Genomic DNA, 54,002 nt, shown 5'->3' on the forward strand with positions numbered 1-54,002 from the left:
ACGACGCCCCGTCGTTGACGAGCACCCCGCCGCCGCCGAGCGCACTGGCGTGCTGCGCGACCAGCGTACCGGCAGCGATCGTGGTGCCACCGCCAAAGCCGGCGCTGTCGCGAAGGCCCAGCGTGCCGAGGCCCTGCTTGACCACGCTCATCGCCACCCCGCCGGAAAGCGGTCCACCGAGCGTCAGGTAGCCACCGTCCGCCACCCCCAGGACAACCGGCCCCGGATCGTTGAGGGAGACCGTGCCGTCGTAGCGCGCGGCGCCCGCCCCCGTGAGCGCACCGCTGCCACCCACCCCGCTCCCCGTCAGCTGAAGGGACGTGACGCCGAGGTTCACGGCGTCGATGTCGAGCGTAGCGCCGTCCGACACCTCCACCCCGCCACTGCCCAGTACATTGCCGCTGCCGCTCACCGAAAGGGTGCCGGCCTGGACCCGGGTCACGCCGAAATAATCCGGGCTGGCGCCGGACAGGTGCAGCGTTGCGTTGCCGGCCTTGGCGAACACGCTCGCGGCGCCGCCGCTGATGGAGCCGGCATAGGCGTTCTCGAGACCCTGATTCACCGTCAGTTGGCCCGAGGCGCCCAGGAGCACCCGCGACGCCGCATCGCCCCCGCTCAGGTGTGCGATGCTCTGGGTGGTGTTGGCGATATCCAGGGTCGCGCCGGGCCCCACCAGGGTCTCGGTGTTAGGCAACACGCCATCGCTCGTGGCCCTGAGCGTACCCGCCAGGATCTGGGGGTAGAACAGGCTGCCGGTTCCATCGAGGACCAGGACGCCGCCGCCGACCTTCTGCAGGATCGGTGCGGCGCTCGTCGGGACGTCCGTACGGCCGTCGATCTGGCCGCCGAGCGTGAGCGTGTCCGACGCCCCGGCCGTCTCCATCCTGGCGTGGCCGACCATCGTGACCGTGCCGCCGTAGGACGCCGTGCCGCGGCCCGCGAGGGTCTCGAGGCCCGCGAGGCCGCCGGTGAGGGTAAGTGAGGCAAGCGAATTAAGGGCCACCCCGTCGATCTCGAAGGTGCCTGTGCCGGTGACCTCCAGGCTCGATGCGGCGGCAAGGGCGTTCGAGGCGGTCACCCTCAGCGCGCCTTCAGAGACCTGGGTGAGGCCCGTGAAGCTGTTCGCCCCGGAGAGCGTCAACACGCCCGCCCCGGTCTTGCTCAGCGCAGCCGTACCCGAGGCGGGGCCGCTGCCGGTGATCTGGCCGGCAAAGGTGTCGTCACTGGTCTGGTTCACCGCCAGCCCGCCGGTGCCGGCGGCGCCCAGCGCGATGCGCGTCCCGCTCGCCCCCGACAGATTGCCGATGCCCTGGGTCTTGTCATCGAGATTCAGCACCGCCGAGCCCTCGAGACTCACCGCCCCGCCCTCTGGTAGGGCGGATGCCGCCGCTGTCCTGAGCGTGCCGACGCGGATGATCGTCCCGCCCGAGTAGGTGTTGCTGCCGGACAGGGACAGCTCGCCCGCCCCCTGCTTGACCAACGAGGAGCCGACGCCGGTGACGCCCCCGGAGAGAGCCGCTGCGCCCGCGCTGTTAATGGTCAGCACACCGCCATTCGTGTTGATGGCAGCGCCGATGTCGATGGTGGTGCCGGCGTTGAGGCTCAAGGCCCCGCCGGCGGTGGAGATGGAGGTGACGCCAGGCTCCGATCTGATCGCCTCGCCGGCCTCGACCGACACAAACTTCGCCGCATCACCGCCCGTCGTGCCGAAGGCGACATCGGCGTTGAAGATCACGTTGTCCTGAGCTCTCAGGACGTACTTCGAGTCCGACGACAGACTGCTGGCAAGAACGTAAAAATCACGACGGAGCAGCGGCCCGCCGTTCGCCTCGAACAAGAAACCCGCCGTGCCGTCAGTATCTATCGCAGGCTGAATGCCCCCGCCCGGATTGGCGCCGACATACAGATCACCCGGGTCCAGCAGCAGCGTCCCCGTCCGCCCCCGCGGCGCGCTGGTCACCACGCTGCCGGCAAAGGCCAGGTTCTGCTTGCCCGACACCTCGACGAAGCCGCCGTCGCCGCCGACCGCACCGCCGCGAGCGCTGATCGTGCCGTAGAAGCGCGTCCAGTCGTCGGCCCAGGTGATCACCCGGCCACCGTCGCCGCGGCTGAGCGCGTCGGCGTTGATCGTCACGCCGCTGCCCACGAAGGCCCGCGTCGCGTTGTGCTCGGGGCCGCTGCCCTGGTAGTTGCCGCCCACCAGCACGCTGCCGCCGCCGGCATCGCCCGAGGCGTCGAGGCGGGCGCCGCCGATCAGCCCGACGTTCTCGCCCAGCACCCGCAGCTGGCCGCCCGCCGTGCCCGGCGCGGTGCCGGACGCATCCAGCATGCCACTCACCATCACGCTGCCGTGGGCGCCGCCATCCAGGTAGATCTCGCCGCCACGCTGGCTGATGCCGCGCGCCCGCACCACGCCATCCACGTTGAGCACGGTATCCACCAGCGCATCCCGTGCGCCGGCCTGGAGCGCCACCCGCCCGCCATCGGCGCTGATCTGCCCGCTCTGTTCGACCAGCGCCCGGGCCGCGCCGACATCAACCTGGTAGCGCACCAGCCCGTCGCCCTCGAAATCCACGCTGACCCGCTCACCGGCGATCAGCCCGGTGGTGCCGCCCGGGGTAGCGATGCTGCCCGAGTTGCTCACCTGGGTGCCGATCAGCGACACGCTGCCGCCCGGCGCAGAGATGATCGAGCCCGCGTTGCGCACCGCCCCCGAGCCGCCCGGCGCGGCGTTGAACACCGCGCGCCCCGAGAGCAGGTCGGCCGTGCTGGCGCTGAGGGTGCTGGCCACCAGGCTGCCCACGTCCACCACCGCCGTGCGGCCGAAGATGATGCCCGTGGGGTTGATCAGGAACACCGTGCCCGGCGCGCTGATGAGGCCGAGGATCTCGGACGGGTTGTTGGACGTCACCCGGTTGACCGTCATCGCCGCTGCCGAGGGCTGGTTGAAGCGCACCGCCTCGCCGGCCCCGATGTTGAAGCTGCGCCAGTCGATCGCCGCCTTGCCGCTGGCCTGGTCGATCACCAGGCTGTTGCCGCCGGCGCCGCGAACCACCGCCTGCCCCGCAACGACCGTCGGGTCGGTGGGCAGGGCGAAGGCCCGCGGGCCCAGGGCCAGCAGGAGCGCCGCCACGAGGGGGCGCAGGCCGGTTCGGAAACAGGCCCGGGTGGATGCCGACAGCGGAGCGTGGCGCAGCGGGGTGACCATGACGTTTCCTTTCATCTGGCCGGATGCAGGCAGGGCGGCCGCAGCCGCGCGGAAATCAGAAGTAATGCGTGATCTGGGCGTAGGCCCGTGGGCGCTGGTCCAGCTTGTCATTGACCAGGTCACCCTGGACCCGCCAGGCCAGGCTGGCCTGGGCCGACCAGGACGCGGCGGTGGCCCAGTTGAGCCCCACCCCCACCCCAGACAGGATGCGGTTGTTCTTGTCGAACACCCCGTTGCCCGCCGACGGGTCGCGGTCGAGGCGGGCGTGCCCCCAATCCATGAACAGTGTCCCCACCAGCGCCCCGGGCAGCCCGCCCTCGCGGCTGGGGAAGGCATAGCGCAGCTCGGCGCTCACAAGGTGGGCCCGGTCGGCCGGCGCCTCGCCCACCGGGAAGGCCCGCACGCCGGTCGGCCCGCCCAGGCTGAACTTCTCGCTGCTGTCGAGGCGATCGACGGTGAACTGCCCGGCATAGCGCAGGAAGACCAGCCAGCCGGTCTGGCCGATGGTCTGCAGCCGGGCGTAGAAGGGGTTGATCCGCCGGAACAGGCCCTGGGGCGTCCCTTGCACCGCCGTCGGGTTGTCGACGGAACCGTGGGTGTAGGCCAGCGAGAAGCTGTTGATGCCGCCCCCCAGAAAGCGGTCGCGGAGGTCGCCGGAGAGGGTGACCAGCGCCGAATCGGAGCGGCGATGCACCTCGGCCCCCGCCGCCGGCGTATCGACGAAGGTCTTGTGGTCGTAGCCCGCCTGCACGAAGACATTGAAGTTGCGCGAGCGCACCAGCGGGTAGAGCGCAAACAGCAGCGCATCGGAGGCCTCGCCGGTGTGCGGCGGCACGCCGGTGCGGGTGAGCAGCTTGTAGTTGAGGTTGGAGAACGACGCCCCCACCCGCCAGCCGTCCGATCCCACCGGCAGCACATAGCTCACAGAGCCGAAGTTGATCCCGCTGTCCTGGCTGAAGATCCCCCGCAGGGAGAGGGAATCCCCCTGCCCGAGGGGCGAGCCGACCACCACGCCGCCCTGCGCCCGCTGCACGCCGGTGTAGCGGGAGCCCATGTTGTCGAGCTGGACGTTGCCGCTCAGGGTTTTGTCCGGCTTCACCTCGACCAGCAGGTCGGCGGTGCCCGGGCTGCTGCCGGGCCGGATGGTGGACACGGCACGCACCCCGTGCATGTCGTTGAGGAGGAACAGCACCCGCTCCAGGTCGCCGGTGTGCAGCACGGCCCCCGGCTGCAGGCGCGCCAGGTAGGCCTCGACCCGGCTGCGATCGACCGGCGTGGCGGGGTCGAAGTTGAGCTCGACCCTGCCGAGCTCACCCATCAGCACCGCGATCTCGACCACCCCGCCCTGGAGGCGCTGCTCTGGCACATAGGCCTGGGCCAGCAGGTAACCCCGGCCGTTGAGGTGGGCCCGCACCAACCCGGCCGCATCGAGGATGTCCTGGAAGGTCTTGCCGGCGCCCCTGCGCTCGACGAGCTTGTCGAGGATGGCGGGCTGCTCGGCCTCCGGCACCCCGACGAGCCTGAAGGCGGTGATGTCGACCACCAAGTCGGGCACGTCGGAGATCTCCCGGCGGAGCGCCGGCCGCTGGTCGATGACGGGCGCGTCCTGCAGTTTGGGCGGCGCGGGAGTACCCTCGATCTGGCGCAGGATCTGGCCGGCATCCTGCTGCGCGAACGCCCCGCCGGGCAGCGCTGCGCAACAAAGCAGCACAAAGGGCCATGAAGCCTGTCGCCGACCAAACGGGAAACGAGCGCTCATCCTGTCACCTTCGAGGGTATGGGAACCTGTCCTGTGCAAGACTAGGGATAAAACGCCGCCATTGCAAATTGAATCTCGAAGCCTGGCCGCAAATGCAGTATAAGTACGGCTGATGCTCCGCCCAGCCCCTTCGCTCGGTCACCGCCAATGCCTGCATCCCCCACCCCACGCCGCCCTCGCCCCACCTCCCGGTCACGCCGGCAGTTCCTGCTGCAGGGCGGCCTGCTGATCGGCGCAGCCGCCCTGCCCGCCCCCTTCGCCACCGCCGCAGCCGACGGCCGGCGCCTCGCGCTGCTGATCTGCTGCGGCAGCTACCCGGACGGCAAGAACATCCAGCCGGCGCGCAAGAACGGCCGCGACCTCGAAGCGGCGCTGCGCCGCCAGGGCTTCGAGGTCAGCGTCGAGAACGACCTCGAGCTGCCCCGCTTCAGGGACGCCATCGCCCACTTCGGCCAGCGCCTGGCTGCCCTGCCGAACGACGGCCAGACCATCGGCCTGATCTACTTCTGCGGCCACGGCATGCAGGTCGAGGGGCGCAACTACCTGCTGCCCTCGGGCATCGCCATCGACGACCCGAAGGCCCGGGAGCGGTCGATCAACCTCCAGGAGGAAGTGCTGAAGGCCTTTCCGCAGCGCTACCCGGGGCTCGGGGTGGCGGTGATCGACGCCTGCCGTGACAGCGCCGAGCCGATCGACAAAACCGGCTCCTTCAACTATTCCAGCGCGCCGCAAGGCTGCATCGTGGCCTTCTCGGCGAGCGCCGGGCAGGTCTCGCTGTCGCCCAGCGACCCCGCCCAGAACAGCTTCTACACCGGCGAGCTGGTGCGCGTGCTCAACGGCATCGACGACGCCACGCCGATCACCGACATCTTCGAGCTCACCCGCCTGCGGGTCGAGAAGACGATGAGCACCCACCCGGTCGCCATCGTGCGCAAGCTCGCCCAGCGCCCCCACATGACCGCCGGCCAGACCGGCGTCTTCCGCCTGGGCAGCGAGCGGGTGCCGGACGGGGCGCCTTCCCTCGAGGATGCCGCCTACGCCCGCCTGGCCGACGCCCTGGCCCCGGCCGAGGTAAGCAAGGCGGCCACGGCCTTCCTCGAAGCCTACCCCCGGAGCCGCTACGACACCCAGGTGCGGGTGGCCCTGGCCGGCGCCGAGGATGCCCTCAAGGCACTCTCCAGCCGCTTCGTGCGGCTCTCTGCCAGCGCCTTCCGCAGCACCGGCGACCCGCGCTACCTGGAGGACATCCGCAAGGCCGTGCGGGGCGACAAGGACGCCGCCAGCCGGGTCTCCGACATGTACGCCCAGGGCAGCAACGGCGTGGCCGTCAACCCCCAGCGCGCCGAGCAATGGCTGCGCTACTCGGCCCTGCTGGGCAACGCCATCGCCTGCTACACCCTGTACCGCAATCTGGCCGAAAAGGGCGACCCGGACGCCGAGTTCTTCGGCCCCGAGGCGATCCGGCTGGGCTACGTGCCGCCCAAGGGCCTGTGCGGTTCGCGCAAATGGGAAAACTGCTGAGCCCGCGCAGCCCCGCCGGGTCGCCAAACCCAAGTCGGCGTGTATATACTGGAATCGAGGGCGTAGGGCGGGTGATCATGCCTGGCGCGTTTCGACATCGAACAGTCTCAGAGGCCTATCATGACGATCAAATCCCTAGTGCTGGCATCCGCCTGTCTGCTTTTCGGGACGGCGTTTGCCGCCGACAACCGCAGCGAGGTCATCGAGATCAACGACAGCCTCGCGCCCGAGGCCATCGAGAGCGGCCTCTTCCCCAAATCACCGACGGCCGCCGACTGCGCCGAGGCTGCCAAGGCCGGCTTCACCTGCGGCCAGATCGTGCCGCGCAAGGTCTTCTCGCTGCCCGCCAGCATCTCCTTCGGCACCAACTCGTCCGAGCTCAGCGCCGCCGCACGCAGCATGCTGGCCGGCTTCGGCCCGGTGCTCAAGCGCAACGAGGCCTCCGGCAACAAGGTGGTGTTCGTGGGGCACACCGACATCACCGGGTCGCGGGCGCTCAACATGCGCCTCTCCCAGCGGCGGGCCGAATCGGTGCGGCAGTATTTCATCCGTGAGTTCGGCATCTCGCCGTCCTTCGTCGGCGCCATCGGCGTCGGCCCGCAGCAGCTCAAGGACAAGCAGAACCCGGCCAGCGCCGCCAACCGGCGGGTCGAGATCACCACCAAGCCGTCCAACTGAGCCCAGGCCGCCCGCGCGGCGGCCCCCCCGCCCAGCCCCGGCGCAGCCCTGTGGCCCAGCCGAGGTTTTTGTTTCCGGCGGCCGCAAGCCGCCAGAAATTCGCAGCGCATTCACGAACAGGAAACATTCCTGCCATTTAATGGTGTCGCCCCCTCAGCTGCCCGCGCACTGAGAAACCGGAGATCCCCCGACTCCCCCGCGACCCTTCATCTGGATGCCGTGACATGCCAATTCGCCCCCTCGCCGCCGCCCTCGCAATCCTGCTCTCCGGCGCCGCCCAAGCCGCCCCCTCCTTCGTCAATGGCCTCGCCCTCGACGGCGCGATGCTCGACCTCTCCGGCGGCAGCGACGCCAACAACGGCCGGGTCGGCTTCTTCTCCGACATCTACTACGACAGCCAGCGCAACGAGTGGTGGGGCCTGTCCGACCGCGGCCCCGGCGGCGGCACCCTCGACTACGCCACCCGGGTGCAGCGCTTCACCCTCGACATCGACGCAGCCACCGGCGCCATCGGCAACTTCCAGATCGCCGAGACGGTGATCTTCAAGAGCGCCGAGACGGTGATCTTCAAGAGCGCCGGCGCGCCCCTCAACGGCATCGCCCCCAGCCCGGCCAGCAACATCGGCCTCGCCTTCGACCCGGAAGGCCTGGTGATCAACCCGAAGACCGGCACCTTCCTGGTGTCCGACGAATACGGCCCGTCGGTGCGCGAGTTCAGCCGCAGCGGCGAGCTCCTGCGCACCTACACCACCCCCGACAATCTCGTCCCGCGCGACGCGGCGGGCACCCCCAACTTCGCCAGCGACGCCGGCAACAGCGCCGGCAAGCGCACCAACCGCGGCTTCGAGGGCCTGGCCATCAGCCCGGACGGCAAGTACGCCTTTGCGATGCTGCAGAGCGCGATGCTCGACGAGGGCGGCGGCAACGGCTCGATCAACCGCATCGTCAAGTTCGACACCGCCACCGGCCAGGCCGTCGGCCAGTACGCCTATTCGATGAAGCGCAGCGGCCAGGGCCAGGGCATCTCGGCGCTGGTGGCGATCAACGACCACGAGTTCTACGTGCTCGAACGCAACAACCGCGGCGTCGGCGTCGGCGCCACCCTGGCCACCGCCGACAAGGAGGTCTACCGCATCGACCTCAGCGGCGCCACCGACGTGAGCGCCATCGACCTCGACGCCCCCGGCGCCGCCTACACGCCGGTGAGCAAGTCGGCCCGGGTGCTCGACCTCGACGCCAACACCCTCGCCTCGCTGGGCAACAAGTCGCCCGAGAAGTGGGAAGGCCTCGCCATCGGCCCGCACCTCGCCAACGGCGACTACCTGCTGCTGGCCGGCACCGACAACGACTACAGCGTGACGCAGAACGGCACCGGCGAGCAGTTCGACGTGTACTTCCGCTTCACCGACGCCGACCCCTACCTCAGCGCCATCCAGTGCCCGCTGGGCCAGACCACCGGCTGCACCGGCGCCGACACCACGGTGCCCGGCGACGGCAGCTACCGCCTGCTGCCCGGCGTACTGCACGCCTACACCCTCAGCGCGGCCGAACTGGGCGACTACGTCGCGCCGATCCCCGAGCCCGGCAGCTTCGCGCTGATCGGCCTGGGCCTGGCCGGCCTGGCGGGCCTGCGCCGACGCCGGCAGTAAGCGGTAACACCTGGCGACGGCCCCTCCCTGCGAGGGGCCTTTTCGTTTCAGGGCGTCGTATCCGGGCCCGCGCCCCGCGCTGCACCGGCACCCTTGCCAAGCCGCACGAATCTCCGAATACTCCCCCGGAATGCAGCGCCCGCCGCCTATAAAAATGCCGAGGAGACCCGCCATGCCCCAGTCCCGTCACCCGATCGCCGAATCACTGCTGGCTTCCGATACCGGCAAGATCGTCTCCGCCCGCGAAGCCGTGCGCCTGATCAAGGACGGCGACACCGTCGCCACCGGCGGCTTCGTCGGGATCGGCTTCCCCGAGAACATCGCGATCGCCCTCGAGAACCGCTTCGTCGAGGGCGAACAGGCCGACCAGCAGGGCCTCGGCAGCCCGCGCAACCTGACCCTCGTCTACGCCGCCGGCCAGGGCGACGGCAAGGAGCGCGGGCTCAACCACCTGGGCCACGACGGGCTGGTCGGCCGGGTGATCGGCGGGCACTGGGGCCTGGTGCCCAAACTGCAGCAGCTGGCGGTGAGCAACCGCATCGAGGCCTACAACCTGCCCCAGGGCGTCATCACCCACCTGTTCCGCGACATCGCCGCCGGCAAGCCCGGCACCATCACCCGGGTCGGCCTGGGCACCTACGTCGACCCGCGCTTCGGCGGCGGCAAGCTCAACGAGATGACCACCCGCGAGCTGGTCCGCCTGATGGAGATCGACGGCGAGGAGTACCTGTTCTACAAGGCCTTCCCGATCAACGTGGGCATCATCCGCGGCACCACCGCCGACCCGGACGGCAACATCACGATGGAGAAGGAGGCCCTGACGCTGGAGGCCCAGGCCATCGCCATGGCGGCCCGCAACTCGGGGGGCCTCGTCATCGTGCAGGTGGAGCGCGTCGCCGAGCGCGGCACCCTCAACCCGCGCCAGGTGAAGATCCCCGGCGTGCTGGTTGATTGCGTGGTGGTCGCCGAGAAGCCCGAGTACCACATGCAGACCTTCGTCGAGCAGTACAGCCCGGCCTACGCCGGCGAGATCAAGGTGCCCATGTCGGCGATCGCCCCGATGCCGATGAGTGAGCGCAAGATCATCGCCCGCCGCGCCGCGCTGGAGCTCACCGCCAACGTGGTGGTGAACCTCGGCATCGGCATGCCCGAGGGCGTCGGCAACGTGGCCGCCGAGGAGCAGATCATCGACCTCATGACCCTCACCGCCGAGCCTGGCGTGATCGGCGGCGTGCCGGCCGGTGGCCTCAGCTTCGGCGCAGCCACCAACGCCCAGGCCATCATCGACCAGCCCAGCCAGTTCGACTTCTACGACGGTGGCGGGCTGGATCTCGCCATCCTCGGCCTGGCCCAGGCCGACCGCCTGGGCAACCTCAACGTCTCCAGGTTCGGCCCGCGGCTGGCCGGCGCCGGCGGCTTCATCAACATCTCCCAGAACGCCAAGAAGGTCGTCTTTGTGGGCACCTTCACGGCGGGCAACCTGGAGGTGGCGGTACGCGAAGGCCAGCTGGCCATCCTCCAGGACGGCCAGGCCCGCAAGTTCGTCGAGGAGGTCGAGCACCGCACCTTCAGCGGCCCGCAGGCCAGCAAGTGGGGCAAGCAGGTGCTCTACGTCACCGAGCGCTGCGTCTTCCGGCTCACCGCCGACGGCCTCGAGCTCACCGAGATCGCCCCCGGCGTCGACCTGCAGAAGGACATCCTCGACAAGATGGACTTCGCCCCCATCATCCACGGCGCACCCCGGCTGATGGACGCCCGCATCTTCGCCGACGGGCCGATGCACCTGCGCGCCAGCATGCTCGAACGGCCGCTCGCCGAGCGGCTCTCCCACGACCCCGCGCAGAACCTGTTCTTCGTCGATTTCAGCGGCCTCGCGGTACGCAGCCTGGCCGACGTGGAGCGCATCCGCGAAGGCGTCGAGACGCGCCTCGCACCGATCGGCCACAAGGTGAACGCGGTGGTCAATTACGACCGCTTCTCCATCGTCCCCGAGCTGGTGGACGACTACATCGCGATGGTCAAGGACATCATGGAGCGCCACTACCACGACGTGACCCGCTACACCGCCAACACCTTCCTGCGCATGAAGCTCGGCGAGGCGATGGAAAAGCACCAGATCCCGCCCCGCCTCTATGAAAACGCCGACGAAGCCCAGGGGAGCCTGGGCAAGGCCTGACCCACGGCACCGCGGCGCCCCAGCCAGGCAGCCGCAAAGCGCACCTGGAAAAACAAAAACGCGGTGGCGGGCAGAAAAGCCCAGCCACCGCGTCGGCGGTGTTCCTGCGTGCGGGCCAGGCCCGCTCAGGACATCAGAACGGGGTGACCTGCAGCGGGGTGTGGCGCATGTGGATGCGCAGGCCCAGCGCGGCCATGTGCTCGCCCTGGCGGCTCAGGACGGCCTTGGCCAGCGGCAGGAAGACGTCTTCCTCGTACTTGGCGTGGGCCTGGTAGTTGCCGACCAGCAGCTTGATCGCCTCGACATCCACCTCGCCGGCGCCGCCGTGGGCGATGGCGTCGAGCTGGGGCTCGAGCTTGGACCACACCGACTCGAGGTGACGATGCTCACGGACCAGGCGATCGACCGCCTCCTGGGCCTTGTTGCGCTCCTCGCCGGCGTTGGCGTTGGCGATGACGGCCGGGAACAGATCCTTCTCTTCCTCGTTGTGGTGCTCGAAGATCGAGGCACGGAAGAAGCGCACCGCCTCGGCGGCGAGCCGATGGGCCTGGCGGGCCGGTTCGAGCAGCGGCACCAGGCTGTCGAGATCGTTCAGGTGGCGAACGATCCCGGAGTGGCATTCGGAAAAATTGTCGAGCGGAGCCGACTCAAGATTGATGTTCGACGAAGACATAGGGTTCTCCTTTTATTTTGGCGAGGGATTGAGCGATCTTGCGCTCTTGTCGAGATTGCAGCCTATGCGAACCGGAAAGGCCGTGGTTTGAGCACGCTCAAACCCGGACACGCAAGCCGAGGGTTGGCAGGTTGTCCCGTCATTTCCTTATCGCATTGCTAGTGTAACCCCGCCGCCGACTCCGTGTCTGCCCGCCGCAAATCGGCTCGCCGCGGGATGCCACGCCGGGCTAACGGCCCGCCCGCGAGATCCTGAGGCGGCCGCCCTCCTGCACCAGGCTGAAGTGCCGGAGCACATCCATCCCCAGCAGGGCCTGCCCGTCCATGCCGGGCATCACCGCCACCCGCGGGTTGCGCAGCTCGAAGGCCCCGAAGCGGATCGACGGCACCCGCGCGACGCAACCCTCGGCCGTGCCGTTGGCGGTGCGGAACACCTCCGGGCGGCAACAGCCCGGCTCGCTGTCACGGCTCAGGTCGAAGCCGATGGCCGGACAGGCGCGAATGCCGATCCGCTCGCCCAACGCCTGGGGGATGGAGGTCAGGGTGGCCCCCGTATCGACGAGGAAACGCACAGGAACCGCCGCCACCGCGCCCCCGACCTCGTAGTGGCCGCCCCGCCCGAGGCGCAGCTCCAGCGTGTCGCCGTCCATCACCTCGAGGGCCTTGCTGCCGCGGCTCGAGCTCAACCACCAGCTCGCCACGACGGTGCCCAGCACGATGAGGCCGGTCCAGAACAGCGCCGGCAGGATCCAGCCGCCGGAGCGGCCACGGGGTGAGGGGGAATCGAACATTCTGAGTTTCCGGAAAGGGGTGGTGGGGCGCGGCCTGCTGCGTAAATCACGGCGAGGGCGTCCAGCCCGGCCTGCTATCTACCCACAGCATGGCCCATTCGGCAAGCCGCCGGCAGCGCTGCCTGGCACGCCGCGCCGGGCGTCGCCGGCTGCGCAGCAGCTCGACAAGCCCGCCGCGGGGCCTGGGCAGGCCTCTAGCGCGATGCGGCATTCAGGCCCCGTCCATTTCCAGCACCGCAGCCCCCTGCAGCGCGCCCCGCCGCAGCTGCGCCAGGGCGGCGTTGGCCTCTTCGAGGGGGAAGACCGTCACCGAGGTGCTGACCGGGATGCGCGGCGCGAGGTCGAGGAACTCGATGCCGTCCTGCCGCGTGAGGTTGGCCACCGAGCGGATGCTGCGCTCGCCCCACAGGTCGGCATACGGAAAGCCCGGGATGTCGCTCATGTGGATGCCGGCACACACCAGCCGCCCGCCCTTTTCGAGCTGCTTCAGCGCTGCCGGCACCAGCGGGCCGGAGGGGGCGAAGATGAGCGCCGCGTCGAGGGCCTCGGGCGGCGCCTGGCCCGCCTCGCCGGCCCAGGCCGCGCCAAGCTGGCGGGCAAAGGCCTGGCTGTCCACATCCCCCGGCCGGGTGAAGGCGTAGAAGCGGTGGCCCTGGTGGCGGACCACCTGGGCCACGATGTGCGCCGCGGCACCGAAACCATAGATGCCGACCCGCTCCGCGCCGCCCGCCAGGCGCAGCGCCCGGTAGCCGATGAGGCCGGCGCACAGCAGCGGGGCCTGCTCGGTGGCCTGAACCGTGGTCTCGGCCAGCGGAAAGCAGTAGCGGGCATCCGCCAGCGTGTAGTCGGCGTAGCCGCCGTCGATCTGGTAGCCGGTGAAGCGGGCTTCGTCGCACAGGTTCTCGCGGTCGCTGGTGCAGTAGCGGCAGTGGCCGCAGGTCCACCCCAGCCAGGGCACGCCGATGCGCTGGCCTGGCGCGAAGCCGCCGACGCCCTCGCCCAAGGCCGCGACGCGGCCGACGATCTCGTGGCCGGGGATCACCGGCAGCCGCGGCTCGGGCAGCTCGCCGTCGATCAGGTGCAGGTCGGTGCGGCACACGCCGCAGGCCTCCACCCGCAGCAGCACCTGGCCACGGCCGGGGCGCGGCACCGGCCGGCGCTCCAGGCGCAGCGCCTCGCCGGGGCGGTGGAGCACCATCGCGCGCATGGTTTCGGGGATGGAGGCGGTCATGGCAGGGCTCCCTTGTGGTCGGTGTGCAGCGTCGGCGCCGCGTTTCGAGGATAGCGCATCGTCGGCGAAGGCGCGCCGCCGGGCCCGCCTGCGCGGCTAGAATGAAGGCATCGCGGCACCAACCCGCCATCGCACCGGCGGGCGGATGGCGGGCCGCACGAAGGATCACCCGATGAGCACACAAACCCCACCCGGCGGCTGGCGCGGCCTGGCAGACAGCCTGCTGCCCGCCGGCAAGCGCTTCATCCAGCGGGACGGCCCACGTTACGGGGCGGCGGTGGCCTTCTACACGCTGTTCTCGCTGGCGCCGCTGCTGGTCGTCGTGACGGCCGGGGTGGCCCTGCTGCTGGGCACCGACGAGGCCCATGCGGCGATCTACGCCTATCTCGAGCGCTTCTTCGGCGAATCGGAGGCCAAGGCCATGAAATCCCTCGCCGACGCGGCGCTGGCGCGGGTCAGCGGCCCCGGCATCGCCGCCTGGATCGCCATCGGCACCACGGTGGTGGGCGCCAGCGCGGTGTTTCTTGAATTGCAGGCGGCGCTGCGGCGCCTGTGGGGGGCGGAAGACAGCCCCGGCGCCGGCCTGCGTGGGCTGATCATCGGGCGCCTCACCGGCTTTGCGCTGGCCCTGGGGGTCGGCTTCCTGCTCGCCGTGACGCTGATGGCCGAGGCGGCGATGAGCGCGGCGCTGGCCTGGTTCGGCGAGGGTCGGGCCGGGTTCGGGGCCTTGGCCGGCATCGTCGATCTGGTGGTTGTGAACGCCGCCAGCGCCGCGCTGTTTGCGCTGCTGCTGGCCCGGCTGGCGCCGCAGAAGGGCATCCGCTGGCGTGACGCGCTGCCGGCGGCGGCCGTCACCACCGGCCTGTTCGCGGTGGGCCGCTACCTGATCGCCCTTTATCTGGCGCGCACCGGCGTCGCCTCAGCCTACGGCGCGGCCGGCTCGCTGGCGGCGATCCTGGTGTGGATCTACTGGTCGGCGCAGATCTTTTTGTACGGCGCCTGCGTACTGCGCGTGCAGCAGCCGGCGCCCCGCCCGACGACGCCCGAAAGCCAGGCTTGAGCACATGCCCCGCGGGCCGGCCCCGGGCACCTTTCGGCCCGGCGGCGGTCAGCTGCCGGGCAACACACCCATCGCGCAACAACGGAGAACACCCATGAAATCACGCCTCGTCATTCTTCCCCTGCTGTCCACCCTGGTCCTCGGGGCCTGCGCCAACATGAGCGAAACCCAGCGCAACACGGCCATAGGCGCCGGCATTGGCGCGCTGGGCGGAGCGGTCATCAGCAAGAGCACCGGCGGCAACAAGACCGGCCGGGACGCGGCCATCGGGGCCGGCGTCGGCGCGCTGGGCGGCTATGTTTGGTCGCAGCGCATGGAGGCCCAGCGCCAGGCGATGGCCCAGGCCGCCGCCGGCACCGGCGTGGACGTGACCCGCACCGCCGACAACCAGCTGAAGCTGGAGATCCCGAGCGACATCTCCTTCGACACCGGCAAGGCGGCGATCAAGCCCGAGATGCGGCCCATCCTCGACCGCTTCGCCCAGACCCTCAAGGACAACCCGGCGACCAATCTGCGCATCATCGGCCACACCGACAGCACCGGCTCCGACGCCATCAACAACCCGCTGTCGCTGGAGCGCGCCGCCAGCGCCCGCAGCTACCTGGCCGACCGCGGCGTGGCTCCGGGCCGCATCGAGACTGCCGGGCGCGGCGCCCGCGAGCCGGTTGCCGACAACGGCAGCGAAGCCGGCCGGGCGAAGAACCGCCGCATCGAGATCTTTGTTGCCGAAGCCGCCGCCGCCGCGCCGGCCCGCTGAGGGAAGACCGGGCGCTCAGGCCCGGTCGAGCATCACGTAGCGCTTGGTCACCCGCTCGATCACCTCGAAGGTGCCGATGAAGCCCGCCGGGATGATGCCCGCGTCGCCGGGCCCGAACTCGCGCCCGTTGCCTGCGGTGTCGACGATGCGCAGACGGCCGGCGAGCACCTGGAAGAACTCGTGGCGCCCCGGGTGGAAGGCGATCCGCCAGGCGCCGGGCTCGCACTCCCAGTCGCCGACCGAGAGCGCGCCGCCCTCGGCGCTGTAGCGTTCGGAGGTCAGCCGCAGGGGCGGCGTGCCGATCGCCCGGCTGGCCGCGGGGCGGTCTTCGACGGGAGCGGGGGCGGGGTCGGAGAAGTGGATGACGGGCGGCATTGCGGCGGGGCGAGGCAGCTGAGAACGATGAGCCACGCAGTGTACGGCCTTTGCACGATGGCATGAAGCGCGGCCCGACAGGAATATCTTCCGCTTACAAAACGGCCTGCCCGTTGCGGGCAACGGCAAGGCCCGTTATACCCCCGCCGACCACAAAACCAGGACCGGCCGAAACATGCCAGGAGCGCGTGGCGAGCGGCCCGAGGTCGCAATGAGAAGCGGAGCTGTACTGCAGTACCGCGAGCACCGGAGTTGCGAGATGGGGCCGCGCAGTAGCGCTATTGGCATGTTTCAGAACAGCTCGACGTCGTCGCCCTTGTCCTTCATCTCGGCCTTGTAGTTTTCCAGCGCCTCCTGCACCGGCATGCCCTGCATCACCGCGTTGAACATGTCGATCTCTTCGCGGGTGGAATACTTGGCGCGGATCTTCTCTTGCAGCGCGACCCACTCGAAGGGGTTGTAAAGCTTGCGCTGGTCGGTGACCAGGGTGCCGAGGGCCTGCAGGCTGTGGGAGACGTGGGCGAGGCGCTGGCTGAGCTTGTCGTAGAACTGGAAGGCGACGATGGAGCGCTGCACGCGGCCGGCCACTTCGCCGGCGTGGCCGATGAGTGATTCCTTGAGCTGGGCGGTGGCCGGGGTGTCGGGCAGCTGCTCGAGAGCCGAGCCCATCATGCGCATGTAGCCGGCCATCGAGGTGAAGGAGTCGGTGAGGACCTCCACCGAGCTGTTGCCTTCCTTGAGGGCGGATTCGATCTGCCCGACGGCGAGCTCGAGCATCAGCACGGTTTCGCGTACCTGGCTCCAGTCGAGGTCGGGGCTGTGGGCGCTGCTGCCGCGCCGGTCTTCACTAACGGTCATGGGGTTCTCCGGGACTCGGTGGATATCAACGGTTCTTCGGCACCCCGCCGGAAAGCTTTAGCCCGGCGCCGCGCCACCCACGAAAACCGGCTCGGGCTCGAGGTCGACGCCGAAGCGGGCGAACACGTCGGCGCGCACCGCCTGGCTGGCGGCCAGCACGTCGGCGCCGCGGGCCCCGCCGTGATTCACCAGCACCAGCGCCTGGCGCGCGTAGCAACCCACCGGGCCGAGGCGGCGGCCCTTCCAGCCGGCCTGCTCGATCAGCCAGCCGGCGGCGAGCTTCACGCGGCCGTTGGGCTGGGGGTAATGGGGCATGCCCGGGTGCAGGGCGGCGAGGCGGGCGTGGGCCTCGGCGGACACCACCGGGTTCTTGAAGAAGCTGCCGGCGTTGCCGATCTCGGCCGGGTCGGGCAGCTTGGCGCGGCGAATGGCGATGACGGCATCCGATACCTGCAGCGGCGTCGGCTGCGCGATGCCTTCGGCAGCCAGGGCCTTGGCCACGTCGGCATAGGCGGTGACCGGGCGCCAGGCCTTGGGCAGGCGGAAGGTGACGGCGCCGATGAGGTAGCGGCCGGGATGCCGCTTGAAGAAGCTGTCCCGGTAGGCAAAGTGGCAGTCGGCCTTGTCGAAACCCACCGTCTTGCCGGTTTCGAGGTCGTAGGCGCGCAGGCTGTAGAAGTGTTCGGCGAGCTCGAGGCCGTAGGCGCCGATGTTCTGCACCGGCGCGGCGCCCACCGTGCCAGGGATGAGGGACAGGTTCTCGAGGCCGGCCCAGCCCATTTCCAGCGTCCAGCGCACGAAGTCGTGCCAGTTCTCGCCGCCACCGGCGCGGATGTACCAGGCGTCGGCATCCTCCTGCACCCGGCTGCGGCCCTTGAAGGCCACCTGCAGCACGAGCCCGTCGAAGTCGCCGGCCAGCACCAGGTTGGAGCCGCCCCCCAGCACCAGCCGCGGCAGGCCCTGGATGCGCGGGTCTTCGAGGATGGCGCGGAGTTGGTCCACGTCGTGCACCGCCGCGAACCACGCGGCGCGGGCCGGCAGGCGCAGGGTGTTGAAGGCGTCGAGGGCGACGTCGCGCTGGAGCAGGTCGGGCTGGGATGAACTCATGGAAGGCTTACTGCCGGATCTCGGCGAAGGGGGCCGGCACCGCCGTGCCGGGGGTGCGGCGGTAGGGGTTGATGTCGAGCCCGCCGCGCCGGGTGTAGCGGGCAAACACCGACAGGGCGCTGGGCTGGCACTGGCGCAGGATGTCGACGAACACCCGCTCGACGCACTGCTCGTGGAACTCGTTGTGCTGGCGGAAGGAGATGATGTAGCGCAGCAGGCCCTCGCGGTCGATCGGGGCACCGGTGTAGCGCACCACCAGCATCGCCCAGTCCGGCTGGCCGGTGACCAGGCAGTTGGACTTGAGGAGGTGGGAATACAGGGTTTCGGTGACCGGCGCGCGGCTCGTGTCGGCCGAAAGCAGCGCGGGCTCGGGGGTGTACAGGTCCACGTCGATCTCGAGCCCGTCGAGCAGGATGCCCTTGGGGTAGCCCATCGGGCGCTGGGGGCGCGTCGACAGCGGCGCCACATGCACCAGCACCGGGGCGCCAGCGGCCGCCGAGAGGTCGCGGGTGAGGGTGGCGACGAGTTCATCGACACCCGCCAGGCGGGTCTGGTTGAAGGAGTTGAGGTAGAGCTTGAGCGACTTGGACTCGATCAGGTTGGGCGAAGTGGCCGGCACGATGAAGTGGGCCAGCGCCACCACCGGCTTGCCGCGGGGGTCGAGCCAGGAGAGTTCGTAAGCGTTCCAGATGTCCTCGCCGACGAAGGGCAGCGCGCCTTCGGCAATGCCGATCTCGGCGCGCTTGCCCTGGCGCGGGATGGGGAACAGCAGGGCTGGGTCGTAGTGCTCGGCGTAGGCGACGGCCTTGCCCAGGGGCGAGGCTTCGGGGGCGGTGCTCATCAGCGGTTTTCCTTGAGGGCGCGGAGGAGTTTCTGGCCGGCGCGGCCATCCACGGCGTGGCCGAGGCGCTGCTGCTCGACGCGGATGGCGGCCCGGCTGGCGTCGCCGAGCATGCCGTCGACGCTGCCGATGGCGTGGCCGCGGGCGACCAGCAGGGTCTGCACCTCGCGGCGCTCGGCGCGGGACAGGCCGGCGTCGTCGGTGGGCCAGGGCGTGGCGAAAGGGCCGCCGCCGCGCAGGCGGTCGGCGAGGTGGGCGATGGCCAGCGCGTAGCTCTCGGCGGCGTTGTAGCCGTAGATCGCGTCGAAGTTGCGGAACACCAGGAAGGCCGGGCCCTTGGCGCCGGCGGGCAGCAGCAGGCCGGCATTGCCCTCGCCCGCCAGCGGGCTGCCGTCGATGCGGGTGAGGCCGCGGGCGCTCCAGGTGGCCAGCGGCTGCTTGTTGCGGCGACCGGCGCCGCTGGCGTCGAAGCCGGCGGGCAGGCGCACCTCGAAGCCCCACACCTCGTCGTCACGCCAGCCGGCCTTCTTCAGGAAGTTGGCGGTGGAGGCCAGCGCGTCGGGCACGCTGCCCACCAGGTCGCGGCGGCCGTCGCCGTCGAAATCGACGGCCAGGCGCAGGAAGGTGGACGGCATGAACTGGGTGTGGCCGAAGGCGCCGGCCCAGGAGCCGGTGAGCTGCTCACGCTTCACGTCGCCGGCATCGACGATCTTGAGGGCGTCGAAGAACTCGCCACGGAAGTAGGCCTGCCGGCGCCCATAGCAGGAGAGCGTGGACAACGAGGTGAGCAGCGGCCGCGAGCCGAAGTTGCGCCCGAAGTTGCTCTCGACGCCCCATACGGCAACCACCGTGGCCGGGTCGACCCGGTAGCGCGCGGCCACGGCAGCGAGGGTGTCGCGCCAGGTCTTGAGCATGGCCTGGCCGTCGGCGACGCGCTCGTCGTCGACGAGGCCGGAGAGGTAGTCCCAGATGGGCGTGCGGAACTCGGGCTGGTAGTCGAGGAAGTCGAGCACCTTGAGGTCGGGCGCGAGACCGGCGGTGAGCTGCTCGTAGCCGGCCGGCGAGACGCCCCGAGCGACCGCGGCGGCCTTGAGTTCAGCCACGCAGGGCGCGAAGCGGGCCGGGTCGGGCGCGTCGGCGGCATGTGCAGCCGACGCGAGGAGCAGGGCCAGGGCCACGCCCTGCAGGGGCGACTTCAGTCGCCCGCGGACGTCGATCAATGAACGGCGCCGGGTATCGCGCGCGGACGGGCGACTGAAGTCGCCCCTACAAGTCGCCCCGTCAGTGGGCGTGGAAAAGCCGGGCTGTTTCATCGTATGAAGGTTTGCATGAGGGCGAAGAAGCGCCCGTAGAATTCGGCGTCGGTGACGGTTTCCTCGCCCACCTTGACCAGGGATTCGTTGTTGCCGCCGAAGGGCAGCGACAGGGAGCCGATGCCGGTGACGCTGAGGCCGGTGCTGGCCGAGCCGGCCTTGAGCTCCTCGCGCACCTGGCGCACGTTGGCGTACACCGCGGCGCCGTCGCCTTCGGCCAGGCAGAACAGGCTGAAGGTGAGCTGGACCTGGGTGCTGCGGTCGGGCTGGAAATACTTGCGAGCGCGCACCGCGTCCACCTTGCTCTCGTCGATCAGGTAGCCCTGGCTGAGCAGGGCCCGCCGGCCGGCTTCGCAGGCGGCGGCCGGCCCCACCTCGAAGGACTGCTCGTAGGGGGAATCGGGGGTGAAGTTCTCGAGCTTGTAGCTTTCATCCTTGGGCTTGGACGACAGGCTGCTGCAGGCTGCCAGGGCAAGGCTCAGCAAAAACAGGGTGAAACGGTGACGCATGGGTGGCGGTACTCGATTTGAAGCGTGTTAGGGGCTGACTCGGCCGCCCCTGCGGGCTGCGTGGCTCTCAAGGAAGCGCAGGGCCGCCCGAAGTTTCCTTGCCCCCACGGGGGCAGACTGGGCGGAGCCCGGCCCTCGGGGCGCTCAATGCGCCTCGTCCCAGTTGGCGCCGACACCGACTTCGGCAAGCAGCGGCACGGAAAGTTGCGCCACCTCGGCCATCAGGCGCGGCAGCTGCTCGCGGATCAGCGCGACTTCGGCGTCGGGCACCTCGAGCACCAGCTCGTCGTGCACCTGCAGGATCAGGCGCGACTTGACGCCGCTGGCCTTGAGCCACGCCGACACGGCGATCATCGCCTTCTTGATGAGGTCGGCGGCGGTGCCCTGCATCGGCGCGTTGATTGCGGCGCGCTCGGCGGCCTGGCGGCGGCCGACCTGCTGGGCGCGGATGTCGGGCAGGTGCAGGCGGCGGCCAAACACCGTCTCGACGTAGCCCTGCTGCTTGGCCTCGAGGCGGGTGCGCTCCATGTAAGCGGCGACGCCCGGGTAGCGGGCGAAGTAGCGGTCGATGTAGTTGGCGGCGGCGGCGCGCTCGATGCCGAGGTTCTTGGCCAGGCCGTGGGCGCTCATGCCGTAGATCAGGCCGAAGTTGATCACCTTGGCGTAGCGGCGCTGCTCGCCGGTCACCTCGAGCGGCGTGACGCCGAAGATCTCGGCGGCGGTGGCGCGGTGCACGTCCTCGCCGCGGGCGAAGGCGCCGGTGAGGCCGGCGTCGCCCGACAGGTGAGCCATGATGCGCAGCTCGATCTGGGAGTAGTCGGCCGAGACGATCCTGTGGCCGGCCGGGGCGATGAAGGCGGCGCGGATGCGGCGGCCCTCCGGCGTGCGGATCGGGATGTTCTGCAGATTGGGCTCGGAGCTGGCGAGCCGCCCGGTGACGGCCACCGCCTGGCTGAAGCTGGTGTGCACGCGGCCGGTGCGCGGGTTGACCATCTGCGGCAGCTTGTCGGTGTAGGTGTTCTTGAGCTTGGCGAGGCTGCGGTGCTCGAGCAGCAGCTTGGGCAGCGGGTAATCCTCGGCGAGCTGGGAGAGCACGTCTTCATCCGTCGACGGCTGGCCGGTGGCTGTTTTTTTGACCACCGGCAGGCCGAGCTTGGTGAACAAAATCTCGCCGAGCTGCTTGGGCGAGCCGAGGTTGAAGGGCTGGCCGGCGAGCTCATGGGCCTGCAGCTCCAGCGCGTGGAGGCGGCGGCCGAGCTCTTCGGAATGCTGGGCGAGCAGGAAGTCGTCGATCAGCACGCCGGTGCGCTCCATCTCGAAGAGCACCCGGGCGGTGGGCAGCTCGAGCTCGCGGTACAGCGCGGCGAGGCCGGGCTCGGCAGCGAGCTGGGCGGAGAGCGCGTTGTGCAGGCGCAGGGTGATGTCGGCGTCTTCGGCGGCGTATTCGGTGGCGCGGGCCAGCTCGACCTCGCCGAAGCCGATCTGCTTGGCGCCCTTGCCGCAGACCTCGGTGTAGGTGAGGGTCTTGAGGCCCAGGTGGCGGCTGGCGAGGGAATCCATGTCGTGGGATTTGTCGCTCTCGAGCACGTAGGATTCGAGCAGGGTGTCTTCCGCGATACCAGCCAGCGCAATGCCGTGGTTGGCCAGGATGTGGGCGTCGTATTTGAGGTTCTGGCCGAGCTTGCGGTGGGTGTCGGATTCAAGCCACGGGCGCAGCTTGTCGAGCACCTCGGCGAGCGGCAGCTGGGCCGGGGCGTCGGCGTAGGTGTGGGCCAGCGGCAGGTAGGCGGCTTCGCCCTCGGTGGTGGCAAACGACATGCCGACCAAGCGCGCCGCCAGCGGGTCGAGGCCGGTGGTTTCGGTGTCGAAGGCGGTGAGTTCAGCGGCGTTGATGCGGGCCAGCCAGGCGTCGAAGGCGTCCCACGACAGCAGGGTTTCGTAGCCGCTGCGGTGGGCGCCGGGTTCGCCCTGGGGCGCGGCAGGTTCGGCTGCAGCGGCGGGCGCCACGGGGCGATGGACGCCCTCCTCGAGCTCCTTCAGCCAGCCCTTGAACTCCATGCGCCGGTAGATCGCCGCCAGGGCTTCCTTGTCGTCTGCGCGGGCCGGCAGGTCGGCTGGGCCGACGGGCAGCGGCAGGTCGGTGACCACGGTGACGAGCTTGCGGCCCAGCGGCAGGAAATCCAGGTGTTTGCGCAGGTTTTCGCCGACCTTGCCGCCCACCTTGTCGGCGTTGGCGACGAGGTTGTCGAGGGTGCCGTATTCGGTGAGCCACTTGACGGCCGTCTTGGGGCCGCATTTTTCGACGCCGGGCACGTTGTCGACGGTGTCGCCGACGAGCGTCAGGTAATCGACGATGCGCTCGGGGGGCACGCCGAACTTGGCGGTGACGCCGGCCTCGTCGAGGACTTCCTCGCTCATCGTGTTCACCCACCGCACGCCGGGGCGGACGAGCTGGGTGAGGTCCTTGTCGCCGGTGGAGATCACCACCTCCCAGCCGGCCTCGACGGCCTGGCGGGTGAGGGTGCCGATCACGTCGTCGGCCTCGACGCCCTCCTCCATCAGCAGCGGCCAGCCTTCGGCCTTCACCGCCTCATGGAGCGGCTCAATCTGGGCCCGCAGGTCGTCGGGCATCGGCGGGCGGTGAGACTTGTAGTCGGGGAACCAGTCGTCGCGGAAGGTCTTGCCCTTGGCGTCGAAGACGCAGGCCCGGTATTCCGCCTTGTAGTCGGATTCGAGGCGACGTAGCATGGAAAGCACGCCACGCACCGCGCCGGTGGGCTCGCCCGCCGAGTTGCGCAGATCAGGCAGGGCATGGAAGGCACGGTACAGGTAGCTGGAGCCGTCGACGAGCAACAAGGTAGGCATGGGCACGCAGGCTGAAGAGGCGGCGGCCCGCTCCCCTCACCCCTCACTCCTTACAAGAATAATGACTGCAAAAGACAAACTCCCGCCGATGATGCCGAGCACGGCGGCGCAGGGCTTCACGGCCCGGGAATCGTGGCGGATTTTCGGGATTATGGCAGAGTTCGTCGAGGGCACTGAGCGCCTCAAGCCGATCCGCCCGGCGGTGTCGATCTTCGGCAGCGCCCGCACCAAGCCCGATCACCCCTATTACGAGAAGACCGAGCGCATCGCCCGCCAGCTCTCGGACGCCGGCTTCTCGGTGATCTCCGGCGGCGGGCCGGGCATCATGGAGGCGGCCAACAAGGGCGCCTACTTCGGCAAGTCGCCCAGCGTCGGCCTCAACATCCAGCTGCCGATGGAGCAGCAGGCCAACCCCTACCAAGATATCTCCCAGACCTTCCAGCACTTCTTCGCGCGCAAGTTCATGTTCGTGAAGTTCGCGGTGGCCTACGTGGTGATGCCCGGCGGCTTCGGCACGCTCGACGAGCTCCTCGAGGCGATGACCCTGATCCAGACCGGCAAGAGCCGCAAGATCCCGGTGATCCTCGTCGAGTCGGCCTTCTGGAACGGCCTGCTCGACTGGTTCAAGACCACACTGGTGAGCGAGGGCATGATCCACCCCGACGACATGAACCTGATCCAGGTGATCGACGAGCCCGAGAAGGTGGTCGATGCGATCTTCAACCACTACCAGACCCGCGGCTTCCTCCCGCTGCCCGAAGAACACGAACTGATGCTGAACCTCTGAGCGCACCCAGGGCCGGGCGCCGCCCAGGCCGCCCCCCGCAGGGGGGCAAGGAAACCTGGCGCAGCCCTGCGTTTCCTTGAGAGCATTCCAAGGCCATGCCGGCCTCGGCGTGGACGGAGAAACATTGCATGTTTCTCAAGAGTTCGCCGCAGCAAGCACCACGGCGGCGCGGGTTACAATCGCGGCATAACCAGGAGACTCCCATGAGCCGTGTCGCACCCACTATCGCAAGCCTCGCCGCGCTGATCTTCGCGGCCACCGCCTGGGCCCAGCAGCCCCGGCAGCTCGAGCCGCTGCCCGAGCCGCCCCCGCCGCCCCCCGGCCTCGAACTCGACCCGGCCCTCGAGCCCCAGGTCACCATCACCAAAAAGGGTGAGGACACCGTCGAGGAATACCGGGTCAATGGCCAGCTCTACATGGTCAAGGTCACCCCGTCCCACGGCGTGCCCTATTATCTCTACGACGACGTCGGCAACGGCGACTTCACCCGCCGTGACGCCCAGGACGCCGGCGTGCGCGTGCCGAAGTGGGTGATCAAGCGCTGGTAAGCGCCGCACCGCCGGGCTGCTGAGCGCCCCCAGGGCCGCGCTCCCCCCAGCACGCCCCCCGTGGGGGGCAAGGAAACGTGGGGCGGCCCTGCGTTTCCTTGAGAAGCCCGCGCGCTGCAGATGCCGCAAATGAAACAGGCCGGATCACTCCGGCCTGTTCTGCTTTCAAGCGCAACCCTCAGGGTGCCTCGCACAGGCAGTGCAGGTACACGTGGCCGGGGTCGTTCCACAGGGCCAGGCCCTCGAGCTCGGTGCGGACCCGCGCCAGCGCCTGTTCGGCGATCGACGGACGGCGCTGGGCGGCTTCGCTCTCGTCGTCGTTGCTGAGCAGGCGCACCAGCAGCTGGTCGCGGGGCGACAGGGGTTTCTCGATGTAGCTCACCTCGTAGTCGGCCACCGCGGCACGGGCGGCGGCGGCCTTGAGCACCGCGTCGAGCCCGCCGAGCTTGTCCACCAGGCCCCGCTCCAGCGCCTGGCTGCCCAGCCACACGCGGCCCTGGGCAACCGCGTCGACGGCCTCCGGGCTCATCTTGCGGGCGCCTGCCACAACGCCCAGGAAGCGCTTGTAGCCGTGCTCGATGCTCTGCTGGAGCAGGCTGGCGATCTGCGGATCGAGGGGCCGGCGCGGGTCGACGCCGCCGGCCAGCGGCGTGGTGCCGACGCCATCCACCGCCAGCCCCAGCTTGCCGAAGGGGCCGGAGAGATCCGGCAGCATCGCGAAGATGCCGATCGAGCCGGTGAGCGTGGTCGGGCTGGCCCACACCTCGTCGGCAGCCATGCTGATCCAGTAGCCGCCGGAAGCCGCCACCGAGCCCATCGAGACCAGCACCGGCTTGCCGGCCCGGCGGGTCAGCTCGAGCTCGCGGCGGATGACCTCGGAGGCGGTGGCGCTGCCCCCCGGGCTGTCGACGCGCAGCACCACGGCCTTGACGGCGTCGTCCTCGCGGGCCTGGCGGATCAGCGCGGCCACCGAATCGCCGCCCACGCTGCCCGGCGGCTGCTCGCCGTCGACGATGGCGCCCTGAGCCACGACCACGCCGATCTTGTCGGCCCGCTGGGGCGCCTCCTCGCGCAGGCGGGCCACGTAGGTGGACATCTCGACGTGCTTGAAACCGCGGGCCTCGTCGCCCTTGCCGAACAGGCCGACGAGGTGCGAACGCCACTCGTCGGCCGTCTTGAGGCCATCGACGAGGCCGGCCGAGCGGGCCATCGCCGCTGCGTCGCCCCCGGCGGCGGCGAGCTGGGCCGGCGCGTCGGCCACGTAGCGGGCCAGGCCAGCCGCTGCCTTCGGGCGGGCCGCGGCGATGTCGGCCTGGTAGGCCTGCCAGGCTGCGTCGAGGTAGAGCCGGGTCGCCTCGCGGTCTTCAGGCGACATGTCGCTGCGGGTGTAGGGCTCGACGAAGGACTTGTAGGTGCCGACCCGGAAGACCTGCATCTTCACGCCGGCCTGGTCGAACAAGCCCTTGAAGTAGGTGGGATAGCGAGCGAAGCCAGTGAGCAGCACGTAGCCGTCCGGGTTGAGGAAGACCTCGTCGGCGTGGGCCGCCAGGTGGTACTGGGCCTGGTCGAAGTGGCGGCCCCAGGCATGCACCTTCTTGCCCGTCTGGCGGAAGACGTCGATCGCCGCGGCGATCTCCTCGAGCTTGGCCAGGCTCGTGCCGGAAAGGCCATCGGTCTCGATGACCAGCGCCTTGACGCGGCTGTCGGTGGCCGCGCTGCGGATCGCGTCGACCACGTCGCGCAGCAACACCTGATGCACGCCGTCGCCCCCCTGCAGCAGGCTCATCGGCGACTTGACGCTGCGCTGCTCGACGAGCTGCCCCTTGGGGGCGATCAGCAGCGCGGCATCCGGCGGCAGCGGCGCCGGACGGCTCGCCAGCCAGCCGGCCACCAGAAAGGCCACCACCGCCAGGAAGATCAGGTTGAGGCTGGCCTGCCGGATCCGGTCGAGGGCCCGCCAGATACCCGACAGCGTTCTTCTGATGAAACCTGGCCGTGCTTTGTGCTCCATGCTGCTCTCCAAAATGCCTGCATCGTGCTGCGGCGGCCCGACGTGCCCGAAGCATCCGCCGGCTGCCAATCCGGTAGAATCCGGCCATGTCTGCCAATCCCACGCCCGACCAGATCCGCAGCCTGCTGCGGGAGGTCAAGACCATCGCCGTCGTCGGCCTGTCGCCGCGAGCCGAACGCCCCAGCTACCGGGTTTCCCGCGCCATGCAGGGCTTCGGCTACCGAATCGTGCCGGTGCGCCCGGCCGTCACCGAAGTGCTCGGCGAGAAAGCCTACGCGCGCCTGTCGGACATCCCCTTTCCGGTGGATCTGGTGGATGTCTTCCGCAACGCCGACGAGGTCGGCCCCATTGTTGACGAATGCATCGCGCTCGGCGTCAAGCGCCTGTGGCTGCAGGATGGTGTCGTGAACGAAGAAGCCGCCCGAAAGGCCCGCGCAGCAGGCATCACCGTGGTGATGGACCGCTGCGTGTGGCGTGACTACCTGGATTTTATCCCATGACCAAGCTCGCCTTTAGCAAGATGCACGGCCTCGGCAACGATTTCGTGATGATCGACGCCGTACGCCAGGACATCCGCCTCAGCGCCGACCAGGTGCGCTGGCTGGCCGACCGCCATTTCGGCGTCGGCTGCGACCAGCTGCTGGTGGTCGAACCCGCCCAGACCCCGGGCGTGGATTTCCGCTACCGCATCTTCAACGCCGACGGCGGCGAGGTCGAACAGTGCGGCAACGGCGCACGCTGCTTCGCCCGCTTCGTCTTCGAGCAGGGCCTCAGCGACAAGCGCGAGATCCGTGTCGAGACCCAAAAGGGCATCATCACCCCGCACCTCGAGGACGACGGCAACGTGACCGTCGACATGGGCGTGCCGGTGCTCAAGCCCGCCGACGTGCCCTTCGTCAGCGACTCCGACGCCTGGGTGCAGCCCCTCGACGTGGCCGGCACCACCGTGGCGATCACCGCCGTCAGCATGGGCAACCCCCACGCGGTGCAGGTGGTGGCCGACGTCGACACCGCCCCGGTGGCCGAGCAGGGCCCGCAGATCGAACACCACCCGCGCTTCCCGGCGCGGGTCAATGCCGGCTTCCTGCAGGTGGTGGATGAGCACAACGTACGCCTGCGCGTCTTCGAGCGCGGCGCCGGCGAAACCCTGGCCTGCGGCACCGGCGCCTGCGCGGCGGTGGTGGCCGGCATCCTGCGTGGCCTGGTGGCCTCGCCGGTGCGCGTGGCCACCCGCGGCGGCGAGCTCACGATCGCCTGGGGCGGCGTCGGCACCCCGGTGATGATGACCGGCCCGGCCGTCACCGTCTTCACCGGCGAGCTCACCCTACCCTGAACCCCGCGCCCAACCGCAACAACCCGGCCATCGCCATGAAAGCTTCCGACGTCATCCAGTTCCTGCAGGCCAACCCGGCTTTCTTCGACGACAACTCGACGCTGCTGACCGAACTCACGGTGACCCACCCCCACACGGGCCAGGCCATCTCCCTCACCGAGCGGCAGCTGATCGCGATGCGCGAGCGGATCGCCCAGCTCGAGAACAAGTTCGCCGAACTCCTCGAATTCGGCGAAGAAAACGACGCCATCGGCGACAAGGTGCACCGCTTCTGCGTCTCGCTGCTGGAGGCCGAGGATTTCGAGTCCATCCGCCAGGCCATCTACACCCACCTGCAGGAAGACTTCGCGGTGCCCCACGTGGCCTTCCGGGTCTGGAACAGCGTGCTGTCGCGCGGCGGCCCCGAGTTCCTGCCGGTAGGCGAGGAAGTCCGCTACTTCACCGGCGACATGGTCCAGCCCTATTGCGGCGCCCCCGCCGTGCACGAGGCCAACGCCTGGTTCGGCCCCGCCTCCCGGCTGATCCGCTCGGTGGCCCTGGTGCCGCTGCGCCGTGAGGACAAGACCTTCGGCCTGCTGGCCCTGGGCAGCGAAGACCCGGAACGCTTCTACCCCGAGATGGGCACGCTCTACGTCAGCCGCCTCGGCGAGATGATCTCCGCCGCCCTCGTCCGCCAGCTCGGCTGAGGGGCGACCCGCCCCCCTTGCCAGGGGGCACGCCACACGGCCCGGGGCAGCCTCCCGGTTTTCCCACTTCCTACTCCCCACCTCCCACTCCCCATCATGGCCGACCTGATTCTCAAACCTGGTAAAGAGCGCTCCGTCATCCGTCGTCACCCCTGGATCTTCGCCGGCTCGGTGGAGCGGCTGGAGGGGCGGGCGCGGCCGGGGGATACCGTGCTGGTCAAGGACGCCGACGGGCGGGCGCTGGCGCGGGCCGCGTGGTCACCCGAATCGCAGATCCGCGCACGGGTGTGGACCTTCGATTGCGACCAGTCCATCGACCACGCCTTCATCAAGCGCGCGGTAGCCGCCTCGGTGGCACGCCGGGCGGCCCACCCGTGGCTGGCGAAACAGGACGGCGTGCGCCTGATCCACGGCGAATCCGACGGCCTGCCGGGCGTCATCGCCGACCGCTTCGGGCAGGTGGTGGTGGTCCAGCTGACCAGCGCCGGCGCCGACAAATGGCGCGACGCCATCGTCGCCGGCCTGATCCAGGCCACCGGCTGCAGCGCGGTGTATGAGCGCTCGGACTCCGACGTACGCCGCCTCGAAGGCCTCGGCCCCCAGAGCGGCATCGTGTATGGCGAGCTGCCCGAGCTGCTCACCATCGTCGAGAACGGCGTGAAAATGGAAGTCGACGTGGTCAGCGGCCACAAGACCGGCTTCTACCTCGACCAGCGCGAAAACCGCCTCCTCACCGGCCAACTCGCCGCCGGCCGCGACGTGCTCAACTGCTTCTGCTACACCGGCGGCTTCTCGCTGCAGGCCCTCGCCGGCGGCGCCAAGAGCGTGGTGTCGATCGATTCGTCAGGCCCGGCGCTGGCCACCGCCGCGCGCAACGTGGCGCTCAACCCGCAGCTCGACGCCAGCCGTGCCGAATGGCGCGAGGACGACGTCTTCCAGGCCCTGCGCACCCTCAAGGCCGAGGGCCGCAAGTTCGACCTGATCATCCTCGACCCACCCAAGTTCGCCCCCTCGGCGGCCCACGCCGACCGGGCGGCCCGCGCCTACAAGGACATCAACCTGCTGGGCTTTCGCCTGCTCAACCCGGGCGGCATCCTGATGACCTATTCGTGCTCCGGCGGCATCGGCCTCGAGCTGTTCCAGAAGATCGTTGCCGGCGCCGCCGCCGACGTGGGCGTGGAGGCACGCATCATGCATCGGCTCTCCGCCGCCCCCGACCATCCCATTGGTCTGGCCGTGCCCGAAGGCGAGTACTTGAAGGGGCTGGCCTGCCAAGTGTGACAAAGTCCCGGGGGCGGGTGCTTTTGTCCTAACACATGCCAAAGAGCTGTGTATGCTCCATATGAATGGTTAATTAATGTTACCAAATAACTGTTTTGGGCATTCATAGGAGATACAAATGAACACCTTCCCGCCCCCCGGCATGACCATGCCGAGCTTCTCCAGCCAGGTGTCCCGTGCCAGCGAGATCGAGGCACCGGGCGAAAGCCGCGTCGCCGCCCTGCTGCTGGCGCGCTACAACCTGCGCTACCTCGTCCGGCTCTATTCGGCCTTCGACGGCGACCTGCTGCTGCCCATCGTGCTGGGTGAAGTCGGCCTCTACAACGTGGGCGGCTTCGGCTTCGACGAGAACGCCCTGGCGGCGCTGCGCTGCTACGGCGACGCCTTCGACCGGCTGCCGCTGCGCCCCTGCAACGCCTTCTCGATCAGCTCATCCACCGGCATCCCCCGCGAGACGGTGCGCCGCAAGGTGAGCCACCTGATCCAGAACGGCTGGATCAGCCGCGATGCCAAGGGTGGCCTGACCATCACCGCCAAGGCCGCCGCGCTGTGCCTGCAGCCCTTCGACGACGAGAACCTGCCCGACTTCATCGCCACCGCCGACCGGGTGCGTACGGTGATGATGCGCGCCGCGGCCTGAACCTGCACGGCGGGAGTACCCGCCACGGGCACACGCTCAAGCGCGGCGGATCTGCGGGTGCTTGGCGATGTTCTTGGCGAGCAGCTTCCAGGCCACCCCGAACACGTCGTCGCCGCGAGCCACGGCCTTGCGCGGCAGGGCCAGCAGATCGTCGGCCGGCGTCGCCGCAGCGCGCACGCAGGTGGTGCCGGTGACGTAGCCGGCTTCGGCTGCAGCCTCGACGGCGCGGATGTCGTGGCTGCCGTAGGGGTAGCAGAAGTGATCCACCGGGCGGCCGAGCATGTCCTCGAGGGCGGCCTTGCTGCCGGTGAGTTCGGCGCGGATGCGCGCGTCGTCGGCCTGGGCCAGGCGCGGGTGGCTGACCGAATGGGAGCCGATCGTGAAGCCCATGGCCTGGACTTCCCGCAGCTGGGCGGCGGTCATCAGGGGCGCGGGTTCGGGGCCGACGCCGGCATCCCAGCTCGAGGTGGCACCGACCAGCCCGCTCACCGCATACACCGTGGCCGGGTAGCCGTGGGCCTTGAGCACCGGCGCGGCGTTGTCGAGAAAATCCACGTAGGCGTCGTCGAAGGTGAGCACCAGCGGGCGCGCCGGCAGCGGCTTGTCGCCCCGCAGCCCGGCTGCCGCGTCGTCGAGGCTGACGACCGTGTAGCCGAGCAGGCGGAACATCGTCATCTGGGCCTTGAAGCGCGGCAGGTGGCAATACAGCGCGCCGTGCGCCTTGACCCGCCCCGGGAACTGCCCGACCCGGTGGTACATGAGGATGTGCACGCGCGTCATCGCTGGCCTCCGCAGGCTTCGTGGTAGACCGCCACGGTCTTGTCGAACATCGCGTCCTCAAGAAAGCCGGCCTCGAAGCGCTGCCGGGCCCGCACCCCGCAGCGGGCGCGCAGGGCCGCATCGGCGAGCAGCGGCGCGATGGCGGCGGCCAGCGCCGGCGGGTCGTCGGGCGCCACCAGAAAGCCGCTGGCACCCTCCTCCACCACCTCGCCGATGCCGCCGACGCGGGTGGCGACGATGGGCAGCCCGCAGGCCGAGGCTTCGAGCAAGGTGAGCGACAGGGCCTCGCGGCGGGACGGGGCGAGCAGCACGTCGGAGGCGGCCATCAGCGCCGGCACGTCTTCGCGCAGGCCCAGGAAGCGCACCCGCCCGGCAATCCCGAGTTCCTGCGCCAGGGCCTGCGTCTGCGGGCCGAGATCGCCGTGGTGATCGCCGGCCATGAGCAGGGTCCAGGGCTGGTCGGTGAGCCGGGCCAGCGCCCGCAGCGCCGTGTCGTGCCCCTTGGCCGGGACGATGCGCGCGGCCATCAGCAAGGCAGGCTCATCGACAGCCAGGCCGAGGCTGCGCCGGGTGGCCTCCCGCGCCCCGGCGGGCAGGCGCGCGGCGAGGTCGGCGATGCCGTGGTGAACCATGCGGATGCGCGCAGGCTCGTAGCCCTCCCGCCCCAGAAAATCCGCCACCGCCTGGGACACCGCGATGATCCGGTCGGCGCGGCCGAAGTGCTTGCCGGCGTTGTCGGAATGGGCTGTGGCGACATTCGGCAGCCCGGCCAGCCTGGCGGCCAGCCCGGCGTACCAGGCCCCGCGGGTGAGGTGGCCGTGGATCAGGTCGGCCCCGACCCGGCGCGCGTAGAGCGCCAGGCGGACGACGGAGGGCAGATCGTAGAGCCCGCTGAGGGGCAGGTCGATGCCGCCAAAGCCCTCGGCCCGCAACTGCTGCCCGAGCCAGCCCTGCATCGGGCCAGCGTAGAGCGCCTCGTGGCCGCGGGCGCGCAGGCCCTTCATCAGCTGCAGCGCGTGCCGCTCGGCGCCGCCGCTCTTGAGGCTGCGGAGCACGGTGATGATCTTCATCGCCCGAGCACCTGGCGATAGACCCGCAGGTTGCCGTCCACCATCGCGTCGATGGAAAACTCGGCGAGGATGCGCGCTCGCCCGGCGGCGCCAAAACGCGCTCGCAAGGCCGCGTCGCCGGCGAGACGGTCGATGGCCGCGCCGAGCGCCGCCACGTCGCCCGGCGGGCACAAAATGCCGGTGACGCCGTCCTGCACCGCCTCGGGCAAGCCGCCAGCCCGGCTGGTGACGATGGGCACCGCCGCGGCGGAAGCCTGCAGCAGCGACACCCCGAGGCCTTCCATGTCGGCCGGGTGGATCAGCATGTCGAGCCCGCCGAGCCAGCGCGGCAGGTCGTGGCGGAAGCCGGTGAAGCGCACCGCACCGGCAAGGCCGGCGGCGTCCACCTCGGCCCGCAGCTCGGCCTCCAGCGGCCCCTGCCCGAAGATCAGCACCTTGAGCGCCGGGTGGCGGGCGAGCAGCGCCGGCAGCGCGGCCAGCAGGTAGCGGTGCCCCTTGCGCGGGATCAGCTGGGCCACCACGCCGGCCACCTGCGCGTCGGCCGGCAGCCCGAACTCGGCGCAGAAGGCAGCGCGATCGACGGGCGCCAGGTAGGGCGTTGCATCGACTGCGCTCCTCACGCAGCTCACCTTGGCGGGCGCCAGGCCCTCCGACAGCAGCACCTGGCGGATGCCCTCGGAGATCGTGATCACGTGGTCGTAGAGCCGGTACTTGAGCGCCACCGCGAGGCGCGACTCGGGGTTGTCCACCCGCCGCGACAGCACGCAGGGCACGCCCGCCAGCCTGGCGGCAAGGCCGCCCCAGGTGTCGGCGCCGCGGCGGCTGTGGAGGTGCACCAGGTCGGGCTTTTCGGCGCGGATCAGGCTGGCGAGGCGAGTCACCATGCCGATGTCGCCATCGCCGCCCATCTTCATCGCCACCACCCGGGTGCCGGCTGGCTGCTGGCGCGCCATCTCGCTGCCCGCCGGGCAGGCCAGCAGGTTGGTGACGCCCCGCGCCGCCAGGCCTTCGACGATGTAGAGCACCTGGCGGGCGCCGCCATACAGGTGCTTGCCGGCTTCGACGTGGAGGATCTTCATGCGCCCTCCCCGGCCGCCAGCATGGCCCGGGCCCGCTCCAGCACCATCGCCGGGGTGATGTCGCGCAGGCAGGTGAACTTGCCGCCACAGGTGGGCCGGCGCCGGCAGGGCGAGCATTCGAGGCCCAGCCAGATCACGCTGCCGGTGGGCCGGCCGGTGTTCTGATACGGGCAGGTGGAGCCGAAGATCGCCACCGTCGGCCGCGCCAGCGCGGTGCCCATGTGGGTGAGGCCGGTGTCCACGCCGATGAGCAGCGCCGCATGGGCGATTGCCGCAACGGCCTCGGGCAGACGGGTCTGGCCGGCCAGATTGACGATGCGCGGGTCGGCCGCGGCGATGCGGGCCGCCGCTTCGGCATCGGCCGGGCCACCGAGGATCACCGGCACCAGGCCGGTGGCGTCGATGAGCTGCGGTGCGAGGGCCTGCCAGGCGTCCTCGAACCAGTGCTTCTGGGGGCGCGTCGTGAAGGGCGCCAGCACCGCGTAGCTGCCGGACGCAAGGCCGTGGGCGGCGAGCTTGCCGAGCACGCCTGCCTCGGCCGGCGGCGAGACCTTGAGCGTGGGCAGAAAATCGCCCGCGTCGAAACCGAGCTGCTCGGCGAGATATTTGTACTCCGAACCGATCCGCGCCTGCTCGCCGCCGCGGGGGATCACCTCGCTCATCAGCAGCTGGCTGCCCTCCTTCGAGCCCAGCCCGACCCGCCGCCGCGCGCCGGACAGCCAGGTGAGGAAGCCGCTCTTCATCAGCCCCTGCAGATCGAGGGCCATGTCGAAGCGGCGGGCGTGGAGCTCGCGCCGCAGCGCGCGCACGCGGCCCAGCAGCTCGAGCCGCCGGCCGGACTTCCACAGCTTGACCCACTCGGCCTTCGACCAGGTGATGACCTCGTCGATGTCCGGGTCGGCCAGCAGCAGCTCGTGGATGCCCGGCTCCACCAGCCAGGCGATGTGGGCGTCGGGGTGAGCGCGGCGGATCGCCCCCGGCAGCGCCGAGGCGAACACCACGTCGCCGATGGCGGAGGTGCGGACGATGAGGATGCGGTGCGTCATGGGTCGAGACTGTAGCCGAAAGTGCCCGGGGCAGGCACCCGGGGCTCAGGCAGGGCGGGCCTCCAGGCAGGCCCGGTAGACGTCGAGGGTGGCCTGGATCATCGTGCCGATGGAAAAATCCGCCTCGTAGCGCTGCCTCGCAGCGCGGCCGAAGGCCCCGGCGAGGCCCGGGTCGTCGACCAGCCGCTGCACCGCGGCGGCCAGGGCCGAGGCATCGTCGGCGGGAACCAGGAGGCCGTTGACACCATCGGCGATGACCTCGGGCACGCCGCCGACCCGGCTCGCGATGAGCGCACAGCCCGCCGACGACGCCTCCATCAGCGCCAGCGGCAGGCCTTCGCTGCGGGACGGCTGCAGCACGATGTCGGCGGCGGCCAACAGCTGCGGCACGTCGTCGCGGCGCCCCAGCCAGGTCGCCAGCGAGCCCGCCTCGGCGGCATGGAGGGCCGCACCCCACGCAGTCTCCTGCCCGGCGAAGAACAGCCGCAGGGGCCGGCCCGCCTGGTTGCGCAGGTGGCGGAAGGCCTCCAGCGCCACGTCGTGCCCCTTGACCTCGGCGACCCGCCCGATCATGAACAGGGCCCGCTCGTCGGGCGCGAGGCCCAGAGCCCGGCGGGTTGCCTCACGGGCGGCCCCGTGCCCGGCGCCGAAACTGCAATCCCGGGCACCGGGGAACACGACCTTGATCCGGCCGGCATCGAAGCCCCGGGCGAGCAGATGCCCCTTGACCGCCTCCGAGACGGCGATCAGCTGCCGGTCGTGGGGGTAGTTCTTCCAGGTCAGCATGTCATGCACGCTGCTGAGCAGCGGGGTGCCGCTCATCCGGCAGGCCAGCCGCCCATAGAAGGCCGCACGCACCAGGTGGGTATGGACGAGGTCGTAATCCTGCCGCTTGATCAGGACCAGCAGACGCAGCAGCGCCGGCAGGTCGTAGTGGGCCCGGAAGTCGAAGTCATGGAGGACGAAACCCGCTTCTTCCAGGCGCAGCCAGACCCACGACCCCTTCGGCACCGCCGCCTCGACCTCGTGCCCGGCGGCGCGCAGGCCCGTGCAGAGCTGCACGAGATGCTGCTCGGCGCCACCGAACTTGCGGTTATGAAGGATTTGAAGGATGCGCATCGGGGCGAGTGTTCAGAACGATCGATAGGCCCGGACGATTAGCCGAGACGCAGGCTTGCACCGTCCAGGAAGGCTTCCCGGTAGGTCGAGGCTAGGCCCTCCGCGAGGCCGATCCGGGCGCGCCAGCCCAGGCGCTCGGCCCGCGCGACGTCCAGCAGCTTGCGGGGCGTGCCGTCCGGCTTGGTGCTGTCGAAGACGAGACGCCCCGGGTAGCCCACCACCTGCGCCAGGCTCTCGGCCAGTTCGCGGATCGTCACGTCAACGCCGGTGCCGACGTTGATGTGGGAACACATCGGGCGGGTCTCGGCCGCGTAGGCGGCAGCGGAGACGTTCATCAGGTGCACCGCGGCGGCGGCCATGTCGTCCACGTGCAGGAACTCCCGGCGGGGCGTGCCGCTGCCCCAGATGACCACCTCGGGCGCCCCTGCGAGCCTGGCCTCATGGACCCGGCGCATCAGGGCCGGGATGACGTGGCTGTTTTCGGGATGGTAGTTGTCGCCGGGGCCGTACAGATTGGTCGGCATGGCGCTCCGGTAGTCGCGCCCGTACTGGCGGTTGTAACTTTCGCAGAGCTTGATGCCTGCAATCTTGGCGATCGCGTAGGGCTCGTTGGTCGGCTCGAGGAGCCCCGTGAGCAGGGCCTCCTCGGTCATCGGCTGCGCCGCGAGCTTGGGGTAGATGCAGGACGAACCGAGGAACAGCAGCTTCTGCACGCCGTGCAGGTGCGCCGCATGGATGACGTTGGCCTCGATCATCAGGTTCTGGTGAATGAACTCGGCCGGGTAGGTGTTGTTGGCATGGATGCCCCCCACCTTGGCGGCGGCCAGATAGACCTGGTCGATGGACTGCGCCGCAAAGAAGGCGGCGACCTGGCGCTGGTCGGTCAGGTCGAGGGCGTCCCGGGGCGCCGTGACGATGTCCCGGTAACCGAGCGCCCGCAGGCACCGGACGATGGCCGAACCCACCATGCCCCGGTGGCCGGCGACAAAGACTCTCTGGTCGATCGCGTGCTGCATGGTCAGTTCTCCGTGGCAATCGGCACGTCGTGGCCGTGGGCCTTGAGCAGGGCATGACGCCGGGCGGCCTTGAGATCTTCAGCCACCATTTCGGCACACATCTGCTGAACGGTGATTTCGGGCACCCAGCCGAGCTTCTCGCGGGCCATCGTGGGGTCGCCCAGCAGGGTCTCCACCTCGGCGGGGCGGAAGTATCGGGCGTCGACACGCACGATCACGTCACCCGCCTTGAGGGCCGGCGCCCGGTCGCCTTCGACATGCTCGACGATCGCCTGCTCGGTGACGCCCTGCCCCTCGAAGCGCAGGGTAATGCCCAGCTCGGCCGCCGACCAGCGGATGAATTCACGCACCGAGTACTGGACGCCGGTGGCGATCACGAAGTCCTCGGGTTGCGCCTGCTGGAGCATCAGCCACTGCATGCGCACGTAGTCGCGGGCGTGCCCCCAGTCGCGCAGCGCATCGAGGTTGCCCATGTACAGGCACTGCTCCAGCCCCTGGGCGATGTTGGCCAGACCGCGGGTGATCTTGCGGGTGACGAAGGTCTCGCCACGGCGGGGGCTTTCGTGGTTGAACAGGATGCCGTTGCAGGCGTACATCCCGTAGGCTTCCCGGTAGTTGACGGTGATCCAGTAGGCAAACAGCTTGGCCACCGCATAGGGGCTGCGGGGGTGGAAGGGGGTGGTCTCCCTCTGGGGGATCTCCTGCACCAAGCCGTAGAGTTCGGACGTGGAGGCCTGGTAGAAACGGGTCTTCTTCTCCAGCCCGAGCAGGCGGATGGCCTCCAGCAGGCGCAGCGTCCCGATGCCATCAACATCGGCAGTGTATTCGGGCGCTTCGAAGCTGACCGCCACATGGGACTGGGCACCCAGGTTGTAGACCTCGTCGGGCTGGACCTGCTGGAGGATGCGGGTCAGGTTCGAGCTGTCGGTCAGGTCGCCGTAATGCAGCACGAAACGCTGGTTTTCCACATGGGGATCTTCGTAAATGTGGTCGACCCGCTGGGTGTTCAGGGACGACGCGCGGCGCTTGATGCCATGCACCTCGTAACCCTTGCCCAGCAGAAACTCGGCCAGATAGGAACCGTCCTGCCCGGTTACGCCGGTGATGAGTGCTTTTTTGGTGCTGCTCATGGGGCTACATCCTGTGTCAAGGTAAGATCCCGAAGGGGTGCGAGTGCCGCACGTGATTCAACAACACGGCAACCAGGAGAGAATGCATGCCGGATCGCACTACCGGTGTGAGCGAGGTCATTTGCGTTTGCAGCAGAAAAGATGCGCCCACATGGCAAAAGGCTGCACCGTACATCGTCAGGAATATCAAGGCGCGCCATTATAAGCTGCTGGTTCCGGACCCAGAGCTCGAGAGCTTCCGGGCAATCAGCCCCGACGCCTTCGAGGTGATCGCGGAGTCCCGCTACGTCGGGCATCTGGGCGAGAAGATCGCGGCGCGTCTGCCCGCGGCAAATGCCGGTCGCAAGGGCTGGTATCTGCAGCAGTTCATCAAGATGGCCGCCGCCAGCGCGGCAGGGGACGACGACATCATCCTCATCTGGGATGCCGATACCGTGCCCCTCAAGCCCCTGAGCTTCGTCGACGAGCGCGGTCGGATCATCTACTACCAGGGCACGGAACACCACGCGCCCTATTTTGAGCTGATAAAACGGCTCATCGGCCTCGAAAAGGCCGCGGATTTCTCGTTCATTGCCCAGTGTTTTCCAGTAAAGGTTCGCTGGCTTCGCGAGCTGTTTGCCGAACTCGAGCAAAAAGCCGGCACGCGCTGGGAAGACGCAATCATTGCCGGCATCGATTTCAGCCAGGCCTCCGGGTTCAGCGAATACGAGACGATGGGAACCTTCATCGCCTTCCACCACCGGGCTGAAATCACCTTCAGCCCGAACAGATGGTGGCGCTTCGGCAACCGGCTGGTGGGCGACATCGAGCTCCTCACCGAACGCAAGGCCCGCGCCCTGGCCCGCAAGTTCGATTTCATCAGTTTCGAGCAGTGGGAGCGTCGCCCGCGCTTCATGTGGCTGCGCAGGCTGCTCGCGCGCTAGCAGGCTGACGCCGACGGCACGCACGCATCAGAGCCGCGACCAGCCCTCGGGCAGGAGATCGCGGGTATCGATCGGCGCGGCAAACCATTGTCGCGGCGCAAGCACGATCTTGGCAGGGTTCCGGTTCAGCCACGCCCCCCACCAGCTGAACGAGCTGTTGGCGATGATCTGGTGCCGGCACTGGCTCATCAGGTACAGGTCTTCATAATCCGCATTGCGCCTGTCGGCGCCGACGAAGTTGAGCGGATGACCGACATCCAGGTTGTCCCGGACCCACGCCATGTCGTCCGAGAAGATGAAGAAGCGGGGCTTCTCCAGCCCTGCAGCCATCTTGGCCGCCGCGGCCCGGTAGTAATCGAGCGGCACCACACCATGCACCTTGAGGGCTTCGGGATTGGCGACATAGTCACCCCGGCGGATGTGCAGACTGACCGATTCGCAAGCCCGCATCTCCGCCGCCAGGGCTGCGTTCTCGGGCGAAACGGGCGCAGCGGGGAGCAACTCATCGAGCAGCCGGGGCCGCAGGAAATCGAAGTATTTCTCGCTCTGCCAGTAACCATTCAGATACACCGGCTGGCGGATCTTCAGGATCTCCGGGTCGAAGGGGAAACCCCGCTCCTTCACGTACGACCGGTGATGGAAGGGCTGGACCGCCCACCTGCAGCGGCGTGAAAGCCACGCCGCATAGCGGGCCCTGGAGGGGTTCAGGGCCTCGATTTCCCGCTCGTCGGCCAGCGCGGCCTCGACGCAAAGATGTTGCAGCCGATAGCTGCGCAGGGCGTCCTGCTGGAAGCTGGACGCATCGAGCTTCAGCGCCATCCCGGATCTGCTGGAAAGGGCGCGTCCCAGGGCGTACTGGAACAGCTGATTGCCGAGGCCGCCCTTGAGCTTGATGATGATCATTGTGTAGTCCGCTGCCGATGATGCCTGCCGGCGGGTCTGCCGGCTCCGGAGCTCGCCCTGCGCCTCATTTTCTTCGGAGGCGGTACAGAGGCGCGAGCAGGGTGTATTTCAGGGCCTTGCGCGACAGGCCACGCGCCACCGGAGGAACGAGGATGTGCTCGAACTCCTTCATCACCCCCCGCGCCTCGGCGAGCGCTCCACTACGCATCAGGCTCATGCAGCAGCGGTAGATGTTCCACGAGATCAGGCTGTCGAGGTCATGCCCCTGCTTGGCCGTAAGACCCGGTTGGCGGGACGCCAGGAGCCGGCGGGCGAAGGCCAGGATCTTCTGTGCCCGCCCGGTCTGGTTCATCGCCCGGTTCTCGGCGTCGCGGTGATAGACCGCCCCGACAGCCGGGCTGAAACAGGCGGCCGACGTCCTCGAGAGACGCAGCCAGAGCTCCACGTCCTCGCCGATGGCCAGACTGCAGTCGAAGCCCCCGGCCTGCACGAAGGCCTCCCGGTTCACACAGACGGTGCTGGTGTAGAAGGGGTAAACATCGCGGCCGACGCAGTCGAGATAATCGAGCTGAACGCCAGCCAGCGCCGTCCCCACACCGTCTGCGCTGTAGGACACGCGACGGCCGTCGGGCGAGGTCAGTTCGTAGGCCGTTGCGAACAGCAAGGACGCCGGCGATGCATCCACCAGCCTGGCGATCTCGGCCAGGAAACCGGGCTTCCACTCGTCGTCGGCATCCAGAAAGGCCACGTGAGCGGCGCGGGCCTCCTGGGCCCCTCGGTTGCGCGCAGCCGAAGCCCCCTGGTTGGGCTGATTCACAAGGCGCACCCGGGGGTCCGGGCAGGCCTCGACGATGCTTTCGCCACCGTCGCTGGAACCGTCGTTCACGACCACCAGCTCGAAGTCGGCCCAGCGCTGGGCGAGCACGGACTCCAGGGCCCGGCCGACGTGCGAGCGCTTGTTGTAAAGCGGAATGACGACCGAAAAGCGGGGCGGCATGGAAACCTTCATCACCGCTGCAGCCCGGCCGGCATGGGTGCCTGCAGCTCGGCGAGCCGGGCCAGCACGGCCTCGACGCTGATCGCCGCCATGCCCTGCGCCTGCAGGGCGCGCATGAGGGGGTCGTGGGTCAGGGGCGGGCTCGCCCCGAACAGCCCGAGGGTCGGCACGCCATTGGCCACGGCCATGTTCAGGGCACTGGTGTCGTTGCCCACGCAAAACTGGCAGTGGCGCAGCAGCGCCGCCGAATGCTGGACCGAGGGCTGGGTGGCGGCGATCACCCGGGCCCGCAGCGCCGGTGCCACGGCGGCGACGATTGCCGCCGCCGCATCCCGCTCGGCCGGGCCGCCAAGCAGCAGCACGCTGCAGCCCCGCTCGGCCAGCGCCTGCGCCAGCACGGCAAAACGCTCGCCACCCCAGTTGTTGCGCGGAGCCGAGGTGCCGATCGAAAACGCGTAAAGCGGACCGGGGACGCCGGCCAGGTCCTGCGCTGCAGCCGCCAGGGCCTCGGGGCGCACCGCCATCCGCGGCACCACGGGTGCATCCACCAGACCGTGGGCGATGCAGAAAGCGCTGACCTCCGGGTAGACCCAGTTGCCGGTGCCACGGTGCGGACGGATGTAGGGCGGCCGGTTGAGCAGCAGGCGCTCGCCCGGGGAGAAGCCAAAACCAGCCCGCTGGGGGATGCCCGCCAGCAGGGCCAGCGCCGCGTAACGAATGCGGCCGGAGAGGATGTAGATGCGTTCGAAGCCCCGCTCACGCAGGCCCCGGGCGAAGCGCAGCTGGGCCCCCAGGGGGTCGTGACGGCCGCTGCGCCCCTCGCCCTTGCGCGGCTTGCGGTCGAACTCGATGACTTCGGCGATGCAGCGCTCGGCTGCGAGCACGTCGGCAGCCCGGCAGGACGGGCGCGCGATCAGGCTGACCGCGCCGTCGGCGCTCGCCGCGGCAATCGCGCGCAGATAGGGAATATGCCAGATCAGATCGCCGATGCCGGTGCGATGAATGACGACAACGGTGCGGGGAAGAGGGGCTGCAATGACCACGTAAGCTCGGAAGGCTGGCGGGCTGGAAACCCGAAAGGCCGTATTTTGCCGGAATCGAAGCAAACCGTGCGCCACACATGCAAGTCACGGCAACTCTGCGCTACCCTGCGCTCATTTTCCGCCGCTCCGGCACACGCTCGACCCGCCATGCTCGCCCTGCCCGACGTCAGCCTCCTGTGTCTCGACACCCGCCACCCGGATCTCGCCCTCAAGGCCATGCAGCGCTGCCTGGATCGCGCCAGCTTCCGCGAGGCGGTGCTGCTCACCCGCGACGGCTACCGCAGCCCCGACCCGCGTATCACCGTCCGGGCGGTGCCCACGCTGCGCAACGTGGCCGAATACTCCCATTTCATGGTCAAGTCCCTCGGCCCGTATTTTTCGGGCAGCCACGTGCTGGTGGTGCAGTGGGACAGCTTCATCCTCGACCCGGGCGCCTGGGACGCCGCCTTCCTCGATTACGACTACATCGGCGCGCCCTGGCCCCACCGCAGCCAGCCGGTGGGCAACGGCGGCTTTTCGCTGCGCTCGCGCAGGCTGATCGACGCACTGCAGGACGCCGACATCCGCGAAACCCAGCCCGAAGACCACGTGATCTGCCTCGACTACCACGACCTGCTGGTGGCCCGGCACGGCATCCGCTTCGCGCCGGTCGAGCTGGCCCGGCGCTTCGCCTTCGAGCTGACGCCGCCCGACGGGCCGGTGTTCGGCTTTCACGGCTTCTTCAACTTCCACCTGGCCCTGCCCGACCCCGAGCTGCTGAGCTATCTGGCCGGCGTCGACCGCAGCGTGCTGTTCTCGATGCCAGCCCGGCGACTGCTCAAGAACCTGATCGACGCCGGGCGCCATGAGCCCGCCCGCCGGATCATCGACGTTCGCGCCGGCGGCAACCTCAAGCAGCGCCTGGACGCCTTCAAGCTACGCTGCCGGCTGGCCCTGCGACGCCTGCGCTGAGGGCGCTCAGCCCCGCTCCGGCGTGGCCGGGTGGGCCCCGGCGGCGCAGACCGCCAGCAGCACCGTGAAGGCCACGGTGCCGAGGGACGACGCGAACATCGAGCCGACACTGGCAAACACCAGCTCCGCCGCCAGCACCATCAGGCCCCAGCCGGCGAAGAGCCGGCGTGCCCCGTCCGCCCCGCGCCGCACGGCCCTGAAATACAGGAACATGCCCACCCAGAAACCCAGCATGGCCAGCGTACCGACAAGGCCGGTGGTGGTGAGGTGGTCGATCAGCAGATTGTGAAGGCCGTTGAAGTTGCGCAACACCTCCGGCAGGGCCCCGGCCGCCACGGCCGCGTCGACGGTGGGACGGAACTGGGCCACTCCGATGCCCAGCACCGGGTGGGCCAGGAACTGCTGCCAGCCCCACTCCCAGCTGAGCAGGCGCAGACCCATCGACGTCTCGCGGGCCGCTGCAGCGGTGGGATCGGCCAGATAGGCCCGGACTTCGTTCGCCCCCAGCAGCAGCCGCTCGTGCACGGTGTCCACCGCCAGCAGCCCCGCCACCAGCAGGACCGCCGCCACCACGGCGGCCAGACCGCGCCGGCCAGCCGGCCGGCCCCCCACCAGCACCGTCGCCGCGACCAGCGCCATCACCGGCAAAGACGCCCAGGCCGAGCGGGTCTCGGAGAGCAGGCTGGCGACGAGCCCGCCGCTCACCCCGAGCAGCGCGGCCAGACGCACCCACCGGCCACCACGCAGCCCGGCCCCGCCCAGCCATCCCGCCAGGCACGCCATGGCGATCACCGCGCTGTAGTTGCCGAAGGGGCCGGGGCTCGAAAACGGCCCCATCGGCCGGCCGAACTCGAGCCGCATCAGCGGCCCGCCGAACAGTTCGCTCTTGGCCAGCAGCGCCACCCCGCCGGCGGCCAGCCCCGCCGCCGCGAAGCCCGCCAGCAGCGCCCGCGACGACAGCCCGCAACGCCTCACCAGCAGATACACCGGGATGGCCCACAGCAGGTGGGCGGGCCGGTCGAAGACCCGCATGTTCCAGCCGAGCACGGCCATGTTGAGGACGTAGGCCGCCGGCAACACCGCCGCGGCAAGCATGAAACGCCGATCGAGGCGGTCGATGCAGCGGCCCGGCGTCGCCACCGCGAGCAAGCCCAGCAGCATCAGCACCAGCGCCAGGTTGCGCGCCAGCGCGCCGGACAGCATCAGGCTGGCCAGGAAGGCCGGCAGCAGCCACGGCAGCAGGCGGCCGAGCAGGGCGACCAGGCGCCCGGCCTCAGCCCTCATTCAGCACGACCCCCGTGCTGCGGAAGGCCTCGCCCATCTGGCGCCTCTCGTCGTCCGACTTGAAGCGCACCCGCCCCCAGCCGAAGGCCACCACCCGGGTGCTGGCCGGGCTGGTCTGACGGGCGAACAGCAGCGCGCTGGAGCGCACCCCGACGACCGCGTCGTAGGGCGTGTTGGCCAGGTGCACCTCGAGCGGCTCGTCGAGGCTGAGGGTCTCGTAGTCGGGCTGTTTAAGCTCCTGGTCCGGGTCTTTCGGGTGGCCCTTGTAGATGATCCGCCGGATGCCGAGGGCGGCCAGCCAGGCGCGGATCTCGTCGCTCACCGCGTCGCGGTCGGCGGGCTTCATGAGGCCGGCGCCGACCAGCGGCTGGCCGATGACGAGGGCCGTGCGTTCGGACGCAGCCCCCGCCGCCGCGCCGGCCCGCGGCGTGACCAGCGGCGGCAGCACCACGACCTTGTCGGCCGGGTATTCGTGGGGCAGGCCGGCGATCACGTAGATGCGGTCGCAGAAGGGCGCATCGGAACCGATGCGGTCGCCGCCGAAGCACCAGTAGTCGAGCTCCGGCGCCACCAGCCGGCGCAGCTTGCGGGCGTACTGGGCGAGGCGCTTGGCCGGCGCCAGCGGATAGCGGCGGATGCTGATGATGCCGTCGGGCAGGATGCGGGCGCGCATCTCGCGGGCGCCGCAGGCCTTGGGCAGCGCGCGCAGGAAGTAGTTGATGGCCTCGGTGTCGAACACCGCGCTGTGGATGTGCAGGCTGTCGCACGGCCCGACCAGCGCGGCCACCCGGCGGATGTTGTCACGCAGCCGGCGGTGGCGGCCGAAGGGGCCGGGCAGCGGCTCCCAGCGCGGCCACGGCATGTAGCCGGCGGCGTCCCAGTCGGCCTCGCGGACGATGGGCGTGACGCCGGGCTTGTACCACACCAGCACCTGGCGGGCGCCGGCCTCGAAGTTCTCGGCGATGCGCCGCGCCGCGAGGTATTGCAGCGGCGAGGCGACGAAGTAAACGGCAACCCGCGCGCCCATCGCTCAGCCCTCCACGTTGTCGGGGATCGCCTCGCCGCTCGCCAGCAGCCGCGCGTAGGCGCCGCCGCCGGCCTGCAGACCGGCGTGGGTGCCGGTCTCGACGATACGGCCACGCTCCATCACCACGATCAGGTCGGCGTCGTGGATGGTGGACAGGCGGTGGGCGATGACGATCACGGTGCGGTTCTTGCGCAACTCGACCAGCGCGTCCTTCACCGCCCGCTCGGATTCGTTGTCGAGAGCCGAGGTGGCTTCGTCGAGGAGCAGGATCGGCGCGTCGCGCAGGAAAGCGCGGGCGATGGCGATGCGCTGGCGCTGGCCGCCGGAGAGCAGGCTGCCGTTGGCGCCGACGCGGGTGGCGAGGCCGTCGGGCAGCTTGTCGATGAACTCGAGGGCGTGGGCGGCGCGGGCGGCGGCGCGGATGTCGGCCTCGGAGGCGCCGGGCCGGCCGTAGGCGATGTTGGCGGCGACGGTGTCGTCGAACAGCACCACCTGCTGGCCGACCCAACCGAGCTGGGCGCGCAGGTGGGCCAGCGGCAGGCTGGCGAGGGGCTGGCCGTCGAGCAGGATGCGCCCGCTGCCCGGCTCGAAGAAACGCGCGACGAGGTTCACCAGGGTACTCTTGCCGCTGCCCGAGGCACCCACCAGGGCCACCGTCTGGCCCGGGTGCACGGCCAGGCTGAAGCCCTGCAGCGCGAGCCCGCCCTGGCCGGGGTAGGCGAAGGAGACGTCGTCGAAGACGAGCTCGCCCTTGGCCCGCGGCAGGCTGCCGCTGGCGCTGTCAACCTCGGGCGGGGTGTCGAGGAGCTCGAAGATGCTCTGGGCGCCGGCGAGGCCGCGCTGGATCACCGCGTTGATGTTGGTGAGGCGACGGATCGGCTCGAAGAGCATCGACATGGCGGTGACGAAGGAGACGAACTCGCCGGGGCTGAGCTTGTCCTGGGCCGACAGGGAGCCCGCCGTCCAGATCACCGTGGCCACCGCCGCGGCGGCCAGCACCTGCACCAGCGGCACATTGACCGCCGACACGCGCACGGTGCGCATGGTCTGCTGGCGCAGGGTTTCGGAGACGGCGGCGAAGCGGCGGTCTTCGTGGTCGTGGGTGCCGAACAGCTTGATCTCGCGCACGCCGCCCAGGGTTTCCTCGACCATGCCGGTCATTCGCCCGGTGGTCTCCTGCATGTCGCGGTTGGAGCCGCGCAGCTTGCGGCTGGCGACGCGGATCAGCCACGCCACCACCGGCGCGATGGCGACGATGACGAGGGTGAGCTCCCAGGCGGTGTAGATGAGGTAGCCGGTGAGGCCGATGATGATCAGGGTGTCGCGGACGACGATGATCCAGGCGTTGGAGAGCGCCGCGCCCACCTGGGGGATGTCGTAGAGGATGCGCGACAGCATGCGCCCGCCGGTCTCGGCCTGGTGCACCGGGATCGGCAGGTGCATCTGGTGGCGGAAGACCTGCTGGCGCAGGTCGGTGATGGCCTTGTTGGCGATCCACTGGCTGGACACGCTGGCCACGTACTCGGCGACGCCCTTGGCCAGGAAGGCGAGCATCAGGAACAGCGGCACCTGCCACTGGGCGACGGCGTTCTTCTTGATCAGGCTCTCGTCCACCAGGGGCTTGAGCAGCGCCGGCAGCACCGGCTCGAGGGAGGCCGCGGCGATCATCGCGACAATGGAGAGCGCCACCACCTTGAGGTAGGGGCGCGCCGAGCCGAGCAGGCGCCGGTAGAGCTGGAAGGAGGCCTTCATTCCCGGTGCAGCACCTTGTCGACGATCAGGCTGGCCCAGCCCTCCTCGCGGAAGCGGGCGTGGAGTTCGAGCCGGTTGTATTCGGTGTCCACCCATTCGAGGAAACCGATGGGCGACTTTGCGTTGCGGGCCACGTAGGTGGCGAAGAAGAAGTCCAGCACGCCGGTCTTGGCGCTCTTGAAGTGGCCGTACACCCAGTCGAGCTCGGCCATGGCGTCCTCTACGCGGTGGCCCAGGTGCAAGATGCGGTACAGCGCCGCGCCCAGGCCGGCCCGGTCGGCGCCGGATTTGCAGTGCAGCAGCGCGGGGTATTCGATGGTCTTGAAGAGGTCGTCCATGGCATGCACCTCCTCGATCTCGGGCGGCGTGCGCGAGTACAGCTTGACGTCGTGGAGCGCCACGCCGAGCTTCTCGCAGGCCTCGCGCTCCAGCGCGTAGGAGCCGTAGCCGTGGGCGCCGCGCAGGTTGATGATGCTCTTCAGGCCGAACTTCTGCTGGTACTTGCGGATCTGCGCCGGGCTGGGCTGGCTGGAGCGGTACATGCCACCGCCGAGGTCGTAGAAGTTGTTGTACACCGCGCGGATCGCGCCGTGGTCGACGAGGTGCATGTCGAGCCAGGCGACGATGCGGCCACCGGTGGTGGAGATGTCCTTGACGTCGCTCATCGCACCCCCTCGCCGGGCAGCAGCGCCGACTTGAGGCCGGCGGGCAGGCTGGCGGCGGTGGCCGCGTCGCAGCCGAGGGCGTCGGGGCGCAGCTGCAGGAGCAGCGTGGCGCAGCCTATCGGGTCGGCCTGGACCACCCAATCCACCGGGCGCAGGGCGGCGAGCACGGCGGCGCTGCCGGCGTCGGTGGCGGCGGGTTCGATCACCAGCAGGCGCTCGGCCGCCCGCCGGGCGGCGTCGAGGCGCGCCAGCAGGGCCGCATCAGGCTGGCCGAGGGGCCCCAGCAGCACCGCGATGCGCTCGCCGGCGGCGCGGGCGCGCTGGCAGGCGGCCAGCGCGGCGTCCACATCGAGCAGGCCGTGGGCGATCGGCGCGTGGGCATTCATCGCCTCGCGGATCTCGTCGATGCTGGCGGTGGCGGTGCCCAGCTTGCCGACCACCACGCCGGCGGCCAGGTTGGCCAGCAGGGTCGCGTCGCGCAGCGTGAGCCCCGCCGCGATGCCGCAGCCGAGGGCCGCCGAGACGGTGTCGCCGGCGCCGGTGACGTCGTACACCTCGAGCGCGCGGGTGGGCTGGTGGTGGGCCGGCTGGCCCTTCTGCAGCAGGGTCACGCCCTGTTCGCCGCGGGTGACCAGCAGCGCCTCGAGGCCCAACTCGGCGCGCAGGGCCTCACCCTTGGCGACCAGCGTCGCCTCGTCGGGGCAGGGGCCGACCACCGCCTCGAACTCGGACAGGTTGGGCTTGACCACGGTGGCCCCGCGGTAGCGCGAGAAATCGGAGCCCTTCGGGTCGACCACCACCGGGATGCCCCGGGCTTTTGCTGCCGCGATCAGCGCCGGCACGTCGGCCAGGGTGCCCTTGGCGTAGTCGGACAGCACCAGCACATCCACCCCGTCGAGGCCGGCCTCGAGGGCGGCCAGCACCCGCTCGGCGTGGATGGCGGCGAAGCGCTCTTCGAAGTCGAGGCGGATCAGCTGCTGGTGGCGCGAGATGACGCGCAGCTTGGTGATGGTGGGCGCGTCCTGGACGCGCTCGAAGGCGCAGTCGACGCCCCGCTCGCCCAGCCTGTCCTCGAGCAGACGCCCGGCCTCGTCGTCGCCGACCAGCCCGACGACCCGCGCGCGGGCGCCGAGGGAGGCGACGTTGAGGGCCACGTTGCCGGCGCCCCCGGCGCGCAGCTCGTCGCCCAGCACCTGCACCACCGGCACCGGCGCCTCCGGCGAGATGCGCGCGGTGGCGCCGTGCCAGTAGCGGTCGAGCATCACGTCACCACAGACGAGCACGCGGAAGGCGGAGAAATCCGGAAGGGAGAGATGCATGGGCACAGGGCAGCCGGGCGGGCGGATGCCGAAAAAATGCGAAGGCCTGGATTATCGCACCAAGGCGGAGCCGTCGCGAGGGGCGGCCCGCGCCCCGGCGCACTACAGGCCGCCGCCGCCCGCCGCCCCCGGCGGCATCAGGCCGAAGTGCTGCCAGATCGATGCCGTCGCCATGCGCCCGCGGGGCGTGCGCTGCAGGTAGCCCTGCTGGATGAGGTAGGGTTCGAGCACGTCCTCGATGGTGTCGGACGATTCACCGATCGCCGCCGCCAGGTTGTCGAGGCCCACCGGGCCGCCGCCGAACTTCTCGAGCATCGCGCCGAGGAGCTTGCGGTCCATGAGGTCGAGGCCGAGGTGGTCCACGTCGAGCATGGTGAGGGCGGCGTCGGCCACCGCGGCGGTGATGTGGCCGTCGGCGCGCACCTCGGCGTAGTCGCGCACCCGGCGCAGCAGGCGGTTGGCGATGCGCGGCGTGCCGCGGGCGCGGCGGGCGATCTCGAAGGCACCGGTCTCGTCGATCTCCACGTCGAGCAGGCGCGCCGAGCGGCTGACGATGTAGGCGAGCTCCTGGGCGGTGTAGAACTCCAGCCGCGAGACGATGCCGAAGCGGTCGCGCAGCGGGTTGGTGAGCATGCCGGCGCGGGTGGTGGCGCCGACCAGCGTGAAGGGCGGCAGATCGAGCTTCACCGAGCGGGCGGCCGGGCCTTCGCCGATCATGATGTCGATCTGGTAGTCCTCGAGCGCGGGGTAGAGGATCTCCTCGACCACCGGGCTGAGGCGGTGGATCTCGTCGATGAACAGCACGTCGTGGGGCTCGAGGTTGGTGAGCAGCGCGGCCAGGTCACCGGCGCGCTCGAGCACCGGGCCGGAGGTCTGGCGCAGGCTCACGCCCATCTCGGCGGCGACGATGTGGGCCAGGGTGGTCTTGCCCAGGCCCGGCGGGCCGAACAGCAGCACGTGGTCGAGGGCCTCGCCGCGCTTCCTGGCCGCCTGGATGAAGATCTCCAGCTGGTCGCGGATCTTCTGCTGGCCCACGTAGTCGGCCAGCCGCTTGGGGCGCAGCGCGCGCTCGAGGGCTTCCTCCTGGTTGCTGGCGCGCTGGGCGCCGATCAGGCGGGCGGTGGCGTCGGGCTGGCCGCCCTTCAGGGCATCGGTCTCGATCATGCCAGGCCCTCCGTGGAGTCTGCCTCGTGGGCAGCGGGTGTGATGGCCGTCCAGGCCGCGAACAGCGCCTGCCCGAGGGCCAGGAAGGTGGGGCCGAGGAACAGCCCGATGAAGCCGAAGGCCAGCACGCCGCCGAAGGCGCCCAGCGCGATCAGCAGGATCGGCAGGCTGGCGGTGCGGCTGATCAGGAAGGGCTTGAGGAAGTTATCCACCGAGCTCACCGCCAGCGCGCCCCACAGCACCATGAAGATGGCCCAGCCGCTGTCGCCCTGCTGGTACAGCCAGAAGGCCGCTCCGCCCCACAACAGCGGCGGCCCCACCGGCACCAGCGACAGGAAGAAGGTGCCCGCCGCCAGCAGCAGCGCGCCGGGCACGCCGGCGATCACGAAGCCGATGAAGGCCACCAGGGCCTGGGCCGCGGCGGTGCCGACGATGCCGATCATCACCGCCTTGACGGTGTTGCCGGCCAGCTCGAGCAGCTGCCTGCCCAGCTCGCCGCCCAGGCGCGCGGCGGCGGTCTCGAGCTGGGCCGAGATGCGCGCGCCGTCGCGGTAGATGAAGAACACGATGAACAGCACCAGCGAGATCTGCAGCAGGCCCTGGCCGAGCATGGCGCCCAGCCCCAGCGCGAACTTGCGCGCCGGCTCGACGGCCTGCAGGCCCAGCTTGCGCACCTCGTCGTGGCTGCGGGTGAGCTTGCGCACGTAGGCGTCGATGTCGCCACCCACCAGCGGGATCTCCTTCAGCCAGGCCGGCGGGCGCCCGTCGGAGGCCTCGATGGCAGCGCGGATGAGCTCGACGAGGCTCATCACCGCGTCGGTCAGCGAGGCCGCCAGCCCGATCATCGGCACCAGCAGCAGCGCGGTGAGGAGCAGGGTCATGGTGATCGCGGCCAAGCCGTCGCGGCCGCGCAGATAAGCGTGCAGCCGGGCATACAGGGGCCAGCTGGTGATGACCACCGTGCCGGCAAACAGGATCGCCGCAAAAAACGGGCTGAGCACGTAGGCACAGCCGAGGAGCAGGAGGGCCGTGATGGCCACCTGGGCGGTACGTCGGGGCGCCATGGGGGAAGACCTCGGGTTGGGGTGGGGGGATTATCCCCGAATCGCCGCGCCGGTCCTAATGACGCGCCCGTCATTTTTCGGGTGGTGGCCCGCCATCAAGGTGAAATTCTGCACACCACCCCTGTCCTGGCTACGCCGGTGCCGGGTGGGTTTGCTACCCTAGCCGGCCCACCGACGGTCGAGCCGGGCAGCCCCCGCTCCGTCGCCCAACCTCTCCCGGCCCGGCAAGACGATGGCAGACACCCCGACAAACTTCCGCAGCTTCGACCAGCAGGACCACCTGCAGGTCATCGACGCCCTGCGCGGCTACGCGATCCTCATCGTCATCGCGGTGCACACCCTGGGCTACGTGCCCGACCTGGCGTGGCCGGTCAAGCGCGTGCTGACGATGGGCTTCTACGGCGTGCAGCTGTTTTTCCTGGCCTCGGCGGTGACGCTGATGATGTCCTGGCACCGCAGCGCCGACCCCTTCGGGCCGCGCAGCCTGAAGTTCCTGGTGCGGCGCTTCTTCCGGATCGCGCCGCTGTACTGGATGGCGGTGGTCTTCTACTGGTTCGCCTACCAGATCCAGGCCGAGCAGTTCAGCCTGCAATTGCTCCTCGCAACGCTGTTCTTCTACAACGCCTGGAGCCCCTACCTGATCCCCACGGTGCCGGGCTGGACGCCGGTGCCCGGCGGCTGGAGCATCGGCGTCGAGTTCTGCTTCTACTTCACCTTCCCGCTGATCGCGACGCTGGTCACCAGCCTGCGGCGGGCGCTGGTCTTCGTGGCCCTGTCCCTGGGCGTGATGCTCGCCGCATCCCATTTCGGCCAGAGCCTTTACCCGGAGATCAGCCCCGAGGAGCGCGCCAACTTCCTGTATTTCTGGCCCCCCAACCAGCTGGTGGTGTTCGCGCTGGGTTTCCTGCTCTATCACCTGATCAAGGACGAATCGACGCGCCGGCGCATCATCGCGTCCCCCATCAGCGCCGACCTGGCCTCGCTCGCCATGCTCGGCGCGACGCTGGCGGTGGCCCTGTCGATCGGCCTCAACAAGCTCTTCGACTGGAACCAGGGCCTGCCCCCGACCCATCTGCTGATGACGCTATGCTTCGTGCCGTGGGCCCTCGTGCTGATCCTCAAGCCGTCCGGCAGGGTCATCAACCGCGCCATCACCGGGCTCGGCAAGGTCAGCTTCAGCGCCTACGTGCTGCACTTCGCGGTGCTCAAATACACCAGCCAGCTGCTCCACCAGCTGTGGCCGCTCGCCAAGACGGGCGTGTATTCCGTCGCCTTCGAGGCGGTCTTCCTGGGGCTGGCCCTGGTGCTGATCCGGGCGATCGGCGAAGCCAGCTACCGGCTGATCGAGCAACCCTTCATCGATCTGGGCAAGGCGCTGCTGGGCAGGCTGCAACCGCCGCAGCCAGCCGGCCGGCCGGCCCGCTAGAACCGGCCCACGGGGGCGCCTGACGCCGGCCGCCCCGGGGTGAAACCCGGAACGAGCGGGCAGCTCGGCCGCGGCTCATGCATTTGCGCTACGATCCCGGGCTGCACAATCCCTCCCGATGCCGCCCGTGCCCAACGCCGCGCAGTTCGACACCTTCTTTCAGCGCTGGCATTCACTGCAGCCGCAAACCGCCGGCCCCGCAGCGGCCATGGCCGCCTTCTTCGACGCCTGGCAGCACATCCCTGCCCGCCCTGCGCCCAGGCCGCCCACGCTCGACACTCGCCAGTTCGCCGAATTTGCCGCCGCGTTTCCCGCCGCCCATGCACGCCACCTGCGCAGCGGTGTCCGCGCCAACGCCTGGCGCAGCGTCGGGGTCGGACACGACGAGCTCCGCAACACCGCGGTGCTGCGCTGGCTGCTCGACTGCCTCGGCGACCACGGCCAGGGGCCGGACCTGCTGGTCGCGCTGCTCGAACACCTGGCCCTGCCCTCACTCGCCGCGCTGGCGCGGCAGGCGCCCTACCGCGCCCGGGTCGAGCAGCGGCTGTCGGAGGCCGGCGACAGTCGGGTGGATATCGCCATCGAAGGCGCCGACTTCATGGTGCTCATCGAAGCCAAGGTCGGCGCAGCGGAGGGCGACGACCAGCTCGAGCGCTACCACCGCTACCTGCAGGGCATCCCGGGCAAGCGCCTCCGTGAGCTTATCTTCCTCACCCCGGAGGGGCGCCCGGCCCGGAACCCTGCCCTCCAGGCCCACGTCCGGCCGCTGTCGTGGGCTGCGCTGGCGGATGTCATCGACAACCACGTGCGCCGCCACAGCGGCCTCGCCGGTCAGCCTGCCGGGCTGCTCCTGAACCATTTCGCCGAACACGTCCGCGGCCTGGGCCGCAAGAAGGGGAAGAAACGATGAGCGACAAGCACGAGGTTCACCAACTCGTCATCCGCAACATGGCCGTGCTGGAACAGGCGCCGGCCATCGTGGAGGAAGCCGAGAAACGGATATTTGGGGCCATCGACAGGAAAGTCAAAGAATGGGCGGCGGCCCGAGGGGAATGGGTCGGGGTCTATGACTTTCTCGAGGATGAAACGACTTTCAAGCCCGGGAACTGGCCCGAATCTGAAATTGGCTACCTAGCAGGGCGTTGATTTATTCAATCTCCAGCACCACCAAGGGTTTCGGCTGAATTACAATTCACAAGGCATTTACAGACTCCAATTCCCATGCGCGGCGCAGACCATAAGCAGAGCAGCCTTTTCAGCTACATCAATATCGAAGACCGGATTGCGGCGGATCATCCGCTGCGCCGGGTCAAAGTAATGGCCGACATGGTTTTGCATTCGATGTCGCCGACCTTCGATTCCCTTTATGCCGAAGGGGGGCGCCCGTCGATTGCCCCCGAGCGCCTGCTTCGTGCCCTGCTGCTGCAATGCCTGTTCTCCATTCGCTCAGAGCGAGCCCTGATCGAGCATCTCGATTTCAACATGATGTTCCGCTGGTTCGTCGGCCTGAGTCAGGACGAGCCGGTATGGGACCACTCGAGCTTTTCGGCCAACCGCGATCGGCTGTTCAAGGAAAGTGTGATGCGCG

Annotated in this window: 49 protein-coding genes; 19 read left to right on the plus strand and 30 right to left on the minus strand. The window is 69.7% G+C overall.

Features of this window, described 5'->3' with window-relative positions; genetic code table 11:
• Nucleotides 1-3,208: filamentous hemagglutinin N-terminal domain-containing protein (locus ZRA01_RS10130; protein ID WP_170182937.1), on the minus strand; the 3,208-nt coding region annotated here is incomplete at its 3' end.
• A gap of 55 nt (nucleotides 3,209-3,263) precedes the next feature.
• Complete coding sequence (locus ZRA01_RS10135; protein WP_141351773.1) at nucleotides 3,264-4,967, minus strand: ShlB/FhaC/HecB family hemolysin secretion/activation protein; 1,704 nt, start codon at nucleotides 4,965-4,967, stop codon at nucleotides 3,264-3,266.
• 147 nt (nucleotides 4,968-5,114) lie between these two features.
• Between ZRA01_RS10135 and ZRA01_RS10140 the strand changes: the two genes are divergently transcribed.
• The 4 genes from ZRA01_RS10140 to ZRA01_RS10155 all read left to right on the plus strand — a co-directional run bounded on the left by ZRA01_RS10140 (nucleotide 5,115) and on the right by ZRA01_RS10155 (nucleotide 10,991).
• Nucleotides 5,115-6,488, plus strand: coding sequence for a caspase family protein (locus ZRA01_RS10140; protein ID WP_141351775.1), 1,374 nt, complete (start codon nucleotides 5,115-5,117; stop codon nucleotides 6,486-6,488).
• Nucleotides 6,489-6,608: 120 nt separating this feature from the next.
• Complete coding sequence (locus ZRA01_RS10145; RefSeq protein ID WP_141351776.1) at nucleotides 6,609-7,166, plus strand: OmpA family protein; 558 nt, start codon at nucleotides 6,609-6,611, stop codon at nucleotides 7,164-7,166.
• A gap of 224 nt (nucleotides 7,167-7,390) precedes the next feature.
• Nucleotides 7,391-8,815, plus strand: a complete 1,425-nt coding sequence (locus ZRA01_RS10150; protein WP_141351778.1) for an esterase-like activity of phytase family protein — start codon at nucleotides 7,391-7,393, stop codon at nucleotides 8,813-8,815.
• Between the two features lie 172 nt (nucleotides 8,816-8,987).
• Complete coding sequence (locus ZRA01_RS10155) at nucleotides 8,988-10,991, plus strand: acyl CoA:acetate/3-ketoacid CoA transferase (RefSeq protein ID WP_141351780.1); 2,004 nt, start codon at nucleotides 8,988-8,990, stop codon at nucleotides 10,989-10,991.
• A 133-nt stretch (nucleotides 10,992-11,124) separates the two neighbouring features.
• On the opposite strand, the gene ZRA01_RS10160 is transcribed toward ZRA01_RS10155, so the two are convergent.
• From ZRA01_RS10160 to ZRA01_RS10170, 3 genes are all read right to left on the minus strand, one after another.
• A complete protein-coding gene (locus ZRA01_RS10160; protein ID WP_141351782.1) occupies nucleotides 11,125-11,664 on the minus strand; it encodes a hemerythrin domain-containing protein in 540 nt (179 codons plus the stop codon).
• A gap of 229 nt (nucleotides 11,665-11,893) precedes the next feature.
• The gene (locus ZRA01_RS10165; protein WP_141351784.1) at nucleotides 11,894-12,454 is read right to left on the minus strand and encodes a retropepsin-like aspartic protease family protein; all 561 of its coding nucleotides are present in this window, start codon (nucleotides 12,452-12,454) and stop codon (nucleotides 11,894-11,896) included.
• Nucleotides 12,455-12,665: 211 nt separating this feature from the next.
• On the minus strand, nucleotides 12,666-13,685 hold the full coding sequence (locus ZRA01_RS10170) for a zinc-dependent alcohol dehydrogenase family protein (RefSeq protein ID WP_246093616.1): 1,020 nt from the start codon (nucleotides 13,683-13,685) through the stop codon (nucleotides 12,666-12,668).
• A 172-nt stretch (nucleotides 13,686-13,857) separates the two neighbouring features.
• Between ZRA01_RS10170 and ZRA01_RS10175 the strand changes: the two genes are divergently transcribed.
• Both ZRA01_RS10175 and ZRA01_RS10180 read left to right on the plus strand, forming a co-directional pair.
• Nucleotides 13,858-14,745: a YihY/virulence factor BrkB family protein gene (locus tag ZRA01_RS10175; RefSeq protein ID WP_170182938.1), complete on the plus strand. Its 888-nt coding sequence runs from the start codon at nucleotides 13,858-13,860 to the stop codon at nucleotides 14,743-14,745.
• 94 nt (nucleotides 14,746-14,839) lie between these two features.
• Nucleotides 14,840-15,502 carry a YiaD family glycine zipper/OmpA-like lipoprotein gene (locus ZRA01_RS10180; protein ID WP_141351788.1) on the plus strand — a complete coding sequence of 221 codons (663 nt, stop codon included), beginning with the start codon at nucleotides 14,840-14,842 and terminating at the stop codon, nucleotides 15,500-15,502.
• A 15-nt stretch (nucleotides 15,503-15,517) separates the two neighbouring features.
• On the opposite strand, the gene ZRA01_RS10185 is transcribed toward ZRA01_RS10180, so the two are convergent.
• From ZRA01_RS10185 to polA, 7 genes are all read right to left on the minus strand, one after another.
• Complete coding sequence (locus ZRA01_RS10185; protein WP_141351790.1) at nucleotides 15,518-15,877, minus strand: cupin domain-containing protein; 360 nt, start codon at nucleotides 15,875-15,877, stop codon at nucleotides 15,518-15,520.
• 291 nt (nucleotides 15,878-16,168) lie between these two features.
• Nucleotides 16,169-16,735, minus strand: coding sequence for a hypothetical protein (locus ZRA01_RS10190; RefSeq protein ID WP_141351792.1), 567 nt, complete (start codon nucleotides 16,733-16,735; stop codon nucleotides 16,169-16,171).
• A gap of 57 nt (nucleotides 16,736-16,792) precedes the next feature.
• Nucleotides 16,793-17,842 carry a UDP-N-acetylmuramate dehydrogenase gene (gene murB, locus ZRA01_RS10195; protein WP_141351794.1) on the minus strand — a complete coding sequence of 350 codons (1,050 nt, stop codon included), beginning with the start codon at nucleotides 17,840-17,842 and terminating at the stop codon, nucleotides 16,793-16,795.
• 7 nt (nucleotides 17,843-17,849) lie between these two features.
• Nucleotides 17,850-18,683, minus strand: a complete 834-nt coding sequence (gene queF, locus ZRA01_RS10200) for an NADPH-dependent 7-cyano-7-deazaguanine reductase QueF (RefSeq protein ID WP_141351796.1) — start codon at nucleotides 18,681-18,683, stop codon at nucleotides 17,850-17,852.
• Nucleotides 18,683-19,903, minus strand: coding sequence for a lytic murein transglycosylase (locus ZRA01_RS10205; protein ID WP_371859296.1), 1,221 nt, complete (start codon nucleotides 19,901-19,903; stop codon nucleotides 18,683-18,685). Before ZRA01_RS10205 ends, queF begins: the two co-directional genes overlap by 1 nt.
• An 89-nt stretch (nucleotides 19,904-19,992) precedes the next feature.
• Nucleotides 19,993-20,505 carry a DUF2242 domain-containing protein gene (locus tag ZRA01_RS10210; RefSeq protein ID WP_141351800.1) on the minus strand — a complete coding sequence of 171 codons (513 nt, stop codon included), beginning with the start codon at nucleotides 20,503-20,505 and terminating at the stop codon, nucleotides 19,993-19,995.
• A gap of 144 nt (nucleotides 20,506-20,649) precedes the next feature.
• Nucleotides 20,650-23,370 (minus strand): DNA polymerase I, encoded by a 2,721-nt coding sequence (gene polA / locus ZRA01_RS10215; RefSeq protein WP_141351802.1) that lies wholly within the window; start codon nucleotides 23,368-23,370, stop codon nucleotides 20,650-20,652.
• A 61-nt stretch (nucleotides 23,371-23,431) separates the two neighbouring features.
• On the opposite strand from polA, the gene ZRA01_RS10220 reads away from it, so the two are divergent.
• Together ZRA01_RS10220 and ZRA01_RS10225 are read left to right on the plus strand one after the other, a co-directional pair.
• Complete coding sequence (locus tag ZRA01_RS10220) at nucleotides 23,432-24,157, plus strand: LOG family protein (protein WP_141351804.1); 726 nt, start codon at nucleotides 23,432-23,434, stop codon at nucleotides 24,155-24,157.
• 203 nt (nucleotides 24,158-24,360) lie between these two features.
• Nucleotides 24,361-24,705 (plus strand): DUF2782 domain-containing protein, encoded by a 345-nt coding sequence (locus ZRA01_RS10225; protein WP_141351806.1) that lies wholly within the window; start codon nucleotides 24,361-24,363, stop codon nucleotides 24,703-24,705.
• Nucleotides 24,706-24,883: 178 nt separating this feature from the next.
• Here the strand turns inward: ZRA01_RS10225 and sppA are convergent, their stop codons facing one another.
• Nucleotides 24,884-26,716, minus strand: coding sequence for a signal peptide peptidase SppA (gene sppA, locus ZRA01_RS10235; RefSeq protein WP_141351810.1), 1,833 nt, complete (start codon nucleotides 26,714-26,716; stop codon nucleotides 24,884-24,886).
• 86 nt (nucleotides 26,717-26,802) lie between these two features.
• Here sppA and ZRA01_RS10240 point away from each other — a divergent pair, with 86 nt between their 5' ends.
• From ZRA01_RS10240 to ZRA01_RS10260, 5 genes are all read left to right on the plus strand, one after another.
• Entirely contained in the window at nucleotides 26,803-27,216 is a 414-nt protein-coding gene (locus tag ZRA01_RS10240; RefSeq protein ID WP_141351812.1) for a CoA-binding protein, read from the plus strand.
• On the plus strand, nucleotides 27,213-28,049 hold the full coding sequence (gene dapF, locus ZRA01_RS10245; protein ID WP_141351814.1) for a diaminopimelate epimerase: 837 nt from the start codon (nucleotides 27,213-27,215) through the stop codon (nucleotides 28,047-28,049). The genes ZRA01_RS10240 and dapF overlap by 4 nt, the downstream gene beginning before the upstream one ends.
• 35 nt (nucleotides 28,050-28,084) lie before the next feature.
• Entirely contained in the window at nucleotides 28,085-28,735 is a 651-nt protein-coding gene (locus ZRA01_RS10250) for a DUF484 family protein (RefSeq protein ID WP_141351816.1), read from the plus strand.
• 96 nt (nucleotides 28,736-28,831) lie between these two features.
• A complete protein-coding gene (locus ZRA01_RS10255) occupies nucleotides 28,832-30,016 on the plus strand; it encodes a class I SAM-dependent rRNA methyltransferase (RefSeq protein WP_141351818.1) in 1,185 nt (394 codons plus the stop codon).
• A gap of 118 nt (nucleotides 30,017-30,134) precedes the next feature.
• Nucleotides 30,135-30,656 (plus strand): IclR family transcriptional regulator, encoded by a 522-nt coding sequence (locus ZRA01_RS10260; RefSeq protein WP_141351820.1) that lies wholly within the window; start codon nucleotides 30,135-30,137, stop codon nucleotides 30,654-30,656.
• Between the two features lie 36 nt (nucleotides 30,657-30,692).
• Here ZRA01_RS10260 and ZRA01_RS10265 read toward each other — a convergent pair whose 3' ends face one another.
• The 7 genes from ZRA01_RS10265 to gmd are packed head-to-tail and all read right to left on the minus strand — an operon-like array spanning nucleotide 30,693 to nucleotide 37,896.
• Nucleotides 30,693-31,436, minus strand: coding sequence for a polysaccharide deacetylase family protein (locus ZRA01_RS10265; RefSeq protein WP_141351822.1), 744 nt, complete (start codon nucleotides 31,434-31,436; stop codon nucleotides 30,693-30,695).
• The gene (locus ZRA01_RS10270) at nucleotides 31,433-32,506 is read right to left on the minus strand and encodes a glycosyltransferase (RefSeq protein ID WP_141351824.1); all 1,074 of its coding nucleotides are present in this window, start codon (nucleotides 32,504-32,506) and stop codon (nucleotides 31,433-31,435) included. The genes ZRA01_RS10265 and ZRA01_RS10270 overlap by 4 nt, the downstream gene beginning before the upstream one ends.
• Nucleotides 32,503-33,585: a glycosyltransferase gene (locus ZRA01_RS10275; protein ID WP_141351826.1), complete on the minus strand. Its 1,083-nt coding sequence runs from the start codon at nucleotides 33,583-33,585 to the stop codon at nucleotides 32,503-32,505. The genes ZRA01_RS10270 and ZRA01_RS10275 overlap by 4 nt, the downstream gene beginning before the upstream one ends.
• The gene (locus tag ZRA01_RS10280; protein WP_141351828.1) at nucleotides 33,582-34,631 is read right to left on the minus strand and encodes a glycosyltransferase family 9 protein; all 1,050 of its coding nucleotides are present in this window, start codon (nucleotides 34,629-34,631) and stop codon (nucleotides 33,582-33,584) included. The genes ZRA01_RS10275 and ZRA01_RS10280 overlap by 4 nt, the downstream gene beginning before the upstream one ends.
• A gap of 45 nt (nucleotides 34,632-34,676) precedes the next feature.
• Nucleotides 34,677-35,750, minus strand: coding sequence for a glycosyltransferase family 4 protein (locus ZRA01_RS10285; protein ID WP_141351830.1), 1,074 nt, complete (start codon nucleotides 35,748-35,750; stop codon nucleotides 34,677-34,679).
• A gap of 38 nt (nucleotides 35,751-35,788) precedes the next feature.
• Nucleotides 35,789-36,766 (minus strand): GDP-L-fucose synthase, encoded by a 978-nt coding sequence (gene fcl, locus ZRA01_RS10290; RefSeq protein WP_141351832.1) that lies wholly within the window; start codon nucleotides 36,764-36,766, stop codon nucleotides 35,789-35,791.
• A 2-nt stretch (nucleotides 36,767-36,768) separates the two neighbouring features.
• Nucleotides 36,769-37,896: a GDP-mannose 4,6-dehydratase gene (gene gmd / locus ZRA01_RS10295; protein ID WP_141351834.1), complete on the minus strand. Its 1,128-nt coding sequence runs from the start codon at nucleotides 37,894-37,896 to the stop codon at nucleotides 36,769-36,771.
• Nucleotides 37,897-37,982: 86 nt separating this feature from the next.
• On the opposite strand from gmd, the gene ZRA01_RS10300 reads away from it, so the two are divergent.
• Nucleotides 37,983-38,819 carry a DUF6492 family protein gene (locus tag ZRA01_RS10300; protein ID WP_141351836.1) on the plus strand — a complete coding sequence of 279 codons (837 nt, stop codon included), beginning with the start codon at nucleotides 37,983-37,985 and terminating at the stop codon, nucleotides 38,817-38,819.
• Between the two features lie 27 nt (nucleotides 38,820-38,846).
• On the opposite strand, the gene ZRA01_RS10305 is transcribed toward ZRA01_RS10300, so the two are convergent.
• The 3 genes from ZRA01_RS10305 to ZRA01_RS10315 form a co-directional block, all read right to left on the minus strand.
• The gene (locus tag ZRA01_RS10305) at nucleotides 38,847-39,722 is read right to left on the minus strand and encodes an alpha-1,2-fucosyltransferase (protein ID WP_141351838.1); all 876 of its coding nucleotides are present in this window, start codon (nucleotides 39,720-39,722) and stop codon (nucleotides 38,847-38,849) included.
• Between the two features lie 64 nt (nucleotides 39,723-39,786).
• On the minus strand, nucleotides 39,787-40,719 hold the full coding sequence (locus ZRA01_RS10310) for a glycosyltransferase family 2 protein (protein ID WP_170182939.1): 933 nt from the start codon (nucleotides 40,717-40,719) through the stop codon (nucleotides 39,787-39,789).
• 11 nt (nucleotides 40,720-40,730) lie between these two features.
• Nucleotides 40,731-41,762, minus strand: coding sequence for a glycosyltransferase family 9 protein (locus tag ZRA01_RS10315; RefSeq protein WP_218028696.1), 1,032 nt, complete (start codon nucleotides 41,760-41,762; stop codon nucleotides 40,731-40,733).
• Nucleotides 41,763-41,909: 147 nt separating this feature from the next.
• On the opposite strand from ZRA01_RS10315, the gene ZRA01_RS10320 reads away from it, so the two are divergent.
• A complete protein-coding gene (locus tag ZRA01_RS10320; protein ID WP_141351842.1) occupies nucleotides 41,910-42,713 on the plus strand; it encodes a DUF5672 family protein in 804 nt (267 codons plus the stop codon).
• Nucleotides 42,714-42,719: 6 nt separating this feature from the next.
• Here the strand turns inward: ZRA01_RS10320 and ZRA01_RS10325 are convergent, their stop codons facing one another.
• The 7 genes from ZRA01_RS10325 to ZRA01_RS10355 form a co-directional block, all read right to left on the minus strand.
• A complete protein-coding gene (locus ZRA01_RS10325; protein ID WP_141351844.1) occupies nucleotides 42,720-43,997 on the minus strand; it encodes an O-antigen ligase family protein in 1,278 nt (425 codons plus the stop codon).
• On the minus strand, nucleotides 43,987-45,024 hold the full coding sequence (locus ZRA01_RS10330; protein ID WP_141351846.1) for a polysialyltransferase family glycosyltransferase: 1,038 nt from the start codon (nucleotides 45,022-45,024) through the stop codon (nucleotides 43,987-43,989). The genes ZRA01_RS10325 and ZRA01_RS10330 overlap by 11 nt, the downstream gene beginning before the upstream one ends.
• A 3-nt stretch (nucleotides 45,025-45,027) precedes the next feature.
• The gene (gene msbA, locus ZRA01_RS10335) at nucleotides 45,028-46,776 is read right to left on the minus strand and encodes a lipid A export permease/ATP-binding protein MsbA (protein ID WP_141351848.1); all 1,749 of its coding nucleotides are present in this window, start codon (nucleotides 46,774-46,776) and stop codon (nucleotides 45,028-45,030) included.
• A complete protein-coding gene (locus ZRA01_RS10340) occupies nucleotides 46,773-47,441 on the minus strand; it encodes a protein-tyrosine phosphatase family protein (protein WP_246093621.1) in 669 nt (222 codons plus the stop codon). The genes msbA and ZRA01_RS10340 overlap by 4 nt, the downstream gene beginning before the upstream one ends.
• Complete coding sequence (gene rfaE1, locus ZRA01_RS10345) at nucleotides 47,438-48,760, minus strand: D-glycero-beta-D-manno-heptose-7-phosphate kinase (RefSeq protein WP_141351850.1); 1,323 nt, start codon at nucleotides 48,758-48,760, stop codon at nucleotides 47,438-47,440. Before rfaE1 ends, ZRA01_RS10340 begins: the two co-directional genes overlap by 4 nt.
• A gap of 102 nt (nucleotides 48,761-48,862) precedes the next feature.
• On the minus strand, nucleotides 48,863-49,924 hold the full coding sequence (ruvB, locus tag ZRA01_RS10350) for a Holliday junction branch migration DNA helicase RuvB (protein WP_141351852.1): 1,062 nt from the start codon (nucleotides 49,922-49,924) through the stop codon (nucleotides 48,863-48,865).
• Nucleotides 49,921-50,988 carry an AI-2E family transporter gene (locus tag ZRA01_RS10355; RefSeq protein WP_141351854.1) on the minus strand — a complete coding sequence of 356 codons (1,068 nt, stop codon included), beginning with the start codon at nucleotides 50,986-50,988 and terminating at the stop codon, nucleotides 49,921-49,923. Before ZRA01_RS10355 ends, ruvB begins: the two co-directional genes overlap by 4 nt.
• Before the next feature lie 232 nt (nucleotides 50,989-51,220).
• Between ZRA01_RS10355 and ZRA01_RS10360 the strand changes: the two genes are divergently transcribed.
• The 4 genes from ZRA01_RS10360 to ZRA01_RS10375 form a co-directional block, all read left to right on the plus strand.
• Nucleotides 51,221-52,414, plus strand: coding sequence for an acyltransferase family protein (locus tag ZRA01_RS10360; protein ID WP_141351856.1), 1,194 nt, complete (start codon nucleotides 51,221-51,223; stop codon nucleotides 52,412-52,414).
• Nucleotides 52,415-52,541: 127 nt separating this feature from the next.
• On the plus strand, nucleotides 52,542-53,324 hold the full coding sequence (locus ZRA01_RS10365; protein WP_170182940.1) for a PD-(D/E)XK nuclease family protein: 783 nt from the start codon (nucleotides 52,542-52,544) through the stop codon (nucleotides 53,322-53,324).
• Nucleotides 53,321-53,560, plus strand: a complete 240-nt coding sequence (locus ZRA01_RS10370; protein WP_141351860.1) for a hypothetical protein — start codon at nucleotides 53,321-53,323, stop codon at nucleotides 53,558-53,560. Before ZRA01_RS10365 ends, ZRA01_RS10370 begins: the two co-directional genes overlap by 4 nt.
• A 75-nt stretch (nucleotides 53,561-53,635) precedes the next feature.
• A partial coding sequence (locus ZRA01_RS10375) for a transposase (protein WP_141351862.1) occupies nucleotides 53,636-54,002 on the plus strand: 367 nt, incomplete at its 3' end.

Origin of the sequence: Zoogloea ramigera (assembly GCF_006539865.1) — a bacterium.
GTDB classification, from domain to species: domain Bacteria; phylum Pseudomonadota; class Gammaproteobacteria; order Burkholderiales; family Rhodocyclaceae; genus Zoogloea; species Zoogloea ramigera.

What these genes read in the sequence shown, in the direction of transcription:
- ZRA01_RS10135 (WP_141351773.1), bottom strand. Translation starts at nt 4,967, where the DNA reads ATGAGCGCTCGTTTCCCGTTTGGTCGGCGACAGGCTTCATGGCCCTTT.
- ZRA01_RS10140 (WP_141351775.1), top strand. Translation starts at nt 5,115, where the DNA reads ATGCCTGCATCCCCCACCCCACGCCGCCCTCGCCCCACCTCCCGGTCA.
- ZRA01_RS10145 (WP_141351776.1), top strand. Translation starts at nt 6,609, where the DNA reads ATGACGATCAAATCCCTAGTGCTGGCATCCGCCTGTCTGCTTTTCGGG.
- ZRA01_RS10150 (WP_141351778.1), top strand. Translation starts at nt 7,391, where the DNA reads ATGCCAATTCGCCCCCTCGCCGCCGCCCTCGCAATCCTGCTCTCCGGC.
- ZRA01_RS10155 (WP_141351780.1), top strand. Translation starts at nt 8,988, where the DNA reads ATGCCCCAGTCCCGTCACCCGATCGCCGAATCACTGCTGGCTTCCGAT.
- ZRA01_RS10160 (WP_141351782.1), bottom strand. Translation starts at nt 11,664, where the DNA reads ATGTCTTCGTCGAACATCAATCTTGAGTCGGCTCCGCTCGACAATTTT.
- ZRA01_RS10165 (WP_141351784.1), bottom strand. Translation starts at nt 12,454, where the DNA reads ATGTTCGATTCCCCCTCACCCCGTGGCCGCTCCGGCGGCTGGATCCTG.
- ZRA01_RS10170 (WP_246093616.1), bottom strand. Translation starts at nt 13,685, where the DNA reads ATGACCGCCTCCATCCCCGAAACCATGCGCGCGATGGTGCTCCACCGC.
- ZRA01_RS10175 (WP_170182938.1), top strand. Translation starts at nt 13,858, where the DNA reads ATGAGCACACAAACCCCACCCGGCGGCTGGCGCGGCCTGGCAGACAGC.
- ZRA01_RS10180 (WP_141351788.1), top strand. Translation starts at nt 14,840, where the DNA reads ATGAAATCACGCCTCGTCATTCTTCCCCTGCTGTCCACCCTGGTCCTC.
- ZRA01_RS10185 (WP_141351790.1), bottom strand. Translation starts at nt 15,877, where the DNA reads ATGCCGCCCGTCATCCACTTCTCCGACCCCGCCCCCGCTCCCGTCGAA.
- ZRA01_RS10190 (WP_141351792.1), bottom strand. Translation starts at nt 16,735, where the DNA reads ATGACCGTTAGTGAAGACCGGCGCGGCAGCAGCGCCCACAGCCCCGAC.
- murB (WP_141351794.1), bottom strand. Translation starts at nt 17,842, where the DNA reads ATGAGTTCATCCCAGCCCGACCTGCTCCAGCGCGACGTCGCCCTCGAC.
- queF (WP_141351796.1), bottom strand. Translation starts at nt 18,683, where the DNA reads ATGAGCACCGCCCCCGAAGCCTCGCCCCTGGGCAAGGCCGTCGCCTAC.
- ZRA01_RS10210 (WP_141351800.1), bottom strand. Translation starts at nt 20,505, where the DNA reads ATGCGTCACCGTTTCACCCTGTTTTTGCTGAGCCTTGCCCTGGCAGCC.
- polA (WP_141351802.1), bottom strand. Translation starts at nt 23,370, where the DNA reads ATGCCTACCTTGTTGCTCGTCGACGGCTCCAGCTACCTGTACCGTGCC.
- ZRA01_RS10220 (WP_141351804.1), top strand. Translation starts at nt 23,432, where the DNA reads ATGACTGCAAAAGACAAACTCCCGCCGATGATGCCGAGCACGGCGGCG.
- ZRA01_RS10225 (WP_141351806.1), top strand. Translation starts at nt 24,361, where the DNA reads ATGAGCCGTGTCGCACCCACTATCGCAAGCCTCGCCGCGCTGATCTTC.
- sppA (WP_141351810.1), bottom strand. Translation starts at nt 26,716, where the DNA reads ATGGAGCACAAAGCACGGCCAGGTTTCATCAGAAGAACGCTGTCGGGT.
- ZRA01_RS10240 (WP_141351812.1), top strand. Translation starts at nt 26,803, where the DNA reads ATGTCTGCCAATCCCACGCCCGACCAGATCCGCAGCCTGCTGCGGGAG.
- dapF (WP_141351814.1), top strand. Translation starts at nt 27,213, where the DNA reads ATGACCAAGCTCGCCTTTAGCAAGATGCACGGCCTCGGCAACGATTTC.
- ZRA01_RS10250 (WP_141351816.1), top strand. Translation starts at nt 28,085, where the DNA reads ATGAAAGCTTCCGACGTCATCCAGTTCCTGCAGGCCAACCCGGCTTTC.
- ZRA01_RS10255 (WP_141351818.1), top strand. Translation starts at nt 28,832, where the DNA reads ATGGCCGACCTGATTCTCAAACCTGGTAAAGAGCGCTCCGTCATCCGT.
- ZRA01_RS10260 (WP_141351820.1), top strand. Translation starts at nt 30,135, where the DNA reads ATGAACACCTTCCCGCCCCCCGGCATGACCATGCCGAGCTTCTCCAGC.
- ZRA01_RS10265 (WP_141351822.1), bottom strand. Translation starts at nt 31,436, where the DNA reads ATGACGCGCGTGCACATCCTCATGTACCACCGGGTCGGGCAGTTCCCG.
- ZRA01_RS10270 (WP_141351824.1), bottom strand. Translation starts at nt 32,506, where the DNA reads ATGAAGATCATCACCGTGCTCCGCAGCCTCAAGAGCGGCGGCGCCGAG.
- ZRA01_RS10275 (WP_141351826.1), bottom strand. Translation starts at nt 33,585, where the DNA reads ATGAAGATCCTCCACGTCGAAGCCGGCAAGCACCTGTATGGCGGCGCC.
- ZRA01_RS10280 (WP_141351828.1), bottom strand. Translation starts at nt 34,631, where the DNA reads ATGACGCACCGCATCCTCATCGTCCGCACCTCCGCCATCGGCGACGTG.
- ZRA01_RS10285 (WP_141351830.1), bottom strand. Translation starts at nt 35,750, where the DNA reads ATGCGCATCCTTCAAATCCTTCATAACCGCAAGTTCGGTGGCGCCGAG.
- fcl (WP_141351832.1), bottom strand. Translation starts at nt 36,766, where the DNA reads ATGCAGCACGCGATCGACCAGAGAGTCTTTGTCGCCGGCCACCGGGGC.
- gmd (WP_141351834.1), bottom strand. Translation starts at nt 37,896, where the DNA reads ATGAGCAGCACCAAAAAAGCACTCATCACCGGCGTAACCGGGCAGGAC.
- ZRA01_RS10300 (WP_141351836.1), top strand. Translation starts at nt 37,983, where the DNA reads ATGCCGGATCGCACTACCGGTGTGAGCGAGGTCATTTGCGTTTGCAGC.
- ZRA01_RS10305 (WP_141351838.1), bottom strand. Translation starts at nt 39,722, where the DNA reads ATGATCATCATCAAGCTCAAGGGCGGCCTCGGCAATCAGCTGTTCCAG.
- ZRA01_RS10310 (WP_170182939.1), bottom strand. Translation starts at nt 40,719, where the DNA reads ATGCCGCCCCGCTTTTCGGTCGTCATTCCGCTTTACAACAAGCGCTCG.
- ZRA01_RS10320 (WP_141351842.1), top strand. Translation starts at nt 41,910, where the DNA reads ATGCTCGCCCTGCCCGACGTCAGCCTCCTGTGTCTCGACACCCGCCAC.
- ZRA01_RS10325 (WP_141351844.1), bottom strand. Translation starts at nt 43,997, where the DNA reads ATGAGGGCTGAGGCCGGGCGCCTGGTCGCCCTGCTCGGCCGCCTGCTG.
- ZRA01_RS10330 (WP_141351846.1), bottom strand. Translation starts at nt 45,024, where the DNA reads ATGGGCGCGCGGGTTGCCGTTTACTTCGTCGCCTCGCCGCTGCAATAC.
- msbA (WP_141351848.1), bottom strand. Translation starts at nt 46,776, where the DNA reads ATGAAGGCCTCCTTCCAGCTCTACCGGCGCCTGCTCGGCTCGGCGCGC.
- ZRA01_RS10340 (WP_246093621.1), bottom strand. Translation starts at nt 47,441, where the DNA reads ATGAGCGACGTCAAGGACATCTCCACCACCGGTGGCCGCATCGTCGCC.
- rfaE1 (WP_141351850.1), bottom strand. Translation starts at nt 48,760, where the DNA reads ATGCATCTCTCCCTTCCGGATTTCTCCGCCTTCCGCGTGCTCGTCTGT.
- ruvB (WP_141351852.1), bottom strand. Translation starts at nt 49,924, where the DNA reads ATGATCGAGACCGATGCCCTGAAGGGCGGCCAGCCCGACGCCACCGCC.
- ZRA01_RS10355 (WP_141351854.1), bottom strand. Translation starts at nt 50,988, where the DNA reads ATGGCGCCCCGACGTACCGCCCAGGTGGCCATCACGGCCCTCCTGCTC.
- ZRA01_RS10360 (WP_141351856.1), top strand. Translation starts at nt 51,221, where the DNA reads ATGGCAGACACCCCGACAAACTTCCGCAGCTTCGACCAGCAGGACCAC.
- ZRA01_RS10370 (WP_141351860.1), top strand. Translation starts at nt 53,321, where the DNA reads ATGAGCGACAAGCACGAGGTTCACCAACTCGTCATCCGCAACATGGCC.